The 56,340-nt window shown below is 72.0% G+C and carries 50 protein-coding genes and 1 pseudogene (1 of these 51 only partly in view); 22 read left to right on the plus strand and 29 right to left on the minus strand.

The genetic code is table 11. The features are described from left to right. A pseudogene (locus ACFVYX_RS31775) lies at positions 1–159 on the plus strand (transposase); the annotation flags it as partial. 73 nt (positions 160–232) lie between these two features. On the opposite strand, the gene ACFVYX_RS31780 reads toward ACFVYX_RS31775, so the two are convergent. Together ACFVYX_RS31780 and ACFVYX_RS31785 are read right to left on the minus strand one after the other, a co-directional pair. Further along, on the minus strand, positions 233–1,918 hold the full coding sequence (locus ACFVYX_RS31780) for an MFS transporter (protein WP_389684942.1): 1,686 nt from the start codon (positions 1,916–1,918) through the stop codon (positions 233–235). A 530-nt stretch (positions 1,919–2,448) separates the two neighbouring features. After that, positions 2,449–5,007 carry a serine hydrolase gene (locus ACFVYX_RS31785; protein WP_389684943.1) on the minus strand — a complete coding sequence of 853 codons (2,559 nt, stop codon included), beginning with the start codon at positions 5,005–5,007 and terminating at the stop codon, positions 2,449–2,451. A gap of 174 nt (positions 5,008–5,181) precedes the next feature. Between ACFVYX_RS31785 and ACFVYX_RS31790 the strand changes: the two genes are divergently transcribed. The 3 genes from ACFVYX_RS31790 to ACFVYX_RS31800 all read left to right on the plus strand — a co-directional run bounded on the left by ACFVYX_RS31790 (position 5,182) and on the right by ACFVYX_RS31800 (position 7,406). Continuing rightward, positions 5,182–5,880 (plus strand): GPP34 family phosphoprotein, encoded by a 699-nt coding sequence (locus tag ACFVYX_RS31790; RefSeq protein WP_389684944.1) that lies wholly within the window; start codon positions 5,182–5,184, stop codon positions 5,878–5,880. 263 nt (positions 5,881–6,143) lie between these two features. Further along, positions 6,144–7,004, plus strand: coding sequence for a helix-turn-helix domain-containing protein (locus ACFVYX_RS31795; RefSeq protein WP_389684945.1), 861 nt, complete (start codon positions 6,144–6,146; stop codon positions 7,002–7,004). Between the two features lie 201 nt (positions 7,005–7,205). Next, on the plus strand, positions 7,206–7,406 hold the full coding sequence (locus tag ACFVYX_RS31800) for a DUF397 domain-containing protein (RefSeq protein WP_389684946.1): 201 nt from the start codon (positions 7,206–7,208) through the stop codon (positions 7,404–7,406). A 102-nt stretch (positions 7,407–7,508) separates the two neighbouring features. Here the strand turns inward: ACFVYX_RS31800 and ACFVYX_RS31805 are convergent, their stop codons facing one another. Next, positions 7,509–8,360 carry a hypothetical protein gene (locus tag ACFVYX_RS31805; RefSeq protein ID WP_389684947.1) on the minus strand — a complete coding sequence of 284 codons (852 nt, stop codon included), beginning with the start codon at positions 8,358–8,360 and terminating at the stop codon, positions 7,509–7,511. An 82-nt stretch (positions 8,361–8,442) separates the two neighbouring features. Here ACFVYX_RS31805 and ACFVYX_RS31810 point away from each other — a divergent pair, with 82 nt between their 5' ends. Both ACFVYX_RS31810 and ACFVYX_RS31815 read left to right on the plus strand, forming a co-directional pair. Then, positions 8,443–9,225, plus strand: coding sequence for an SDR family oxidoreductase (locus ACFVYX_RS31810; protein WP_389684948.1), 783 nt, complete (start codon positions 8,443–8,445; stop codon positions 9,223–9,225). A gap of 164 nt (positions 9,226–9,389) precedes the next feature. Then, the gene (locus tag ACFVYX_RS31815) at positions 9,390–10,940 is read left to right on the plus strand and encodes a sodium:solute symporter family protein (protein WP_389684949.1); all 1,551 of its coding nucleotides are present in this window, start codon (positions 9,390–9,392) and stop codon (positions 10,938–10,940) included. Here ACFVYX_RS31815 and ACFVYX_RS31820 read toward each other — a convergent pair. The 3 genes from ACFVYX_RS31820 to ACFVYX_RS31830 form a co-directional block, all read right to left on the minus strand. Continuing rightward, positions 10,925–12,043: an ADP-ribosylglycohydrolase family protein gene (locus ACFVYX_RS31820; RefSeq protein ID WP_389684950.1), complete on the minus strand. Its 1,119-nt coding sequence runs from the start codon at positions 12,041–12,043 to the stop codon at positions 10,925–10,927. The genes ACFVYX_RS31815 and ACFVYX_RS31820 overlap by 16 nt on opposite strands. A 132-nt stretch (positions 12,044–12,175) precedes the next feature. Continuing rightward, positions 12,176–14,761, minus strand: a complete 2,586-nt coding sequence (locus tag ACFVYX_RS31825; protein WP_389684951.1) for a bifunctional FO biosynthesis protein CofGH — start codon at positions 14,759–14,761, stop codon at positions 12,176–12,178. A 156-nt stretch (positions 14,762–14,917) separates the two neighbouring features. Next, the gene (locus tag ACFVYX_RS31830; protein WP_389684952.1) at positions 14,918–15,748 is read right to left on the minus strand and encodes an LLM class F420-dependent oxidoreductase; all 831 of its coding nucleotides are present in this window, start codon (positions 15,746–15,748) and stop codon (positions 14,918–14,920) included. 123 nt (positions 15,749–15,871) lie between these two features. Between ACFVYX_RS31830 and ACFVYX_RS31835 the strand changes: the two genes are divergently transcribed. Both ACFVYX_RS31835 and ACFVYX_RS31840 read left to right on the plus strand, forming a co-directional pair. Further along, positions 15,872–16,612 carry a GNAT family N-acetyltransferase gene (locus ACFVYX_RS31835; protein WP_389684953.1) on the plus strand — a complete coding sequence of 247 codons (741 nt, stop codon included), beginning with the start codon at positions 15,872–15,874 and terminating at the stop codon, positions 16,610–16,612. Between the two features lie 175 nt (positions 16,613–16,787). After that, entirely contained in the window at positions 16,788–17,000 is a 213-nt protein-coding gene (locus ACFVYX_RS31840) for a hypothetical protein (RefSeq protein ID WP_389684954.1), read from the plus strand. 100 nt (positions 17,001–17,100) lie between these two features. On the opposite strand, the gene ACFVYX_RS31845 is transcribed toward ACFVYX_RS31840, so the two are convergent. The 8 genes from ACFVYX_RS31845 to ACFVYX_RS31880 all read right to left on the minus strand — a co-directional run bounded on the left by ACFVYX_RS31845 (position 17,101) and on the right by ACFVYX_RS31880 (position 28,392). Next, positions 17,101–18,666, minus strand: a complete 1,566-nt coding sequence (locus ACFVYX_RS31845; protein ID WP_389684955.1) for an APC family permease — start codon at positions 18,664–18,666, stop codon at positions 17,101–17,103. Between the two features lie 238 nt (positions 18,667–18,904). Then, positions 18,905–20,359, minus strand: coding sequence for an aldehyde dehydrogenase family protein (locus ACFVYX_RS31850; protein WP_389684956.1), 1,455 nt, complete (start codon positions 20,357–20,359; stop codon positions 18,905–18,907). Continuing rightward, complete coding sequence (locus tag ACFVYX_RS31855; RefSeq protein ID WP_389684957.1) at positions 20,356–22,083, minus strand: amidohydrolase family protein; 1,728 nt, start codon at positions 22,081–22,083, stop codon at positions 20,356–20,358. Before ACFVYX_RS31855 ends, ACFVYX_RS31850 begins: the two co-directional genes overlap by 4 nt. A gap of 204 nt (positions 22,084–22,287) precedes the next feature. Continuing rightward, positions 22,288–23,412, minus strand: a complete 1,125-nt coding sequence (locus ACFVYX_RS31860) for an LLM class flavin-dependent oxidoreductase (protein WP_389684958.1) — start codon at positions 23,410–23,412, stop codon at positions 22,288–22,290. Between the two features lie 107 nt (positions 23,413–23,519). Continuing rightward, positions 23,520–24,281, minus strand: coding sequence for an SDR family NAD(P)-dependent oxidoreductase (locus tag ACFVYX_RS31865; protein ID WP_389684959.1), 762 nt, complete (start codon positions 24,279–24,281; stop codon positions 23,520–23,522). A gap of 14 nt (positions 24,282–24,295) precedes the next feature. Then, on the minus strand, positions 24,296–25,216 hold the full coding sequence (locus tag ACFVYX_RS31870; RefSeq protein ID WP_389684960.1) for a TIGR03619 family F420-dependent LLM class oxidoreductase: 921 nt from the start codon (positions 25,214–25,216) through the stop codon (positions 24,296–24,298). A 246-nt stretch (positions 25,217–25,462) separates the two neighbouring features. Continuing rightward, positions 25,463–26,695: a hypothetical protein gene (locus ACFVYX_RS31875; RefSeq protein ID WP_389684961.1), complete on the minus strand. Its 1,233-nt coding sequence runs from the start codon at positions 26,693–26,695 to the stop codon at positions 25,463–25,465. A gap of 479 nt (positions 26,696–27,174) precedes the next feature. Next, positions 27,175–28,392, minus strand: coding sequence for an amidohydrolase family protein (locus ACFVYX_RS31880; RefSeq protein WP_389684962.1), 1,218 nt, complete (start codon positions 28,390–28,392; stop codon positions 27,175–27,177). A gap of 166 nt (positions 28,393–28,558) precedes the next feature. Between ACFVYX_RS31880 and ACFVYX_RS31885 the strand changes: the two genes are divergently transcribed. Both ACFVYX_RS31885 and ACFVYX_RS31890 read left to right on the plus strand, forming a co-directional pair. Next, positions 28,559–31,660, plus strand: a complete 3,102-nt coding sequence (locus ACFVYX_RS31885; protein ID WP_389684963.1) for a BTAD domain-containing putative transcriptional regulator — start codon at positions 28,559–28,561, stop codon at positions 31,658–31,660. 216 nt (positions 31,661–31,876) lie between these two features. After that, positions 31,877–32,119 carry a hypothetical protein gene (locus tag ACFVYX_RS31890; protein ID WP_389684964.1) on the plus strand — a complete coding sequence of 81 codons (243 nt, stop codon included), beginning with the start codon at positions 31,877–31,879 and terminating at the stop codon, positions 32,117–32,119. Positions 32,120–32,324: 205 nt separating this feature from the next. On the opposite strand, the gene ACFVYX_RS31895 is transcribed toward ACFVYX_RS31890, so the two are convergent. Together ACFVYX_RS31895 and ACFVYX_RS31900 are read right to left on the minus strand one after the other, a co-directional pair. Then, positions 32,325–32,990 (minus strand): hypothetical protein, encoded by a 666-nt coding sequence (locus ACFVYX_RS31895; RefSeq protein ID WP_389684965.1) that lies wholly within the window; start codon positions 32,988–32,990, stop codon positions 32,325–32,327. Positions 32,991–33,189: 199 nt separating this feature from the next. After that, complete coding sequence (locus tag ACFVYX_RS31900) at positions 33,190–34,734, minus strand: FadD3 family acyl-CoA ligase (protein WP_389684966.1); 1,545 nt, start codon at positions 34,732–34,734, stop codon at positions 33,190–33,192. A gap of 83 nt (positions 34,735–34,817) precedes the next feature. On the opposite strand from ACFVYX_RS31900, the gene ACFVYX_RS31905 reads away from it, so the two are divergent. From ACFVYX_RS31905 to ACFVYX_RS31915, 3 genes are read left to right on the plus strand one after another with little or no spacing between them, the layout of a single operon-like run. Continuing rightward, entirely contained in the window at positions 34,818–35,960 is a 1,143-nt protein-coding gene (locus ACFVYX_RS31905; RefSeq protein ID WP_389684967.1) for a lipid-transfer protein, read from the plus strand. Between the two features lie 5 nt (positions 35,961–35,965). Beyond that, positions 35,966–36,391 carry a Zn-ribbon domain-containing OB-fold protein gene (locus tag ACFVYX_RS31910; protein ID WP_389684968.1) on the plus strand — a complete coding sequence of 142 codons (426 nt, stop codon included), beginning with the start codon at positions 35,966–35,968 and terminating at the stop codon, positions 36,389–36,391. Next, a complete protein-coding gene (locus tag ACFVYX_RS31915; protein ID WP_389684969.1) occupies positions 36,388–37,164 on the plus strand; it encodes an enoyl-CoA hydratase/isomerase family protein in 777 nt (258 codons plus the stop codon). The genes ACFVYX_RS31910 and ACFVYX_RS31915 overlap by 4 nt, the downstream gene beginning before the upstream one ends. Here the strand turns inward: ACFVYX_RS31915 and ACFVYX_RS31920 are convergent. Then, positions 37,130–37,720: a hypothetical protein gene (locus ACFVYX_RS31920; RefSeq protein ID WP_389684970.1), complete on the minus strand. Its 591-nt coding sequence runs from the start codon at positions 37,718–37,720 to the stop codon at positions 37,130–37,132. The genes ACFVYX_RS31915 and ACFVYX_RS31920 overlap by 35 nt on opposite strands. A 126-nt stretch (positions 37,721–37,846) precedes the next feature. Between ACFVYX_RS31920 and ACFVYX_RS31925 the strand changes: the two genes are divergently transcribed. Continuing rightward, positions 37,847–38,446: a hypothetical protein gene (locus ACFVYX_RS31925; protein WP_389684971.1), complete on the plus strand. Its 600-nt coding sequence runs from the start codon at positions 37,847–37,849 to the stop codon at positions 38,444–38,446. 24 nt (positions 38,447–38,470) lie between these two features. On the opposite strand, the gene ACFVYX_RS31930 is transcribed toward ACFVYX_RS31925, so the two are convergent. Next, the gene (locus tag ACFVYX_RS31930; RefSeq protein ID WP_389684972.1) at positions 38,471–40,921 is read right to left on the minus strand and encodes a PQQ-binding-like beta-propeller repeat protein; all 2,451 of its coding nucleotides are present in this window, start codon (positions 40,919–40,921) and stop codon (positions 38,471–38,473) included. Positions 40,922–41,094: 173 nt separating this feature from the next. Then, complete coding sequence (locus tag ACFVYX_RS31935; RefSeq protein ID WP_389684973.1) at positions 41,095–41,958, minus strand: VOC family protein; 864 nt, start codon at positions 41,956–41,958, stop codon at positions 41,095–41,097. 308 nt (positions 41,959–42,266) lie between these two features. Between ACFVYX_RS31935 and ACFVYX_RS31940 the strand changes: the two genes are divergently transcribed. Beyond that, on the plus strand, positions 42,267–42,914 hold the full coding sequence (locus ACFVYX_RS31940; protein ID WP_389684974.1) for a TetR family transcriptional regulator: 648 nt from the start codon (positions 42,267–42,269) through the stop codon (positions 42,912–42,914). A 184-nt stretch (positions 42,915–43,098) separates the two neighbouring features. On the opposite strand, the gene ACFVYX_RS31945 is transcribed toward ACFVYX_RS31940, so the two are convergent. Both ACFVYX_RS31945 and ACFVYX_RS31950 read right to left on the minus strand, forming a co-directional pair. Then, a complete protein-coding gene (locus ACFVYX_RS31945) occupies positions 43,099–43,569 on the minus strand; it encodes a nitroreductase family deazaflavin-dependent oxidoreductase (protein WP_389684975.1) in 471 nt (156 codons plus the stop codon). Continuing rightward, positions 43,570–44,787: an acyl-CoA dehydrogenase family protein gene (locus tag ACFVYX_RS31950; RefSeq protein WP_389684976.1), complete on the minus strand. Its 1,218-nt coding sequence runs from the start codon at positions 44,785–44,787 to the stop codon at positions 43,570–43,572. It abuts the gene before it with no gap. 106 nt (positions 44,788–44,893) lie between these two features. Here ACFVYX_RS31950 and ACFVYX_RS31955 point away from each other — a divergent pair, with 106 nt between their 5' ends. The 3 genes from ACFVYX_RS31955 (at position 44,894) to ACFVYX_RS31965 (ending at position 47,128) form a co-directional block, all read left to right on the plus strand. Next, the gene (locus tag ACFVYX_RS31955; protein WP_389684977.1) at positions 44,894–46,084 is read left to right on the plus strand and encodes an acetyl-CoA acetyltransferase; all 1,191 of its coding nucleotides are present in this window, start codon (positions 44,894–44,896) and stop codon (positions 46,082–46,084) included. Between the two features lie 100 nt (positions 46,085–46,184). Then, positions 46,185–46,847: a pyridoxal 5'-phosphate synthase gene (locus ACFVYX_RS31960; protein WP_389684978.1), complete on the plus strand. Its 663-nt coding sequence runs from the start codon at positions 46,185–46,187 to the stop codon at positions 46,845–46,847. 32 nt (positions 46,848–46,879) lie between these two features. Beyond that, positions 46,880–47,128: an SCO4226 family nickel-binding protein gene (locus ACFVYX_RS31965; protein WP_389684979.1), complete on the plus strand. Its 249-nt coding sequence runs from the start codon at positions 46,880–46,882 to the stop codon at positions 47,126–47,128. Between the two features lie 195 nt (positions 47,129–47,323). Here ACFVYX_RS31965 and ACFVYX_RS31970 read toward each other — a convergent pair whose 3' ends face one another. From ACFVYX_RS31970 to ACFVYX_RS31980, 3 genes are all read right to left on the minus strand, one after another. Next, a complete protein-coding gene (locus tag ACFVYX_RS31970) occupies positions 47,324–47,968 on the minus strand; it encodes a TetR/AcrR family transcriptional regulator (protein WP_389684980.1) in 645 nt (214 codons plus the stop codon). 113 nt (positions 47,969–48,081) lie between these two features. Beyond that, positions 48,082–49,422 (minus strand): dicarboxylate/amino acid:cation symporter, encoded by a 1,341-nt coding sequence (locus tag ACFVYX_RS31975; RefSeq protein WP_389684981.1) that lies wholly within the window; start codon positions 49,420–49,422, stop codon positions 48,082–48,084. Between the two features lie 357 nt (positions 49,423–49,779). After that, a complete protein-coding gene (locus ACFVYX_RS31980) occupies positions 49,780–50,046 on the minus strand; it encodes a DUF4229 domain-containing protein (protein ID WP_389684982.1) in 267 nt (88 codons plus the stop codon). 142 nt (positions 50,047–50,188) lie between these two features. Here ACFVYX_RS31980 and ACFVYX_RS31985 point away from each other — a divergent pair, with 142 nt between their 5' ends. Both ACFVYX_RS31985 and ACFVYX_RS31990 read left to right on the plus strand, forming a co-directional pair. Further along, positions 50,189–50,722, plus strand: coding sequence for a GNAT family N-acetyltransferase (locus ACFVYX_RS31985; protein ID WP_389684983.1), 534 nt, complete (start codon positions 50,189–50,191; stop codon positions 50,720–50,722). A 113-nt stretch (positions 50,723–50,835) separates the two neighbouring features. Next, entirely contained in the window at positions 50,836–51,702 is an 867-nt protein-coding gene (locus tag ACFVYX_RS31990; protein ID WP_389684984.1) for a GyrI-like domain-containing protein, read from the plus strand. Between the two features lie 103 nt (positions 51,703–51,805). Here the strand turns inward: ACFVYX_RS31990 and mqnE are convergent, their stop codons facing one another. After that, positions 51,806–52,969: an aminofutalosine synthase MqnE gene (gene mqnE / locus ACFVYX_RS31995; RefSeq protein ID WP_389684985.1), complete on the minus strand. Its 1,164-nt coding sequence runs from the start codon at positions 52,967–52,969 to the stop codon at positions 51,806–51,808. 61 nt (positions 52,970–53,030) lie between these two features. Then, entirely contained in the window at positions 53,031–53,486 is a 456-nt protein-coding gene (locus ACFVYX_RS32000; RefSeq protein ID WP_017241016.1) for an Lrp/AsnC family transcriptional regulator, read from the minus strand. Between the two features lie 114 nt (positions 53,487–53,600). Between ACFVYX_RS32000 and ACFVYX_RS32005 the strand changes: the two genes are divergently transcribed. Next, entirely contained in the window at positions 53,601–53,738 is a 138-nt protein-coding gene (locus ACFVYX_RS32005) for a hypothetical protein (RefSeq protein ID WP_329853089.1), read from the plus strand. On the opposite strand, the gene ACFVYX_RS32010 is transcribed toward ACFVYX_RS32005, so the two are convergent. Continuing rightward, positions 53,735–54,427, minus strand: coding sequence for a UbiX family flavin prenyltransferase (locus tag ACFVYX_RS32010; RefSeq protein ID WP_389684986.1), 693 nt, complete (start codon positions 54,425–54,427; stop codon positions 53,735–53,737). The genes ACFVYX_RS32005 and ACFVYX_RS32010 overlap by 4 nt on opposite strands. 88 nt (positions 54,428–54,515) lie before the next feature. Here ACFVYX_RS32010 and ACFVYX_RS32015 point away from each other — a divergent pair, with 88 nt between their 5' ends. After that, positions 54,516–55,121, plus strand: coding sequence for a rhomboid family intramembrane serine protease (locus ACFVYX_RS32015; protein WP_389684987.1), 606 nt, complete (start codon positions 54,516–54,518; stop codon positions 55,119–55,121). On the opposite strand, the gene mqnP is transcribed toward ACFVYX_RS32015, so the two are convergent. Next, positions 55,122–56,024 (minus strand): menaquinone biosynthesis prenyltransferase MqnP, encoded by a 903-nt coding sequence (gene mqnP / locus ACFVYX_RS32020; RefSeq protein WP_389684988.1) that lies wholly within the window; start codon positions 56,022–56,024, stop codon positions 55,122–55,124. Continuing rightward, a protein-coding gene (locus tag ACFVYX_RS32025; RefSeq protein WP_389684989.1) for a menaquinone biosynthesis decarboxylase crosses the window boundary here: on the minus strand, positions 56,021–56,340 show its 3' end. 1,138 nt of this gene lie beyond the right edge of the window; only the last 320 of its 1,458 coding nucleotides appear in the window; the start codon falls outside the window, past its right edge; its stop codon occupies positions 56,021–56,023. Before ACFVYX_RS32025 ends, mqnP begins: the two co-directional genes overlap by 4 nt.

Below are 56,340 nucleotides of genomic sequence, written 5' to 3' on the forward strand. Positions count from 1 at the left end.
CTGCCGCCTCGACAAAGCCGCCTATCAACGACGCAACGTCATCGAACGCTGCTTCAGCCGGCTCAAGCAGAACCGGGCCCTGGCCACCCGCTACGCAAACGAGCCACCCATTACCAAGCCATGGTCACCCTCGCCTGCCTCCGACTCTGGCTCCCATGACTTTCCGGACACCCCCTAGGGGGTGTCCGGAAACCGTCGGACTTTGCATGTGCGGACAGGCCCTGGCCCCGTGTCAGCGGAGTTCTTCCGGGCAGGCCGTGCCGCGTGAGAGCTTGTACGGGGCCGCCAGGCGGTAGACGCCGGCCTTCGGGGCGACCAGCTCCGTCCACTCGTCGCCCTCGGTGTCCGCCTCCGCCTTGAACAGGCAGCCCTCCTCGTTGGCGAAGACCTTGGGGAGCTCCGTCTCCGACTCCTCGCGGGCCAGCTTCGAGGCCTCGGTCTCCTGCGGCGGTTCGATCTTGCCGCCGTTCTCGTCCACGAGCGCCAGCCAAGGGGAGTACGGGACGCGGATGAGGACCCTGCCGGGGCGGTCGACGCTGATCACGACCTCGTTCGCCTCCGCGCTGTGCACTTCGGCCGGCGGGTCCGCGAGGGGGGTCGGGTTCTCGACCTCGTACAGGCGCCAGTTCGCGTCCGACCAGACCTGCTTCAGGTACGGCAGGCCCTCGCCGACCAGTTCCGCCTCCTGCTCGGCGCCCGAGTCCGGGGTGCCGGTGGGCAGCACCACGAAGTGGACGGCCCAGCGGTCGAGCCACTCCTCGTAGTTCACGGCGTTCAGTGTGTCGTCGTAGAAGAGCGGGTTGCGTTCCATGTCGGCCTGGCGGTTCCAGCCCCGCGCCAGGTTGATGTACGGGCTGAGCGCCGACGACTCGCGGTGACTGGACGCCGGTACGACCTCGACCCGCGCCTTGCCCGCGCCCCGCACCTGGAGCTGGTTGACGAGCGGCGCGAGCTCCCGCGCCCAGGAGGCGTCCGGCGCCGTGCGGATCACGTCGTCGACGCCCTTGAAGCCGATCCAGAAGTTCAGGCCCGCGAAGGCGAGCAGCAGCGCGTACCAGCGGCGGGAGCGCGGCGCCGTGTACGGCAGGGCCGCGAGCAGCACGACACCGGCGAAGAGCATCGGGAGCCGCGAGATGTTCGACCCGATCTGCGAGTCGATCAGCCACGTCAGGAGCGTGCCGAGCGTGTAGACCGCGGCGGCCGTGCGGACCGTCCGCCAGTCCGCCGGCACGAGGAGGAACACCAGCGCCCCGAACGCCAGCGGCAGCGCCGTCGAGCCGAACGCCATCGGCTGCGTCCCGGAGAAGGGGAAGAGCCAGGAGGAGAGGGCGACCACGGCCACCGGCGCGAGCCCGAGGGCGTACGCGCCGGGGCGCCGTTTGTTGAGGAACAGCGCCGCCGCCGCCACCCCGAGGAACAGACCCGCGACCGGGCTGCACGCCGTCGCCAGACCGGCGAGCGGGGCGGCCACCGCGGCCTTGGCCCAGCGCTTGCGGCGCCAGCGGTGAGGCCAGCAGAACACGGCCGCGACCGCGCCGAGCGCGAACATCATGCCGAGGCCGAACGTGACCCGCCCCGACAGCGCGTTGCACAGGAGAGCGAAGACGCCCGCGACCGAACAGGCCAGCGGATTACGGACCGTCGGCACCCGCACCAGGATCAGCGCGATCAGCGCGGCCGACAGCGTCCCGGCCACCATCATCGTGCTGCGTACACCGAGCAGGGACATCAGATACGGCGACACGACGCTGTACGAGACCGGGTGCATCCCGCCGTACCAGGCCAGGTTGTACGCCGAGTCCGGGTGCCGCCCGACGAACTCCGCCCAGGCGTCCTGCGCGGCCAGGTCCCCACCGCTGTTCGCGAAGAAGAAGAACCAGAGGACGTGGGTGACGGCCGCGAGTCCGGTGGCCGCCATGACCGTGTAGCGACGCTTCCGCCGGGGCGGCCGGGACGCGGGTGCCGGAGCCGCCGACCCCGGAGAGGGGGGCGTCGCGTCCATGGAGGGCGGGGCGTGCCGCTGCGCTGGGAGCACTATTCGCGAGTGTGAAGAAGGGGTGGGGTTCGAGTCGGAGGCGGAGTCGTGGGGGGCTTCACGTTCGGCTTCACGGGCGGATCCGGCTTCGGCGCGGTCGGGACGGGGCTCGGGGGCGGGGACGGCAGGGACGGGGACGGAAGGGAGGGGGACGGTGGCGGCGGGAACGGGGGCGGCGGGGACTGGGGCGGACTCATGGTCGGATCCGCTGTCGGCGCGGTCGGCGCGTGTCGGCTCGGCGGTGGTCACTGCGGCCCTTTCCCGTGCTGCCCGTCTCACTTCTCACGTGTGTCACGCGTGCGTCTCGTCCCCCGAAGACGCTAACAGCTGGGCGCCCCGGAGAACCGGGGCGCCCAGCCGAGCGGGTGGCTTCTCAGCCCACGCGGGTGTTTCCCGGCCCGCGCTCGCGCTGCTCAGCCCACGCGCGTCAGCTTCTTGTCGAAGCCGGGCTCCACCAGGTCCGTCTTGAGGGCGACCGGGGAGCTGACCTTGCCGGCGCCGGTGCCGATGGACACCTGCCCGACGATGTCGCCGGCCCTGCCCACGTGCGGGAGGACCTTGCCGCCGTCGGTGAGCTCCAGCTTCACCTCGAGGCCCGGCCAGCCGATCGCCTTGAGCTCCTCGGTGGCCACGACCGGCGTGCGGCCGCCGAGGCCGTCGTCGACGTAACCGAGGACCTGGCCCTTGCGGACCACGGCGGCCGAGGTGACGTCGTCCTGGGCCTTCTTGATCAGCTCGTAGCTGTAGTCGATGGAGAGCTGGAGCTTCTTGCCGAGCTGGTCGGCGTCCTTGGCCCCCATCACGATGCCGAGGATGCGCCTGATCTTGCCGTCGACGACCGTGTTGGCCGACCAGAGCAGATTGCCGCCCGCCGGGGTGGAGGAGCCGGTCTTGATGCCGCTCACCCCCGGCTTCAGCAGGATGCTGCTGTTGTTGTTCTCGATCCGGCCGACGCCTTCGATCGTCGTGTTCGGCGTGTTCACGATCTCCCGGAACACGTCGTACTGCATGACCGCCTTCGCCAGCTTCAGCTGGTCCTGCGGGGTCGACACGGTGCTGTCCAGCAGACCGGACGGGTCCGTGTACGTGGACTGGGTCATGCCCAGGTCCTTGGCGGCGGCGTTCATCTTCTCGACGAACGCGGCCTCCGAACCGGCGTCCCACCTGGCCAGGAGCCGGGCCACGTTGTTCGCGGAGGGGATCATGAGGAGCTGGAGGAGCTCCTTCTCCGAGTAGGTCTGGCCCTCCTGGACCGCCGCCGTCGACTCGTGCTCCGCCTTGGCCTGCTCGGCGGCCTTCCTGTCGATGGTGATCTCGGGGCCCTGCTGCTTCCCCTTGAGCGGGTGGTCCCGGAGGATCACGTACGCCGTCATCGTCTTCGTGACGCTCGCGATCGGGGCCGGCTTCTGTGCCCCGTACGTGCCCATGGAACCCACGCCCTCGACCTCGACGGCGCCCTGCCCCTCGGTCGGCCACGGCATCTTCAGCTCGCCGCCCCCGAAGGTGAAGGTCGGCGCGGCGGAGAGCGTCAGGACGGGCGCGGGCAGCGGGCGGACCATCTGCACGATCGCAAAGACGATCAGGACGAGCAGGACCAGCGGCGTCCAGATCCGGACCCGGCGCATGGTCGTCCGCAGCGGGGTCGGCGGCGGCGGCGGTGTGTTCGTCAGCTCGGCGAGCAGGTCGAGCGGGGGCAGCGGCGGCAACGGCTGCTGCCGCGTCCGCTCCGCCTCCGCGAGAGCGGCCGCCGGCGGTACGGGGGTGGGGGCCGGGTCGGTCCTGGCGGGCCTGGCCGCCTCCGGTGCGGGCGCGGACGCCGGTGCGGATGCCTGTGCCGGTGCGGATGCCTGGGAGGCCTTCCGCGCCGTGCCGGCGCGCTCGGCGGCCTTCTCGGCCTTCTGCTCGGCCGGGATGTCCGCACGCAGCGGCAGGAAGGTGCTGGTGCGCTCGCTGTCGGAGTCCGCGCCCAGGCGGGGCGGAAGCTTCAGCGCGGTCGTCGGCTGGTCCACGGGGGGCGCCGCGGGCAGACGGACGGCCTTGAACATCGTGGTCGGCTGGTCGACCGGCTCCGGGTCCTCGTCCTCACCCGCGGCCGGGGAGCCGGACTCGGGCGCGGACGCGGAGCCGGACCCCGGCCCGGACGCGGCCGGCGTCGGGGTTCCGGACCCGGGCTCGGACGCGGCCGGCGACGGGGTTCCGGACTCGACCGCGGACGCGGACGGCGACGGCGACGCAGACCCGGACCCGGACGGCGTCGGGGACGCAGACCCGGCCCCGGGCTCCCGCGCGATCGGCGGGGTGGGCTCCGAGGGCTTCTCGTCCGCCGTCCCCGGCTTCCGCGCCGCGAACCAGGACTCGGCGGACTCCTTCGCCTCTCCGGGCACCTCCAGGGGCTCCTGGACGGGCTCCTGGACGGGCTCCTCGGCGGGTGCCGCAGCCACGTCGTCGGCCGGAGCCTCTGCCGGGGCGTCGGCCGTCGTCGTGCCGGCCGGCTCAGCGGCCTCGTCGTCGGCAACGGCCTCGACACTCGTCGAAGCGTCCTCGGGCCCGGGCTCGGACAGCGACTCGAGCTCAGGCTCGGACTGCGACTCGGACTCGGGCTCGGATTCAGCGTCGCCCTGCGGCCCCGCGTCCTCCGACTCCCCCGCCGTCGCGACCCACGCCGCCACCGCCGCCTTCAGGCGCTCGCCCTCCGGCTCGCGAGTCTCCGGCTCCGGCGCGCGAGTCTCCGGCTTCGTCTCCGGCCCGGCCGTCGGCGCGTCGTCCTCCGGGGTCCGCGGGGCCAGGTTCTTGAAGACGGCCGTCGGCTGGTCGACCTGAACCGACGAGGCCGACGAGGCGTCTGACTCACGCAGCACGGAAAGCCGAGGATCCCGGCCGCCGCCGCCCGAGGCCGCCGTCTCCTGAGACGACCCCTGCTGCTCCGCCCTGTCGGGGGACTCGCCCGCCACCGTGCCTCCTCCATGCGTCATGCGTACGTACGGACCATGTACCGGTCCGTGTACCAGTGTCCTGTGTGAACCCCTTGGCCCCCGTGCTAGACGAGAACGACATACCTACTGGTTCCCGGATGAACCACCCAGGCACTCTCGACAGATGAATGTGAGAGGGGTCACCCTGTCATTCATCCACGCGGGGAGGCATGGATGGGCAGGAGCCGCAGAAGTATTCCGGAAGAGCTTCTGTTGCTCGCTCTGGACCCGACCACGGGTACCACAGCGCAGCCGCAGTCGCTCGACCTCGGTCTGGCCGGAGCTCAGCTAGTGGAGCTGGCACTGGCAGGCCGGATAGCCCCTGACGGGGATCGTATCGCCGTGGTGATGCCACGGCCGACCGGAGATCCGACCTTGGACTCCGCACTGGAACTGCTGCGCAGGCGTGGCAGTCCGGTCCGGGCCGTCCACTGGATCGGCGGGCCCCGACTGGGGCTCCGCCAGACGTATCTCTCGCATCTGGAGCGATGCGGCATGGTGCATGCCGTGGAGGGCCAGATGTGCGGGGTGTTGCCGACGACTCGCTACCAGGCGACGGAGACGGCGATCAGTCGGGAGATCCGTTCCCGGCTGGACAGTGCGATCCGCACCGGCGTACCGCCGGACCCGCGGACCGCGGCGCTTGCCGCGCTGGCCCACGCGGTCGGGCTCGGCAAGCACCTGTACCCCGGCAACGAAGGACGGTCGTCGCGGTCCCGGCTGCGCGATCTGATCCGGCACGACCCCATGGGCGGACTCGTGGCGCACGCCGTGATGGACGTCCAGAACGGCGCGGCGGCACAGCCGCGCCGGAGCGCCGCGGGTGTCCCGGCGCAGCCTCGCGGCAGCATGGCCCGCGCGGCGGCGCACTAGGACGACTCCGAGGAACCCACCCGGGAGCCGCACGGTGTGCGGGGCGGTCTTACGGCCGCCCCGCACACGTACGCGCGCCGCCGGGGCGCGGACGTACGCACCTCGTCCGACGCCCCGTTCACACCCCGGAGCGCGCAGGAACGTTCCTGTTCCCCCGCGCATACGTTGTGGTCATTTTCCAGCGCACACCCGGCCATTGGTGGCAGTCTGCCAAGCGGTAGATACTCACAGCTACGCAGCAGACAGCCGGAGGTGCAGTTTCCGTGGCGTCCAACGTCAATCCCACCGTCAGGCGACGCCGATTGGGCCAGGAGCTGCGCAAGCTCCGCGAGGCGAAGAACATGACGGCCGAGCAGGTCGCCGAGCGTCTTCTCGTCTCCCAGTCCAAGATCAGCCGGCTGGAGAACGGCCGTCGCTCCATCAGCCAGCGCGATGTCCGTGACCTGTGCGGCGTGTACGAGGTCGAGGACGAGCGCATGGTCGACTCCCTCATGCAGATGGCCAAGGACTCGCGCCAGCAGGGCTGGTGGCACGCCTTCGGCGACATCCCGTACAGCGTCTACATCGGTCTGGAGACGGACGCGGAGAGCCTGCGGATGTACGAGTCGCAGATCATCCCCGGACTGCTGCAGACCCCTGCCTACGCGGAGGCCGTGATCTCCGGCGCGATGCCGGAGTCGACGCCGACCGACATCGAGAAGCGGGTCACGGTCCGCACCCGCCGTCAGGAGCGGATCCGGGACGAGGAGCGTCCGCTGCGCCTGTGGGCGGTCATCGACGAGGGTGCGCTGCACCGGATCGTCGGCAGCCGGCAGTTGATGGCGGAGCAGCTGGAGCACCTCATCGAGCAGTCGCACCTGCCGCACGTCACCGTGCAGGTCATCCCGTTCGAGATGGGCGCGCATCCGGGGATCAGTGGCCAGTACTCGATCCTGGAGTTCCCGGACACCTCGGACTCCAGCGTCGTCTACATCGAGGGCGTGACGAGCGACCTGTATCTGGAGAAGGCGCAGGACGTCGGCAAGTACAGCGTCATGTACGAGCACCTCAGGGCGCAGGCGCTGAACGTCGAGCAGACCCGTGACTTCATCTCGGAGATGGTGAAGAAGCACGCGAGGGGCTGACTCCGAGGGGTCGGCGGGAACTCCGAGCCGACCGGGGCAGGCACGGTACACCGGGTGATCGCTCCCACGGAAGCCGATCTGGAATATGCCACTCGGACGTGTGAACGCCGGTCCCACCGGCCGGGACCGGCGAGTAGCGTCGATCACGCCGCCAAGAAGGTCGGTGCCACATCCCCACGGGCAGAACCGGAGTTGAGTCTCATGGCGATCATTCAGGGTGCAACGGACACGTGGACCAAGTCTTCGTACTCCGGCGGGAACGGGGCCTGCGTCGAAGTGAAGTCCCCCGTCCTCGCCGCGATCGCGGTACGGGACTCCAAGGCCCCCGAAGGCCCGTCCCTCTCCTTCGGACCGGGCTCGTGGAACGCGTTCGTCGGCGAGGTGAGCAACGGGGCGCTCTGAGCCCCGATGCGTCCCCGTCGTCACCAGCAGTACCCGAAGAGCCCTCTCGTCCGGTCCGCCGTCCTGGCCGAGGGGGCTCGGTCGTACCCGGAAGGCCCCGGCTCAGCGCAGTTCGTCCACGTACCGGTCCGTTCCCGGCACCGTCGGGACGAACGGCGCCACCAGCTCCACCCGGCCTCCCGCCTCCCCGAGCGACTCCAGGTCCGCGAAGTGTTCCGCCCAGCACTCCCGGGGGTCCCGCTCCAGGAACCAGAGCAGCGTCAGGCGGGTGTCGACGCCCTCGACCTGCTTCACGTACGTCATGCGGTCGCCGGGCAGCGGGGTGGGCCGGAAGACCGTGACCATCGCCGCCGGTGAGCCGGCGAGCCGGCGCGGGAGCTCCCGGGTCCGCAGCCGGTCGAGCAGCGCCGCCCGTTCCCCGGGCCCCTCGGTGTCGACGACCTGGAGGACGAGCCCGGCATAGGGGTGGTCGAGGGCGTGGAAGTCGCGGGGGCCGGCGGGCCCGTCGCGGTAGACGGTCGCCTCATGGTCCTGGAACGAGGTGAAGACGTGCGTCCGTTCCTGGTGGACGCGGGCGTCGCGGTTGAGCCGCTTGTTGATGCCGACGGTCCACCTCATGTGCTCGTCGTAGCGGCCCTCGGTGATCCAGTACGTGGAGAGGTAGCAGCCGGCGGTGACGGGCCGGGCGACGGCGGACTTCTCCGGGCGGCGCAGCTCCTGGAGGTCGCGGGTGGCGACCCAGCGGCGACCGGCGTACATCCAGGGCATGGCCATGGCGCCCGCGTAGTAGTGATCGTCCTCGTACCAGCGGTTGTACGTGTACTCGTGGCCCGGGTGCGGTTCGACCATGGTGATCAGCGCGTGGCCGGGCCGGACGCCGTACGGACCGACGGACGCCAGCTCCGCGTACGCCTCACCTGTCGCGACGGCGGCCCTGCGGGTCTCCTCGCTCACTCTCGTACCCCTTCCCAAGTAGGTGCCGGAGACCTACTCTGACGGCCCGTCAGTTACTTGGCCAGGGTCGAGAGGGGTCCGGATGCCGCTCCAGGGGAAGACGGTCGTCGTGTCGGGCGTCGGCGCCGGGCTCGGGCACCGGGTCGCCGCGACGGTGGTGCGGGACGGGGGCAACGCGGTGCTCGGGGCGCGCACCGAGGACAATCTCGCCAGGTCCGCCGCCGGGATCGACCCGGAGGGGCGCCGTACCGCGTACCGGGTCACCGACATCACCGACGAGGACCAGTGCGAGGCCCTCGCCGCGCTCGCGGTGGAGCGATTCGGCGGGCTCGACGCGGTGGTCCACGTGGCCGCCCTGGACTCCCACTTCGGCGGCCTCGAGGACGCCGACTTCGCGACCTGGCAGTCCGTCCTCGACGTCAATCTGCTCGGCACGCTGCGGATGACCCGGGCCTGCCTGCCGGTGCTGAAGGAGCGCGGCGGTTCCGTGGTCCTCATCGGCACACAGTCCTCCGTGGCCGCGCCCTCGCAGGTGCGGCAGGCGGCGTACGCGGCGTCGAAGGGGGCGCTCACCTCCGCGATGTACTCGCTCGCGCACGAGCTCGGACCGCACCGGATCCGGGTCAACACCGTGCTGCCCGGGTGGATGTGGGGGCCGCCGGTACAGGCGTACGTCCGGATCGCGGCGGGCGCCGAAGGAGTGCCGGAGGAGACGGTGCTCGGCCGGCTGACCGAGCGGATGGCGCTTCCCGAGCTCGCGACCGACGGGGACGTGGCGGAGGCGGTGGCCTTCCTCGCCTCGGACCGGGCGCGGGCGATCACGGGCCAGTCGTTGCTGGTCAACGCGGGTGAGCTGATGCGCTGACCCGTACGCGCGGCCACACCCGCAGATTCACACTCATGAACAAGGGTCAGTAAGCAGAACGATTTTACTGTCCCTTGACCCTCCTTTGCATTGTCCCTGCCTTGTGACTCCCCACACGATGAACCGCGTTCACAAGACGGACCGGATCTCATGGAGGGGGCGCAATGAACAGTCTCGACTGGGCCGTGCTCATCGGCTACTTCGGCGTGATGGTCGCGATCGGCGTCTGGTCCCACAAGCGCGTGGACGACGTCTCCGACTTCTTCACCGCCGGAGGCAAGATGCCCTGGTGGCTCTCCGGCATCTCGCACCACATGTCGGGCTACAGCGCCGTGATGTTCACCGGGTACGCCGGCATCGCCTACACCTACGGCGTCACGTCCTACGTCACCTGGTCCTTCCCCATCGCGATCGGCATCGCCATCGGCGCGCACCTCTTCGCGCCCCGCCTCAACCGGCTCAGGTCGCGGCTCCACGTGGCGTCCCCGCTCGAGTACCTGAAGAACCGCTACAACCTGCCCACGCAGCAGGCGCTCGCCTGGTCCGGCGTCCTCCTCAAGATCGTCGACGTCGGCGCCAAGTGGGCCGCCATCGCCACCCTGCTCTCCGTCTTCACCGGCATCTCCCTCAACCAGGGCATCCTCATCACCGGCGTGATCACCGGCATCTACTGCACGGTCGGCGGCCTGTGGGCCGACGCCCTCACCGAACTGGGGCAGTTCATCATCCAGTTCTTCGCCGGCATCGCGATGCTCGTCGCCGTGCTCGCGAAACTGGGCGGCTTCAGCGCCCTGTGGACGGTCTGGGACCGGCCCGAGCTCCAGGGGCACACCGCGCCGACCGCCGGCCCGTACACGATGACGTTCCTGCTCGCGTACCTCTTCATCAAGACCTTCGAGTACAGCGGCGGCATGTGGAACCAGGCCCAGCGCTACATGGCCACCCCCAACGCCCGCGAGGCCACCCGGTCCGGCCGGCTCTCCGCCGTCCTCTGGTTCGTCTGGCCGCTGGTCCTCTTCTTCCCCATGTGGGTCGCGCCGCTGCTCGTCGACCCGAAGAAGCCCGACGCCTCCGACTCCTACGCCCTGATGACCGAGCAGCTGCTGCCGCACGGCCTGCTCGGCCTGGTCATCGTCGGCTTCTTCTCGCACACCATGGCCATGTGCTCCTCCGACGCCAACGCCATCGCGGCCGTCTTCACCCGCGACATCGCGCCCGTCATGAGCAAGGCCGCGCGGACCTGGACGCAGCAGGCCGGGCTGATCGCGGCGCGCTGGTCGACGATCGCGTTCCTCGCGCTGTCGATGGCGGTCGCCACCCAGGTCAACTCCCCCGCGTTCAAGGACATCATCACCGTCGTCATCAAGTGGGTGGCCGGTCTGATGGGACCGATCGCGATCCCGTTCATGCTCGGCCTGCTGCGGACCTTCCGGAAGTCCGGACCGACGGCGGCGCTGGTCTCGTGGGCGGCCGGTCTCTTCGCCTTCTGGCTGACCAACTACGGTCTCGACGGCATCGAGCTGCAGATCCAGATCGTCTCGCCGCTCGCCACCTCCCTGATCCTGTACATCCTCATCGGCTTCATCAGGCCGGAGGACACCCCGGACCGGGACGCGGTCCTCGACAAGCTCCACTCGGACGACGGGAGCCCCGCCGGAGCGGCGGCGATTCCCGCGCAGACCGGCGGCGACCGCTCGGATCAGCCCCTCGGGTAGCGGGCCAGCCAGCCGGGCGAGGACTCGGCCGGGGTGTGCAGGGCGGCGCCCTGCGTCATCTCCATCGAGAAGTCGTCCGCGAGTTCCAGGACCGTCGAACGGCCCTCGAGCTCGGCCAGCCAGGCCGGCGGGAGGGCCGTCTCGCCGTGCAGGGCTCCGAGCAGCGCGCCGGTGAGCGCCCCCGTCGCCGCCGAGGGCCCGTCGTGGTTGACCGCGAGCCGCAGCCCGTGCCGTACGTCCTCACCGACCAGGGCGCAGTAGACGGCCGCCGCCAGCTGTCCCTCGGCCCGGTCCTCCCCCGCGCCGAGGGCCGTCACCCGCTCGGGGTCCGGCGCTCCTTCCCGTACGGCTCCGAGGGCGCGGCCGAGCGCCTCGGTGACCGGCTCGTGGCCGGGGCGCGCCGCCAGCTGTCCGAGGGCCCGGTCGACGGCCGCCTCGACGGAGCCGCCGCGCGCCAGGCCGTGGACGGTGACCGCGAAGGCGCCCGCGGCGAGGCTCGCGGCGGGGGCGCCGTGGGTCTGGACCGCGCATTCGACGGCGAGCTGGCAGACGAGCTGCGGCTCCCAGCCGACGAGCAGCCCGAAGGGGGCGGAGCGGACGACCGCGCCGGAGTCGCCGGCGGTGGGGTTCTTGGGCTTGTCGAGGGTGCCGACGTGCTCGTCGCCGAGGCCGGTGAGGCAGGCGCGGGGCGGGTTGCGGCGGGCGTAGAGCCACTCCTCGCGGGCGAGCCAGCCGTTGTCCTTGCGGCGTTCGTCGGGGCCCCAGTCGCGCTGGGTGGCGGCCCAGCGCAGATGCGCCCGGTGGACGTCGGTGGGCGGATGCCAGACGCCGGTGTCGCGGCGCACCTGGGCGCGGATCAGGCCGTCGACGGTGAAGAGGCCCATCTGGGTGGCGGCGGTGACGGCGCCCCTGCGGCCGAACGCGGGAACGGGCTCGATGAGTCCGTCAGGTCCGTGGGCGTCGCGGATCCCGTCGAGGGTGAGGTCCTGGACGCCCGCGCCCAGGGCGTCGCCGAGGGCCCCGCCGAGCAGACAGCCCCGTACGCGGGCCCGGAAGTCCTGCTGTTCGGCGCGGCCCCACACGGCCGCGGCTGTCGTGGCCACGACGTGCCCTCCCCCCGTAGACCGGTCTGCGCAGCACTGTAATCGACCGGGTACGTCCGTTCAGGGGCCGGAACGTTATGTGATCCGACGCCCTTCAGGCCGCTTTTGACCGAAGAGCGCCGGACCTCCACCTCACTCCGCCGGCAGGACCGGCAGCAGCTCCGGGAGGTGGCCGTCCGACGCCCTCGCCGTGCACTGCCGTTCCTCCGGCACCTCGCCGTACAGGGTCGTCCGGGGCTTCGCCGGGCGGCCCGCCGCCTCCGCGATGGCCTCCAGGTCGCGGATCGAGCGGTACGAGCCGTAACTCGACCCGGCCATCCGGGAGATGGTCTCCTCCATCAGGGTGCCGCCCAGGTCGTTGGCGCCCGAGCGGAGCATCTCGGCGGCGCCGTCCGTGCCGAGCTTCACCCAGCTGGTCTGGATGTTCGGGATGTGCGGGTGGAGGAGGAGCCGGGCCATCGCGATGACCGCGCGGTTGTCGCGGGCGGTCGGGCCGGGGCGGGCGATGCCCGCGAGGTAGACCGGCGCGTTGGTGTGGATGAAGGGGAGGGTCACGAACTCGGTGAAGCCGCCTGTCTCCTGCTGGATGCGGGAGAGGGTGCGGAAGTGGCCGAGCCAGTGCCGGGGCTGGTCCACGTGCCCGTACATCATCGTGGACGACGAGCGGATGCCCAGCTCGTGCGCCGTGGTGATCACCTCGATCCACGTCGCCGTCGGCAGCTTGCCCTTGGTGAGGACCCAGCGGACCTCGTCGTCGAGGATCTCGGCGGCGGTGCCGGGGATCGAGTCGAGGCCGGCCTCCTTCGCGGCCGTCAGCCATTCACGGATCGAAAGGCCCGTCCTGGTGGCGCCGTTGACGACCTCCATCGGCGAGAAGGCGTGCACGTGCATGCCGGGGACCCGCTCCTTCACCGCGCGCGCGATGTCGAAGTACGCGGTGCCGGGCAGGTCCGGGTGGATGCCGCCCTGCATGCAGACCTCGACGGCGCCGACGTCCCACGCCTGCTGGGCGCGGTCCGCGACCTGGTCGAGGGAGAGGGTGTACGCGTCGGCGTCGGTACGGCGCTGGGCGAAGGCGCAGAAACGGCAGCCGGTGTAGCAGACGTTGGTGAAGTTGATGTTCCGGGTGACGACGTACGTGACGTCGTCGCCGGACACGGACGTGCGGACGTCGTCGGCGATGCGGGTGAGCGCGTCGAGCGCCGGACCGTCCGCGTGGAGCAGCGCGAGGGCCTGGGCGTCGGTGAGTCTCGTCGGGTCGTCGGCGGCCGTGCTCAGCGCCTCGCGGACGTCGGTGTCGATGCGCTCCGGGACCATTCCGGGCGCGGCGGCCTCGCGCAGCGCCTCCCAGTCGCCGTACACCTCGTCGAAGTCGTCGCGCCGGTCGTGCGTACGGCCCGTGGTGTCGATGGTGCGGTGCAGATCGGTGCGGCCGGCGGCGGTGAACGCCTCGTCGGGCTCCTGCCAGGGCAGACCGCGTACCTCCGCGTCGGGGTTGGCGAGACCCGTCTCGGGGTCGGCGAGGGCGCGGACGTGCGGGAGGAGCCGGGGGTCCAGCCAGGGTTCTCCCCGGGTGACGAACTCGGGGTAGACGCACAGGCGCTCGCGCAGTGCGAAACCGGCGGCGCGGGAGCGCTCGGCCAGCTCCTCGATCTGCGGCCAGGGCCGCTCGGGGTTGACGTGGTCGATGGTGAGCGGCGAGACCCCGCCCCAGTCGTCGATGCCGGCGGCGATGAGCCGCTCGTACGCGGAGTCGACGAGGTTCGGCGGGGCCTGGAGGCAGGCGGAGGGCCCCATGATGAGCCGGGCGACGGCGACCGTGGCGACGAGGTCGTCGATCTCGGCGTCCGGCGTGCCGCGCATGGCCGTGTCGGGCTTGGCGCGGAAGTTCTGGATGATCAGCTCCTGGACCGAGTGGTACGCCCTCGCCACCCGCCGCAGTGCGAACAGGGAGTCCGCCCGCTCCTCCAGGGTCTCCCCGATGCCGAGGAGCAGCCCGGAGGTGAAGGGGACGGAGGAGCGGCCCGCGTCCTCCAGGACCCTGAGCCGGACGGCCGGTTCCTTGTCGGGGGACCCGTAGTGGGGGCCGCCGGGCTCCGACCAGAGCCGGGTCGCGGTCGTCTCCAGCATCATGCCCATGGACGGGGCGACCGGCTTGAGGCGCTGGAAGTCGGTCCACGACAGCACGCCCGGGTTGAGGTGCGGGAGGAGGCCGGTCTCCTCCAGGACGCGGATCGCCATGGCACGTACGTACGCGATCGTGTCGTCGTACCCGTGCGCGTCGAGCCACTCGCGGGCCTCGGGCCACCGGTCCTCGGGCTTGTCTCCCAGGGTGATGAGGGCCTCCTTGCAGCCCATGGCGGCCCCGCGCCGTGCGACGTCGAGCACCTCGTCCGGCGACATGAACATCCCGTGGCCGTCCTTGCGGAGCTTGCCGGGGACGGTGACGAAGGTGCAGTAGTGGCACTTGTCGCGGCAGAGGCGGGTGAGCGGGATGAACACACTCTTCGAGTACGTGATGACCCCGGGCCGCCCGGCCGCTTCGAGCCCGGCGTCCCGCACCCGCCCGGCGGAGGCGACCAGATCCGTCAGATCGTCCCCCCGCGCCGCCAACAGCACGGCGGCCTCGGCGACATCGAGCGCCACCCCGTCCCTGGCCCGCTTGAGGGCGCGACGCATGGCGTTCGCGGTGGGCCGGGCTTCCTGGTGATCCGTCATGAACCGAGCATACGAGCGGCTCCGAAGGGGAGGGTTCGGGTCCCCGCAGGAAGGCGGCGAGTTCGCCCCATGCCTCGCCGCCTCGTTCGTCGCGAAGCGCAGCCGCCCCTCCTGGCCGACCGGTGGCGGGGCGACGTGTATTCCGAAGTCGATCGCTCAGAGGTACTGGGCGTACGCGTCCAGAATCCCCAGCACCTCCCGCTCACCCCCCGGCGGCAGCTGGAGGACGACCTCCTCGCAGCCCAGTTCCGCGTAGCGCGCGAGCTTGCCCGGGTTCGGGAGGACCGCGTACGGGACGACCTGGAGGGCCTTCGGGTCGCGGCCGGCCTCCTCCCACACCTCGCGCAGGACCGGGAGGGACTCCGTCAGGCCCCGGCCGCCGATCGGCATCCAGCCGTCCGTCCGCGCCGCGATCTCCGCGAAGAGCTTCGGTCCCGCCGCGCCGCCCAGGAGGGTGCGGGGCGCCCCGCCGGCGGGCTTGGGCCAGGCTTCCGAGGCGCGCACCGAGGCGCCGGACTTCCCCGCGTACGCCGTGGGCTCCGGCGCCCACAGGGCTCGCATCAGGTCGAGCCGGTCGGAGGTGAGCTCACGGCGGGTCGGCCAGTCGACGCCGTGGTCGGCGGCCTCCTCGCGGTTCCAGCCGTAGCCGACGCCGAGGGTGAAGCGGCCGCCGGAGAGGTGGTCGAGGGTGGCGATCTGCTTGGCGAGGGCGATCGGGTCGTGCTGGGCGACCAGCGTGATGCCGGTGCCGAGCCCGAGCCGTTCGGTGACGGCGGCGGCCTGCCCGAGCGCCACGAAGGGGTCCAGGGTGCGCCCGTACTCCCGGGGCAGCTCGCCGCCCGCCGGGTAGGGCGTGGCCCGTTCCACCGGGATATGGGTGTGCTCGGGGAGGTAGAGCCCGGCGAACCCGCGCTGTTCGAGGTCGCGCGCGAGCCGTACCGGGGTGATGGTCTCGTCGGTCAGGAAGATCGTGGTCGAGATCCGCATAGCGGCACGGTAGGGGGTGCGGTGCGGATTTCCGAGAGGTACGGCAGAGGCGCCGCGCTGTTCCCGGGCGGGCGGCCCGGAAATCCGCCTGCGCCGCCCCGCCCCTGCGCCTACCGTGGCCCGGTGCTGAAGCGAATCGAGACGTACTACGACGCCGTCCCCCGGTCCTCCGCACGCGCGGAGGAGTTCGGGCCGCTGACCCTCTTCGTGCGGGAGGGGGAGGGCTGGCCCTATTACGCGCGGCCGGCCCTGGGGGCCACCGGCGAGATCCCGGTCGAGGCCGTGGAGAAGGTCCGGGCCCGGCAGCGGGAGCTCGGTGTGCCCGAGGCCTTCGAGTGGGTCGCGGAGACCACCCCGGGGCTGCGGGCGGCCGTGGAGGCGAGCGGGCTCACCGTGCACGAGCACCCGCTGATGGTCCTGGAGGGCGACGGGGCCGCCGTACCGGAGCCGGAGGGCGTCACCGTGCGGATGGTCGGCGCGGACGACTCCGCCCTGGAGAGCGCCGCCGCCGCCCCGTACGCCGCGTTCGGCGCCACCCCCGATCCTGGCGCCGCCGCGCACGTCGGCGCCAGGATCGGGGCGGGGTGGACCCGGCTCGCGGCGGCGCTCGACGGTACGGGACACGCTCTCGCGGCCGGTCAGCACCAGCCCGTCGGGCCGGTCTCCGAGGTCGTCGGCGTCGGCACCGTCCCGGCGGCGAGGCGCCGGGGCCTGGGTCTCGCGGTGACGGCGGCCCTGGTCGCGGACGCCCGCGCCCACGGGGCTGAGCTCGTCTTCCTGTCGGCGACCGACGCGGACGTGGCCCGCCTCTATGGCCGGCTCGGCTTCCGTACGGTCGCGACGGCCCTCATCGCGGAGGCGTAGGGCCGTGAGGGCAACGTGAGGGCAGGAGGACGGGCGACGAAGGGCCCTGAGGACGCGCGGACGGGCGACGCAGGACCGTGAGGGTACGGGGACGGGCGACGGAGGACCGTGCGGACGCGCGGACGGGCGGACGGGCGGTCGTAACCGGACCTGCGTCGTCCGTGTTGAAGCGGGCATGAAGAAGATCCTCACCGCAGCCGCCCTGTCCTGTCTCGCCGCGACCGGAGGCCTCTCCGCCGCCGGCACCGCGGCCGCCGACACCGGTGGGATGAACCTGCCGTCGGTCGTGCCGCTCAGCGGCGTCCTGGACCCCAAGCCCGCGCCGGCCGGTACGCCCGGCCTGCCGCCCGCCAACGCGGCGGTGGAGCGCATGCTTCCCGGGCGCTGAGCCGATCCGCCGGAGGAAGCGGAAAGACGAAGGTGGCGGGACCCCCCACGGGCCCGCCACCTTCGCGTTCTTCGGATGACTCAGGATTCGGCGCGGCAGGTCAGTCGGCGACCACCAGCGACGGCGTCTCCTTGGTGAGGACCTCGCCCCGGAAGAACGCCGGGCTCTTCCGCTGCATGACCAGCATGATCACCAGGCCGAGGAGCAGCAGGCCGACGCCGATCACGAAGACCGAGCCGACGCCGAGGACGGCCGATCCCGAGCCGTACGCCGGGTCCCACATGTCGTACAGCGTCTTGCCGAAGACGGCGGTGAGCATGAGGCCGCCGACGCCCGGAAGGATGCCCTTGACCATCAGGTTGGCGAAGGACGAGGTCAGCTCCTTGCGGAAGAACCAGACGCAGGCGAAGGCCGTGATCGAGTAGTAGAAGCAGATCATCAGGCCGAGGGCGTAGATGGTGTCGACCAGGACGTTCTCGCTGACGAGGCTCATCACCGCGTAGAACGCTCCGGTGGCGACGCCCGCCCACACGGTGGCGCGGCCCGGCGTCTTGAAGCGCGGGTTCATCCGGGCGAAGGCCGGGGGCAGGGCCTCGTACGTGCTCATCGCGAGGGCCGTACGGGCGACCGGGATGAACGTGGTCTGGAGGCTGGCCGCCGCCGAGGCGAGGACGGCGACGAAGAGCAGGATGCCGAGGCCGGAGCCCATGACCGGGCCGGCGAGGACGGCGAAGACGTTGTCGGAGGTCTCGGGGTTGCCGAGGCCGGTGCCCTCCTCGCCGACGCCCGCGTACATCTGCACGGCGATGGCGACCAGCAGGTAGGAGGCGACGATGACGACCATGGCGAGGAAGGCGGAGCGGCCGGGGGTACGGGCGCTGCCGGTGCTCTCCTCGTTGATGGAGAGGCAGGCGTCCCAGCCCCAGTAGATGAAGATCGAGAGGGAGAGGCCGGCGGTGAAGGCGGAGAAGGACTCGACGCCGAACGGGTTCAGCCAGCTGAGGGAGAAGTCGATCGAACCCGCGACCTCATCGGACTTGCTGATCGCCATGAAGGCGAAGATCGCGATGACCGTGAGCTGGAGGCCGACGAGGATGTACTGGACCCACTTGGTGGCGGTGATGCCGCGGTAGCTGATGGCCGTGGCGATGCCGATGAAGACCAGCGTGGTGAGGATGTGGACGGCCTTGTTGTCGTCCAGGGCGGCGACGCCGGCGCTACCGGTGACCTCGCCTGCGGTGAGCCAGAAGAAGGAGGTCGCGACGCCCGCGAGGTTGGACAGGACGACGATCGTGGCGACCAGCAGACCCCAGCCGCACATCCAGCCGATCTTGGGTCCGAAGGCCTTCACCGACCAGGTGAAGGAGGTGCCGCAGTCGGGCAGGGCCTTGTTCAGTTCCCGGTACGCGAACGCGACAAGGAGCATGGGCAGGAAGCCGGCGAGGAAGACGGCCGGCATCTGGAGTCCGACCTCGCCGACCGTGGGGCCGAGCGTGGAGGTCAGACAGTAGACCGGGGCCACTGTCGAGATGCCGATGACGGCACCGCCCATCAGCCCGACGGAGTTCCCGCCGAGGCCCTTCTTGCGGACGCCGTTCGCGTCGCCGGGGGCGTTGACGCCCCTTACCGTGTCTCCGGCCTGGGGCCGTGCTTCCACCTGAGTCATGAACAGGACGTTAAAGGCTGCGGTTTCCACATCCGGAGGATCGAACTCCGCCGACCTGATCAATCATCGCCTTACTTTGCGGGGGTCGAAGCGGACGCCCGCCAATGATTGAAAGATCGACGACTGGAACCGCCCGACCAACCGGTAGGTCGATCCAGCCACGTCCGATATGCGGGAACCGCAGCGGTGCCCCAAATGTCCGTTTTAAAAATTTCCCGAGGAATTTTCGAAGGCACCCTCAACCCGGCCAGACAACGGCCTGCAGCTCGCTGTACGCGTGCAGCGCGTACGAGCCCACGTCCCGTCCGACCCCGCTCCTCTTGAATCCGCCGAACGGCGCCTCCATGTTCCGTCCGATCGTGTTCACCCCCACCCCGCCGGCCCGCAGCCGGGCGGCGATCCGGAAGGCGCGGGCCACGTCGCCGGACCACACGTAGTCGATGAGCCCGTAGTCACTGTCGTTGGCGAGCGCGATCCCCTCCTCCTCGTCGTCGAAGGGAACGACCACGACGACCGGACCGAAGATCTCCTCCCGCACCACCCGCATCTCGTTGGTGCAGTCGGCGAGCAGCGCCGGGGCCACGTAGAAGCCCTTGGCGAAGTCGGGGCGCTCGCCGCCCGCCACCACCCGCGCCCCCTCCTTCCGCCCCAGCTCGACGTACGACTCCACCCGGTCGCGGTGCGCCGCCGAGATCACCGGGCCGACGACGGTGCCCCGCTCCGCCGGGTCCCCCACCTTCATGAAGGCCAGATGTCCGGTGAGCTTTCCGACCAGCCGCTCGTAGATCCCGCGCTGGGCGAGCACCCGGGTCGGTGCCGTGCAGATCTGGCCGCTGTAGAAGGCGAACGTCGTCCCGATCCCCAGGACCGCCGAGTCCAGGTCCGCGTCGTCGAGGACGAGCGCGGCGCCCTTGCCGCCCAGCTCCATCAGCTGCCGCTTGAGCTCCCGGCCGCAGACCTCGCCGATCGCCTGTCCGACCGCCGTGGAGCCGGTGAACGACACCATGTCGACGTCCGGGGAGTCCACGGCCGCCTCGCCCGCCTCCACGCCGGAGCCGGTGACCACGTTCACGACACCCGCCGGGACCCCGGCCTCCTCAAGGGCCCGGGTCATCGCGTACACGGAGAGCGGGTCCTGCGGGGCGGGCTTCACGAGGACCGTGTTGCCCATCGCGAGCGCCGGGGCGATCTTGCCGGCCGGGTTGGCCCAGGGGTTGTTGTACGAGGTGATGCAGGTGACGACGCCGACCGGGCGGCGCACCGCCACCGCGCCGAACACCCCGGCCTTCCCCATCGGGCCAGCCTCGTTGATCTGCGGGGGCAGCGCCTGCTCGACCGGTTCCATCGCCCCGCGCGCGTACCGCCGGAAGCGGGCGGCGCCCACCGCGACCTGCATCCCGCGCGCGGTGGCGGTCGTCGCGCCCGTCTCGGCGCGGGCGAGGAGCGTGTGCGCCCCGGCGTCCCTGGCCATGAGGTCGGCAGCCCGGTCGAGGATCGCCGCCCGCTCCTCCGGCTTCGTACGGGACCAGGAGCCGAAGGCCTCACGGGCCGCGGCGGCGGCCTCGTACACCTGCCGTGTGCTCGCCTCCGGCGCGAGGCCGACGACCTCCTCCGTGGCGGGGTTCACCACCTCGTAGTGGCCGCCGTCGGGCTCGACCCACTCGCCGCCGATGAAAAGCCGCTCGGTCCTCACCTGGTGCTCACCGTCCTCGTGTCACGGCCGGAGCGCAGCACCTTCCCCGGGACCGCGCCGGTCACCTCGTCGTCCCGTACCGTCTCCACGCCGTTGACCCGCACCGACACGATCCCGACCGCGCGCGAGTCGAGCCGGGGACTGGCACCCGGCAGGTCGTGCACGAGGGTCGCCGGGCCCGCGTCGATCCGCTCCGGGTCGAAGAGGACCAGGTCGGCGTGGAATCCCTCGGAGATCCGGCCGCGCTCGCGGAGCCCGAAGAGCCGCGCCGGGTCGTCGGTCAGCATCCGCACGGCCCTCTCCAGAGGCACCAGCTTCCGGCCGCGCAGGCAGTCGCCGAGGAACCGGGTCGTGTACGGGGCCCCGCACATCCGGTCCAGGTGAGCGCCCGCGTCGGAACCGCCGAGCAGGACGTCCTCGTGGTCCCAGGTCTCGCGGCGCAGCGCCCAGGAGGCCGGGTCGTTGTCACTGGGCATCGGCCACAGGACGGTCCTCAGGTCGTCGTTGGCGCAGATCTCGACGAGGCACTGGAAAGGGTCCTGGCCGCGTTCGGCGGCGATGTCCTGCACGACGCGTCCGGTGAGGTCCTCGTTCTCCTTGGAGTACGTGTCCCCGATGACGTACCGCCCGAAGTGGGCGAGCCGCCGGAAGACCCCGGCCTCCCTGGAGTCGGCGCGCCGCAGCATTCCGGCCCGCACCCCGGGGTCGCGGAGCTTCGCGATCCGTTCGGGGACGGGCAGGGCGAGGATCTCGCCCCACCCCGGGATGAGGTTGAGGGCGCAGAACGTGCCGAGCGACATGTTCATGGGGGTGAGGATCGGCATGGTGAGGGCGACGATCCGGCCGCCTGCCTCGCGGGCCCGCGCGGACGCGGTGAGCTGGCGCGGGACGCGTTCGGGGACGGCGGCGTCGATGGTGAGGACGTTCCAGTTGAGGGGCCGCCCGGCGGCGGCCGTCATCCCGACGAAGAGCTCGATCTCGTCGTCGGAGAACTGGTCGAGGCAGCCGGCCAGGATCGCCTCGATCTGGGTGCCCTCGTGCTCGCCGACGGCCGTGGAGAGGGCGAGCAGCTCGGCGGGGGCCGCGTGCCGGGAGGCGACGGGGGCGCCGTCGCCGTCGGAGTGGGTGGACGACTGGGTGGTGGAGAGCCCCCAGGCCCCGGCCGCCATGGCCTCCTTGAGGAGGGTGACCATCTGCCGCAGCTGCCCGGGCGTGGGCTGCCCGCCGACGGCGTCGGGGCCCATCACGTACCGGCGCAGGGCGCAGTGGCCGACCATGAAGCCGGCGTTGACGGCGATCCGCCCCTCCAGGGCGTCGAGGTACTCGCCGAAGGACGACCAGCTCCAGTCGACGCCCTCCTCCAGGGCCTTCAGCGCCATGCCCTCCACCTTGGACATCATGCGGCGGGTGTAGTCGGCGTCCTCGGGCCGGTCCGGGTGGAGCGGGGCGAGGGTGAAGCCGCAGTTGCCGCCGGCGACGGTGGTGACGCCGTGGTTCATGGAGGGAGTGGCGTACGGGTCCCAGAACAGCTGGGCGTCGTAGTGGGTGTGCGGATCGACGAAGCCGGGGGCCAGGACGAGACCGGTGGCGTCCTGGGTGGTACGGGCGGCCGCGCCGGGCTCGGCGAAGACGATCCGCCCGTCGCGGATGCCGATGTCCGCGACGTGGCCGGCGGCGCCGGTGCCGTCCACGACGGTGGCGCCCTTGATCAGGTGATCGAGCATGACGTTCCCTTTCTGGACGTGGACACGGGTGTGCCCCGGACCGGGGGCCGCCGCGGAACGGCCTCCGGCCGGGGCCGGTACGGGGCGGCGGTCCGGGAAGACACCACCCCGCGCTCGCACGAACGGCTCCGCCCCGCGTCCCGGTTGCGGGCGGCCGGGCGGCGGCCCCGGCGGGCGGCCGGCGCCCCGGCCGGCGGGCGCTCGTCAGGCTCCCGCGCCCTGCCGGAAGCGGGTCGTCCGGTGGACCGGGTCCGTGTCGATCTTCGGGATCACGTGCTCACCGATCAGCCGGATCGAGTTCATCGTGTCCTCGTACGAGATCCCGATCGGCAGCCCGAAGGAGAGCTGGTCGGCCCCGGCCTGCTCCCACCGCTTGCACTGCGCGAGGACCTCCGAGGGGTCGCCGCAGATCATCAGCTCCTCCTGGATGAGGAGTTCGATGATCTCGGCCGAGTACTCGGGCAGCAGCTCGGGCCACGCGGGGATCCCCTCGGGCCGGGGGAAGGTGTCGTGGTAGCGGAAGAGCAGCGACTGCAGGTAGTTGAGGCCGCCGCCGACGGCGATCTCGACCGCCTTGTCGTGGGTCTCGGCACAGATCGCGGTCGACGTCACCATGACGTTGTCGTTGACGAAGTCGCCGATCGCCCTGGCCTCCTTGATCGCGGTCTTGTAGGACTCGACGACCCACTCCATGTCGGAGACCTTCTGCACGCTGAAGCCGAGGACGCCGAGGCCCTTCCGGCCGGCCATGGCGTACGAGGAGGGGGACCCGGCCGCGTACCACATGGCGGGGTGGGACTTCCCGTACGGCTTGGGGAGGACCTTGCGGGGCGGCAGCGACCAGTGCTTGCCCTGGAAGCCGACGTACTCGTCCTGGAGCCACATCTTGGGGAACTCGGCGATCGTCTCCTCCCACAGCTCCTTGGTGTGGTTCATGTCGGTGATGCCCGGCATGAACCCGAGGATCTCGTGGGAGCCCGCGCCCCGGCCGGAGCCGAACTCGAAGCGCCCGCCGGAGAGGTGGTCGAGCATGGCGACCTTCTCGGCGACCTTCACGGGGTGGTTGACGGGCGCGAGGGGGTTGAAGATGCCGGAGCCGAGGTGGATCCGGTCGGTGGCGTGGGCGAGATAGCCCAGGTAGACGTCGTTGGCGGAGAGGTGCGAGTACTCCTCCAGGAAGTGGTGCTCCGAGGCCCAGGCGTACTTGAAGCCGGACCTGTCCGCCTGGATGACGTACTCGGTCTCCTCCATGAGCGCCTTGTGCTCGGCTTCGGGATCGGTCTCGGCGCGCTTGCCGACGTATCCCTGTACGAAGATCCCGAATTCCAAGGGGGTTCACCGTCCTCGTCGTCACCAGCATTTCTGACTAACCGTCAGATTCTTGATGTGCCCGACTGTCGCACCACGGGATGGGCGCGTCAATACCTGACGGAGCGTCAGAACAGAGTGACTCCCGCCAGCCAGCCACCGTCGATCACGAACGGCTGGCCCGTGATGTACGCCGAGTCGTCCCCGGTCAGGAAGAGCGCGAGGGCCGCCACCTCGTCCGGGCGCCCGATCCGGCCGAGCGGCACGAGCTTCCGGTACAGCTCGGCCGTCGCCGCCGGGTCCACGCCCTCCGGGTTGCTCATGGGCGTGTCGATCGCCCCCGGGCAGACCGCGTTCACCCGGATCCCCTGCGCGGCCAGCTCCAGGGCGGCGACCCGGGTGAGCCCGAGGACGGCGTGTTTGGAGGCCGCGTAGGCGCCGACCCCCGCCATCCCGGTGAGCCCCGTGTACGAGGCGGTGTTGACGATCGTCCCGCCGCCGGCCGCCGCGATCTCGGGCGCGACCGCCCGTATGCCCAGGAAGCAGCCGGTCTGGTTCACGGAGACGATCGCCTCGAACTCCTCCAGCGGAGTGGAGAGCAGCTCGTTGAAACGGAGGACGCCGGCGTTGTTGACGAGCCCGTCGACCTTCCCGAACCTCTCCTTGGCGACGCCCACGGCAGCCGCCCAGTCGGCCTCGCCCGTCACGTCCAGGTGGACGTACGCGGCCCGCTCCTCCCCCAGCTCCTCGGCCAGTGCCTGCCCGGCGTCGTCGAGCACGTCCCCGAGGACCACCTTCGCCCCCTCGGCGGCGAAGAGCCGCGCCTCCTGCTCGCCCTGCCCGCGCGCCGCGCCGGTGACGAGGACGACCCGCCCCTCCAGCTTGCCCATGGCTGCCACGCTCCTCAGTTCAGACGGGGGGCGACCTCCGTGCCGAAGGCCGCCATCTGATCGGTGAGTTCGGTACGGCTCCGGGAACGGAACCGCACCTGGATCTGGTGCACGCCCATCTCCCCGTACGCGCGCAGGGAGGCGGCGATCTCCTCCGGCCGGCCGCTCAGGGTGCGCCGGCCGGTCTGCCAGCCGGGCGTGCCGACGTACAGCGGCTCGACGATCGCGCCCACGGTGATCGGCTCCGCGATCCCGGCCTCCGCGCGAAGCCGCAGCAACCGCTGGATCTGCTCGGCGAGCCGGTCGCGCGGATCTCCCTGCGGGAGCCAGCCGTCCCCCTTGAGCGCGGCCCGGCGCACGGCGGCCGGGGAGGAGCCGCCCACCCAGAGCGGAACCCTCTCCTGCGCGGGCCGGGGCAGCTGGCCGAGGTCCTTGAACGCGAACCGCTCCCCCAGGTGCTCGGGGAACTCCTCGGGCCCGAGCGCCGCCCGCAGCGCGTCGACGGTCTCGTCGAGCACGGCGCCCCGGCGCGCGAAGTCCACCCCGAGCGCCTCGAACTCCTCCTGGACGTGCCCGGCCCCGACCCCGAGGACGAGCCGGCCGCCGGAGAGGTGGTCGAGCGTCGCGTACGCCTTGGCGGTGATCAGCGGGTGGCGCAGTCCGACGACGGCGACGTGCGAGAGGAGCCTGACCCGCTCGGTGGCGGCGGCGAGGAAGGCGAGCGTGGCGACCGGGTCGTACCAGACGGTGCTCATGGCCGCGGCGAGCCGGCGCGGGATGGCGACGTGGTCGCAGCTCGCGAGGTAGTCAAAACCGTGCGTGTCGGCGGCCCGGGCGACGGCAAGCAGATCAGCCGGCCCCGCCGTCGCCTCCCAGGCCTCCGCGTAGAGGGCGGACTGCGACTGGACGGGAAGCTGCATCCCGTAGACCACCATGGGAAACCCCCTTGCGCCCGGGTCCGGCCGGACCCGGATCTGACGGACCGTCATTTACGCGAGCGGGCCCATGCTCGTACCTGACGACTCATCAGACAAGGGGTCGGAGCCTCTCGGGCCCCTTTGGCAGCCGGCGTACGGGCGGGCACTGGAGTGTCGGGGCCTGGCCGGCCGGACACGCGTCCGCTCGGGCAGCGGGGGCTGCCCGAGCGGGGAATCGCGTGCGTACGCCGGTACGCCGGTACGTCAGGTGCTGTCCGGCGCGTCGGTCGCCGCCCTCGCGTGGCGCACCACGGCCGAGCCTGCCAGGCAGACGATGACCACGGCGCTCAGCAGCGCCACCGCCTTCGCCCAGGCGAAGGTGGTGCCGAGACTGCCGCCCAGCAGGTCGACGGTACGGGCGCTCGCGACTCCGTGGAGCGCGATGACGACGACGGCCACACCCGCGGCGGCGGCCCAGACGATCAGCGTGTCCCGGGCTGCGAGCCATACCGCGCACACCAGGCAGAGCACGGTGACGACCACGGACATCGTCTCCGCGTCACTGCCCGAGCGCAGACCCGCGAGGTCCGTCGGCAGATGGAGGAGACCGCAGGCGAACAGGGCGAGCGCCGCGGGCCAGCGCAGCGGCGACCGCAGCGCGGGAGAGGCGCTGTGGCTGCCGGGCCCGGTGGCGAGGGCACCGTCCAGGGCCGACTTCCGCTGCTTGGCGGCGCCCCGGGAACGCTTCGGGACGGTGACGACGGGGGTGGCTCCTCCGTCGGCCCCCGCGGCGTCGTCCCGGCCGGGTTCACCCTTGCCCGCGGTGGGCTGCCAGTCGCTGCTGTCGGCACCGAGGATGCCGACAAGCTGGACCACGTCCTCGATCGGCCGTCCCACCGCGGCGGCGCGCAGCGTGGTCTCGGCCTGGTGGAGGTCGTACCCCGACGCGTTGAGGAGCGCGAGCAGTTGGCGCACCTCTCCGAGGGGGCGGGTGACGGCGGCGGCGCGGAGCGCCACGTCGGCGGGGCTGGAGAGCTCGCCGGTCGCCTGGAGTCGGGCCACCAGGCGGGCGACCTCCTCCACGGGGCGCTCGGTCGCCGCGGTCCGCAGGAGCGTGTGGACCGCCTCGTCACTGGAAGCGTCCTGGGCGGGGGCGGACTCCGGGTCCGCGTCCGAGGCCTCCGGGAGCGGGTCCGCGTCCGCGTCCGAGGCCTCCGGGGCGGTCTGCGGGTCCGGATCGCCCGGCGTCTCCGGGGCGGACTGCGGCTCGGGATCGCCCAGCGCCTCCGGGGCGGTCCGCGCCTCCTGCTCGCTCGGCGCCTCAGGGGCGGTCCGCGCCTCCGGAGCGCTCGGCGGCTCCGGAGCGCTCGGCGGCTCGGGTGCGCTCGGTGCCTCCGGGACGGCCGGGACCTCCTTCGACCGTGCGGCGTCGACGTCGTGCGCCGGGCTCGCCGGGAGCACCGTCACGATCGGGGTGGCCGGTACGGCGGGGGCCACGGTCGGACGCTCGGGGTAGGGGGGCGCGTCGAGTCCCGGCGAGAAGGACGGCGGCGAGGACGGGGGCGCGGGTGCGGACGAGGCTGACGGGTACGGGTACGGGGACGGGGACGGAGAGACAGCCGACTGGTGGCCCGCACCCAGAACGGGCTCTGTGGTCGGTGCTATGTCGTCGTCCGCGGGATGGATGTGCGGGAGGTCGGGGGTCATGTCACAGGCTCCGTTCGTGAACATTCCCTGGGGCGTCCACCATGGCTGTCTGGTGATGTGCAAGAAACGCACACTTAACTACTATTAGTGCGCATTTCAGGACACCCGGCCATCAGGCGGCGGCCTTGTTCGACCAACGGGGTGACCAGCGGTCTGGACCACGGCTCGCGGGCGGGGGCAGGACCGACCCCCGGGGCCGGACGGACCCGGGGATCGCCGTACCGGTCGGACGGCCCTGGGGCGGGTCCACGCCCCTTGCCGGATACGTCCTAGGACCGCCACAGCCCTTCCGGCGTCAGGCCGAGCAGCTCGATGGCGTTCCCTCGGACGATCCGTTCGACGACGTCCGGGGCGAGGTGCCCCATCTGAGCCTCGCCCACCTCCCGCGACGCGGGCCAGGTGGAGTCCGAGTGGGGGTAGTCGGTCTCGTACAGGACGTTCCCCGCCCCGATGGCGTCGAGGTTGCGCAGCCCGAAGGCGTCGTCGAAGAAGCAGCCGAAGACATGCCCGGCGAAGAGCTCCGAGGGCGGGCGCAGCACCTTGTCGGCGACCCCGCCCCAGCCCCGGTTCTCCTCCCAGACGACGTCGGCGCGCTCCAGGATGTACGGGATCCAGCCGATCTGCCCCTCCGCGTACATGATCCTCAGGTTCGGGAAGCGCTCGAACTTGCCGCTCATCAGCCAGTCGACCATCGAGAAGCAGCAGTTCGCGAAGGTGATGGTCGAGCCCACGGCCGGCGGGGCGTCGGCGGAGGTGGACGGCATCCGGCTGGAGGAGCCGATGTGCATGGCGATGACCGTGCCGGTCTCGTCGCAGGCACGGAAGAAGGGGTCCCAGTGGTCCGTGTGGACGGAGGGGAGCCCGAGGTGCGGCGGGATCTCGGAGAAGGCGACGGCCCGGACCCCGCGCGCGGCGTTGCGGCGCACCTCGGCGGCGGCGAGCTCCGGGTCCCAGAGCGGGATGAGGGTGAGCGGGATCAGCCGCCCGTGGGCCTCGGGACCGCACCACTCCTCGACCATCCAGTCGTTGTACGCGCGGACGCAGAGCAGCCCGAGCTCGCGGTCGCTCGCCTCGGTGAAGGTCTGTCCGCAGAAGCGGGGGAAGGTGGGGAAGCAGAGCGCGGACTGGACGTGGTTGACGTCCATGTCGGCGAGGCGGTCGGGGACGGAGTGGGATCCGGGCCGCATCTGCTCGAACGTGATGACTTCGAGGCGTATCTCGTCGCGGTCGTAGCCGACGGCGGTGTCGAGCCGGGTGAGGGGCCGGTGCAGGTCCTCGTAGACCCACCAGTCTCCGATGGGCCCGTCGTCGCCCTTCGCGCCCATGACCGGGGCGAACTTGCCGCCGAGGAAGGTCATTTCCTTGAGGGGCGCGCGGACGATGCGAGGTCCGGTGTCGCGGAAGCGGGACGGGAGCCGGTCCCGCCAGACGTGCGGGGGCTCCACGGTGTGGTCGTCCACCGAGATGATCTTCGGGAAGGTCTCCATGGTTTTCACGGTAGCGCCGATCTGACGACCCGTCAGCTATCGTGCCGTACTACGGTCGCGCAACAGCCGTACTACGGGCCCACAACGGCCGACCCGATGCTGACGGACTCCCTCCGGACAAGGCAGACTGTCCTGGGCGAAACCAGCGGTACGGGCAGGGGGAGCTATGGACCGTGAGGACGGAGCGCGAGTTCCGGTACAGCGGGCTCCGAGGACACGCGCGGGCGCGCGTGCCGAGTCCGGCACGGGCGCGGGCAGAGGTCCCGCCGCGAACGCGGACACCACCGCGGGCGGAGCCGCGGGCACGGCCGTGGACACCGCGAAGACCGCCGGCGGGACCACGAGGGACGCGGACACCACCGCCGAAACGACCACCACCACCGGGCTGCGCTTCGCCGTGCTCGGGCCCGTGCGCGCCTGGCGTGACGGCGAGCCCGTGCCCACCGGCTCGCCCCAGCAGCGCGCCCTGCTCGCCGCCCTGCTCCTGCGCGGCGGGCGTACCGCCACCGCCTCCGAGCTGATCGACGCCCTCTGGGGCGAGGAGTCGCCCTCGCAGGCCCTCGCGGCCGTACGGACCTACGCCTCCCGGCTCCGCAAGGCCCTCGACCCGAAGGTCCTCGTCAGCGAGTCCGGCGGGTACGCCCTGCGCACCGAGGCGCTCGACCTCCGCACCGCGCAGGACCTCGCCGCCGAGGCCGAGAAGCTGCGGGCCGCCGGGGACCGCGCGGCCGCCCGCGACCGGCTCGCCGAGGCCCTCGACCTGTGGGACGGCGAGGTGCTGGCCTCCGTACCCGGCCCGTACGCGGAGACACAGCGGACCCGCCTGGAGGAATGGCGGCTCAGCCTCCTCGAGAGCCGCCTGGACATCGATCTGGAGGTCGGTGCGCACGCCGACGCCGTCTCGGAGCTGACCGCGCTGACCGCCGCGCACCCGCTGCGCGAGCGGCTCCGCGAGCTGCTGATGCTGGCGCTGTACCGCAGCGGCCGGCAGGCGGAGGCGCTCGCCGTGTACGCCGACACCCGCAGGCTCCTCGCCGACGAGCTCGGCGTCGACCCCACGCCCGAACTCTCCCGGCTCCAGCAGCGCATCCTGCAGGCCGACGCCGAGCTCGCCCGCCCGGTCGAGGAGGCCGCCCCGGCCGCCGCGCCCGTCGCGCGCCCCGCCCAGCTCCCGGCGACCGTGCCCGACTTCACGGGCCGTGCCGCGTTCGTACGGGAGCTCGGCGCCCGGCTCGCCACCGCCGAGGGCCATGTCATGGCCGTGTCGGCGCTCGCGGGCATCGGCGGCGTCGGCAAGACGACACTGGCCGTGCACGTGGCCCACGAGGCGAGGCCCCACTTCCCTGACGGCCAGCTGTACGTGGACCTCCAGGGCGCGGGGAACCGCGCCGCCGCCCCGGAGACCGTCCTCGGCTCCTTCCTCCGCGCGCTCGGCACCCCGGACTCGGCGATCCCGGACTCGCTCGACGACCGGGCGGCGCTCTACCGCTCGACGCTCGACGGGCGCCGGGTCCTGGTCCTCCTCGACAACGCCCGGGACGCGGCCCAGATCCGGCCCCTGCTGCCCGGCACCGCGGGGTGCGCGGCCCTGGTCACGAGCCGCATCCGGATGGTGGACCTGGCGGGGGCGCACCTGGTGGACCTCGACGTGATGTCCCCGGAGGAGGCACTGCAGCTCTTCACGAGGATCGTCGGGGCGGAGCGGGTCCAGACGGAACGCGAATCCGCCCTGGACGTCGTCGCCGCGTGCGGCTTCCTGCCCCTGGCGATCCGCATCGCGGCGTCCCGCCTGGCGGCCCGCCGTACGTGGACGGTGTCGGTCCTGGCGGCGAAGCTGGCGGACGAGCGGCGGCGTCTGGACGAGCTGCAGGCGGGCGACCTCGCGGTCAAGGCGACCTTCGAGCTCGGCTACGGCCAGCTGGAACCGGCCCAGGCCCGCGCCTTCCGCCTCCTCGGCCTCGCCGACGGCCCGGACATCTCGCTCGCGGCGGCGGCCGCCGTCCTCGACCTCCCGCTCCGGGACACGGAGGACCTCCTGGAGGCCCTGGTCGACACGTCCCTCGTCGAATCGGCGGCCCCGGGCCGCTACCGGTACCACGACCTGGTCCGCCTCTACGCGCGTGCGTGCGCGGACCGCGACGAGCAGCCCCCGTCGGAGAAGGAGGCGGCCCTGTCCCGTCTCCTCGACTTCTACCTGTCGACGGCGGCACGGGTGTACGCGATCGAACGCCCCGGCGACCGACTGGTCGACCACCTGGAACCGACGGCCTACGAGGGCCTGACCTTCACGGACCGCCACGAGGCCCAGGACTGGCTGTACGCGGAGGCGAACTGCCTCCTGGCCACGGTCCGCCAGTCGGCATCGTCCCCGACGACCCTCCGCAGGGCGGTGGACCTGCTGTGGGCGTCGCTGGACCTCGGGGAATCGGGTGCGAACTCCAAGGAGTTCGAGGCGACGGGCGTCGTCGTGCGCGAAGCCGCCCGCACCCACGCGGATGCCAGGGCCGAGGGCCGTGCGCTCATGGTGCTCGCGGGTGTCCACCACACGGCGGGCCGCTTCGAGGAGGCGGACCGCGACGCCGAACTCGCCCTGCCCCACGCGGACCGGGCCGACGATCCGGTGCCGGCCTGCTGGTCCGCCAACGCCCGGGGCATCATCGCGCTGTACCAGAACCGCTTCGCGGAGGGCGAGCAGTACCTCACCGAGGCGATCGAACGCTTCCGTGGCATCGGGGACGAGCCGGGGGAAGCGAGCGCCCTGTGCAATCTGTCGCGCATCCACCTGGCCACCGGCCGTACGTCGAGCGCCATCGCCCTCGCCCGGCAGGGCACGGAGATCTACGACTCGATGGGACACGCGCTGCGGGGCGCCAACGGGCGGTACGCCCTCGGTCTCGCCCTCACCCAGGACAACCAGCTCGCCGCGGCCGGCGAGCAGCTCCGCGAGGCGCTGGCGGTCTTCGCCGACAGCAGGCAGCGGCTCTGGGAGGGCATGACCCTCTTCCGGCTGTCCGAGGTGGACCTCGCCGCACGTCGGCACGCCCAGGCCGCGTCGAACGCCGAGATGGCCCTCACGGTACTGCGCGGCATCGGGGGAGAGTGGCGGCGGGGCAACGTCCTCACCGTCCTGGGCCGGGCCCTCTTCGGCATCGGCCAGAGTGGCCGGGCCCTGGTCTGCTGGCAGGAGGCGCTCGGCATCTTCGACGATCTCGGGGCTCCAGAGGCCACCGAGGTCCGGGCGCTGCTGACCCCCGCAACGGCCGCCTAGACCACTCTGGCCAGTACGTTCATCGTTCGTTTATCGCCGACCGGCATGCTTTTCCCATGACGATCCGCCGCGTCGGGGGGCAGACGGGTCGCCGATGAGGGTCACAGCCCCTGAGTACTAGGGTGATCGGCCCCGGAGATTCGTCCAGCGGTCCACGGGGGAACGGCTGGACGAATCTCCTCACATCCCGGACATCACACGCAGGAGTTGACGAGCATGACCGACCCGATCAAGCAGGACCCGATCATCAAGCCCATGGACATGCACGCCACCTCGGAGCCGGCGATCGACGCGATCACCGACAAGATCACGGGCAGCCGCGACGAGACGGTCACCACCAAGGACATGCACGCCACGACGGAGCCGGCGATCGACGCGATCACCGACAAGGTCACCGGCGGCGGCGCGGAGACCATCACCACGATGGACATGCACGCCACGACGGAGCCCGCCAAGTAGACCATTCCCGACGGGGAACGGCCGCGGCGGCGACTTCGGGGGAGCCGCCGGGGCCCACCAGGGAGGTCCGGTCGACGGGGGAGCACACGGGTTCGGGGGACACCCGGCGGAACCAGGGGGGATCCGTCCGGGCAGGGCCCGTGCGCAACGCGATCGGACCACCGCACCAGGAGGGGCCGGGCATCTGCCCGGCCCCTTCGGTCTGTCAGCGGGCGTAGGAGCCGAGGCCGATCAGGCAGTACACGTACTCGCTGACGACGGCGCCGTTCATGGTGTAGCGGTGCGAAAAGGCGTACTGGGTCTTGGGGTTGGAGTTGCAGTTGTCCATGTCCGAGGTGAAGGGGAAGGTCTGGATCACCTTGTAGTGCGCGTCGGACGCCGAGCAGGAGACCTCCTCGACGTCGTCGACGGTCTGCGCGGTCGTCGAGTCGGGGAGCGAGCCGTTGAGGCACGTGCCCTTGTCGTAGGGGTCGGGCTCCTCCTCGGTCGGGGTGGGGGCGGCGGTGGCCGTGGGATCGAGGTCGAAGGTGGGGAACGGCGAGTGCGAGAACGTCGGCACCGGGCCGGGGCCCCTTGAGCCGGCCGTGTCGTCCCCGTCGTCCGACAGGAGGGACACGCCGCCGATGATCGCGCCGATGACGAAGAGCGGGACCAGACACCCGAGCACGCCGGACTTCTTGGCGGGCTGCGCCCCGGCGACCGTGATGCGCAGGTACACGGTTCCGTCGCCGAGCCGGGCCGCGACGAGTTCGCCGTGGCGGCAGGGGCGGACGGTGAGGTGGGCGGGGCCGGTCGGCAGCTGGACGGTGATGATCACGCCCTGGGCCGCCTGCTGGGGGGTGAGGGTGAGGGGGATCTCTTGCGTCGACACCGGCTGCTCCTGGAGAGGGGTAGGTGAAGGACTGCCCATATGACGTGTGTGAAAAGGGAGTTGGTTGCGGCCGCGGCGCCGCAGGGGAACCCGGCACGCCTCACAGCGGCGCCGCCGGGGCGCCCGGCACGCCTCACCGCAGCACCGCCGGGGCGCCCGGCACGCCTCACCGCAGCGCCGCCGGGACACCCGGCACCCCTCACCCCCTCGCCCGCAGCTCCCCCTTCACCACCTTCCCGCTCGCGTTCCGCGGCAGCTCCGGCACGAACTCGACCTCTCTCGGCACTTTGTAGTTCGCCATCTCCCGCCGGGACCAGGCGATCAGGTCGTCCGCCGTGACCCGCGCCCCCGCCCTCCGTACCGCGTACGCCTTGCCGACCTCCCCGAGCCGCGCGTCGGGGACGCCGATCACGGCGACGTCCGCGATGTCGGGGTGGAGGCCGAGGAGCTGCTCGATCTCCGCCGGGTAGGCGTTGAAGCCGCCCACGATGAACATGTCCTTGAGCCGGTCGGTGATCCGCAGGTTGCCCGCCTCGTCGAGGACGCCGATGTCGCCGGTGCGGAGCCAGCCGTCCTCGTCGATCGCCGCCGCAGTCGCCTCCTCGTCCTCGAAGTAGCCGCTCATCACGTGATGACCCCTGACCAGGACCTCACCGGTCGGCGAGAGGCGGACCTCGGTGCCGGGGATCGGGCGGCCCGAGGTGGCGGCGACGGTCTCGTCCGGGTCGTCGCGGCGGCACATGGTGACGATGCCGCTGGCCTCGGAGAGCCCGTACGCGGTGAGGACCGTGCCGACGCCCAGGTCGGTGCGGAGCCGCTCGACGAGCCGGAGGGGGACGACGGCCGCGCCCGTCACGACGAGGCGCAGGGTGGACAGGTCGTGGGCCGGGCGCGCGGGGTGGTCGAGGAGGGACTGGTGGAGGGTGGGCGGGCCGGGCAGGACCGTGATGCGTTCGGCGGCGATGTTGGCGAGGACGGTGTCGACGGTGAAGACGGACTGGGGGACGATCACCGCGCCCCGCATCAGGCAGGCGAGGATCCCGGCCTTGTAGCCGAAGGTGTGGAAGAAGGGGTTGACCACGAGGTAGCGGTCGTCCTCCCGGAGGCCGGCGAGCGCGGACCAGATCGCGTAGCAGCGCAGGCTCTGGGCGTGGCTGATGACGGCGCCCTTGGGGCTGCCGGTGGTGCCGGAGGTGTAGATGATGTCGGAGGGGGCGGTGGGGTCGATCTCCTCGGCCCGGGCGCGGACCCGGTCGGCGGGGACGGTGTCGCCCTCCGCGAGGAAGGCCTTCCAGGTGGTCCACTCCTCGGGCGCGGTGTCGCCGAGGACCACGACCTTCTCCAGGTGCGGCAGCGGGACTCCGGAGCGGCGCAGGGAGGCCACGTACGAGGTCCCGAGGAAGGTACCGGTGACGAAGAGCAGCCGGGCCCGGGAGCGCTGGAGGACGTGGGCGGCCTCGGTGCCCTTGAAGCGGGTGTTCAGGGGGACGAGGACCGCGCCGGCGGTGACGGCGCCGAGGGCGGAGACGATCCAGTCGAGGGTGTTGGGGGCCCAGACCGCCACCCGGTCACCGGTCCGGATGCCGGTGGCGAGGCAGGCGGCGGCGGCCCGTTCGACGCGGCCGCCGAGTTCGGCGTAGCTGACGCGGGTGCGGCCGTCGACGACGGCCTCCCGTGCGCCGTACCGCTCGGCCGCCGCCCGTACGAGACCGGGGATCGTGCCCCACTCCAGGTCGCCGCGCATACCCAACCTCCTGTAGCTGACTATCCGTCAGATTAGTTGTAACCTGACGCGCTGTCAGCACCGCTGTCGCACCGGGAGGTTCCGTGCTCAAGGACGCCACCGCCATCGTCGGGATCGGACAGACCGCCTTCGCGAAACAGCTCCCCGAGACGGAGAAGACCCTCGCCTGCCGAGCGATCCTCGCGGCCCTCGACGACGCGGGGATCGCCCCCTCCGAGGTCGACGGCTTCGCCTCCTACACGATGGAGGAGACCGACGAGGTCGAGGTCGCCAAGGCCATCGGCGCCGGAGACGTCACCTTCTTCTCCAAGGTCGGCTACGGCGGCGGCGGGTCCTGCGCCACCGTCGGCCACCTCGCCGCCGCCGTCGCCACCGGGCAGGCGAGCGTCGGCGTCGCCTGGCGGTCCCGCAAGCGCGGCAGCGGCCCACGGCCCTGGAAGAACACCGCCGTCCAGCTGCCCACCCCCGGCCAGTGGACCCGCCCCTTCGGGCTGCTCCGCCCCGCCGACGAGATCGGCATGCTCGCCCGCCGCTACATGCACGAGTACGGCGCCACCCGCGATCACCTCTTCAACGTCGCCCTCGCCTGCCGCAACCGCGCCAACCAGAACCCCGACGCGATCATGTACGAACGCCCGCTGACCCGCGAGATGTACATGACCGCCCGCTGGATCAGCGAACCCCTCTGCCTCTTCGACAACTGTCTGGAGACCGACGGGGCGCTGGCGTGCGTGATCGTCTCCGCCGAACGGGCCCGCGACTGCCGCCGCAAGCCCGTGTACGTCCACTCCGCCGCCCAGGGCCTGCCCGCCCAGCACCACGGCATGGTCAACTACTGGAACGACGACCCGCTCTCGGGCCCCGCCTGGACCGCCGCCCGCCACCTCTGGAAGAACGCCGACTTCGGCCCCCAGGACGTCGACGTCGCCCAGATCTACGACGCCTTCACCCCGCTCGTCCCGCTCTCCCTTGAGGGCTACGGCTTCTGCGGGCGCGGCGAGGGCGCCGCCTTCACCGAGGGCGGCGCGCTGGAGATCGGCGGCCGGCTGCCCCTCAACACCGGCGGAGGAGGGCTGAGCGAGGCGTACGTCCACGGCTTCAACCTCATCACCGAGGGCGTGAAGCAGCTCCGCGGCACCTCCACCGCCCAGGTCCCCGACGCCGCCACCTGCCTTGTCACGGCAGGCGAGGGCGTCCCCACATCCGCCGTCCTCCTCAGGAGCTGATCCCGATGCTGACCCCCGTCACCGACGAGGACGGCGCCCCCTTCTGGGAGTACGCCGCCCGGGGCGAACTGCGCGTCCAGAGCTGCGCCGACTGCGGCGAGCTCCGCTTCCCGCCCCGCCCCTGCTGCCCGCACTGCCAGTCCTTCGCGAGCGCATGGCGCCTGATGTCCGGACGCGGCCGGATCTGGTCGTACGTCCTGCCCCACCCGCCGCTCCTGCCCGAGTACGCCGCCCAGGCCCCGTACAACGCGGTGCTCGTCGAACTCGCCGACGCCCCCCGCATCCGCCTCGCCGGCAACGTCGTCGCCGCCCCGGACGCCCCCCTGAACTCGGTCGACCCGGCCCGGCTGCGCATCGGCGCCCCCGTGAAGGTCGCCTTCACCGAGACCGGCGGTCTCGCCGTCCCCCGCTGGCTCCTGGAGCGCGGATGAGCATCCGGGTGGAGCGCGACAAGGAGACCGGGGTCGCCGTCGTCACCCTCGACCGGCCGGAGAAGCACAACGCGCTCACCCTGGACATGGCCCGCGAACTCGGCGCCGTCTGGGGCGGCTTGCGGTACGAGGACGAGATCCGTGCGATCGTCGTCACCGGGGCCGGGGTACGGGCCTTCTGCACCGGCATCGACCGGGAGGCCGCCGGGAACGTGCCGCAGCCCTCCTCCCCGTACACGATCGACGACCCCCTCCTCACGATCGGTCCCAAGGCCAACGACCTGTGGAAGCCGGTGGTCGCCGCCGTCGAGGGCATGGCCTGCGGCGGGGCGTTCTACCTGCTCGGCGAGGCCGAGTTCCTGATCGCGGGCGAGGACGCCACCTTCTTCGACCCGCACACCACCTACGGGATGGTCAGCGCCTTCGAGACCGTCCACATGGCGCAGCGGATGCCCCACGGGGAGATCGCCCGGATGGCGCTGATGGGCGGCGCGGAACGGATCTCGGCCCGGCGGGCGTACGAGACAGGTCTTGTCAGCGAGGTGACGGCGCCCGGCGGGGCGCTGGCCGCCGCCCGCGGGGCCGCCGTCGTCATCGCCTCGTACCCGACGGAGGCCGTCCAGGGCACGGTCCGGGCGCTCTGGTCGGTGAAGGAGACGGCGAGGGCCCGGGCCCTCGCGCTCGCGCCGCACCTGGTGACGCTGGGGAACCTGCCGGCCGACCGGCAGGCCGGACTGTTCACGACGAGGGCGAAGGGCTTCCGGACGCGGTAGGGGTCGTGGCGCCGTCCCGCCGGCGCACGTCGTACACCCAGCAGTTCTTCACCCGGCCGACGGCCTTCGGGGACTTCATCGCGACCTCGAAGGTCTTCTCCTCGTAGCTGCCGACGGTGACGACGGCCACGGCCGAATCGACCGCGGTCCCCGAGGCGCCCTTGAACTCCAGCGTCACCTCGTACGTCCCGGGGAGCGCGTCGCGCGACGTGATCCTCAGGTTCGCCGTGGTGTCCGCCTTGCGGGCCGGCCTGCCCTTGCGCTTCTTCTGCGCGGGCTTCACACAGTCGACGACCACGACCTCGACCAGCGCCCCCGAGGGAGACGGGCTCGCCGTGGCCGTGGAGCCGCTGCCCGAACCGCTGTAGTCGTCGTTGTTCTTCTCGTCGCTGGAGCAGCCGCCGCCCGAGTCGTCGTCCGAGCGGCTCTTGCCGCTCTTGCTCTTGCCGCCGCCACCGCCACCACTGCTGCTGCCGCCCTTACCGGTCTGGAAACCGGTCAGCGCCAGCACCACCACCGTGAGCGTCGCCGCGAGCTTCAGGCGTGTCCGTACCATCACCGCTCCCCGCCGTCCCTGCCGTGTCCGCGCCACTTTCTCACGGCGCTTCCGTGCTGCCTGGCGGGCCCCCCGCACCCGGCGTAGCGTCGGAGACGAGAGCCGACCGTCAAGGAGGCCGCACCGATGATCCGAAACGTCGCCGGCTCGGTCCTCGCTCTCGTCGGAGCGGCGGCCGCCGTCTGGAGCCCCTTCCGTGCCTGGTACGACGGCCGTCACGGCCGCGATTACGCCATCGGGGACCTGTTCACCGGCATCACCGGGGACAAGGCCGACGTGTTCGGGTCGATCCTGCTGCCCTTCCTCTTCGCCGCGCTCCTCGCCCTCGTCGGCGTGGTGCTGCGCTCCCGGCTGCTCGTGGCCCTCGCCGGGGTCGTCGTCCTCGGCTTCACGATCCTGTGGATGGTCCAGGTCGGGCAGGCCGAGGGCAGCCTCACGGTCGGCGGCGACGGCTCCGGGCTCGGCGACGGCGTCGCGATCGCCCTCTGCGGCGGGGTCCTGCTGCTGATCGGGGCGCTCGTCATGGCGGGCAGGCACCGCAGGCGCCGGGTGGACCGGCACCCCCGGCACCCCCGTCCGCCGCTCGACGGCCCGCCGCAGGACGCGGCGCCCGACGGGCCGCGCGACCACGCGCGGGACTCGGAACCGTACGCGCCGACGCGGACCTCCGATGTGCCGGACCGGGACCCGGACCGGGAGAACCCGCCGCCGAAGAACACGCCGTAGGGCCTGTTGTCCGGCCCCCGCGGGCTACCGGGCGGCGGACCCCCGCCCCGTCGCCGTGCCCTTGACCGCGTCGAGCGCGTACACGCAGCGGTCCTTGCTGCACGCGTACACCACCCCGCCCCTGGCCACCGGCGACCCGGTGATCTCGCCGCCGGTCGCGAGCTTCCAGCGCAGCTGACCGCCGGTCGCGTCCAGGGTGTAGAGGACGTGGTCGGCGGAGCCGAAGTGCACCCGGCCGTCGGCGACGACCGGGGAGCCGACCAGCTCGCCGCCCGCCGCGAACCGCCAGCGGGGCGTGCCGGTGACCGCGTCCAGCGTGTACAGCGCGCTGCCGCTGCCGACGTGCACGTTGCCGTCGGCGACGAGCACCGGCTCGGCCGACTGGCGCGGCTCGGTCGCGATCCGCCAGCGGTCCTGCCCGGTGGTGGCGTCGATCGCGTACACCGTGCCGAGGTGGTCGGAGAGGTACACCCCGCCGCCCGTCACCGCGGGTCCCGGCGCGAACGTCGGCGGCGAGAGGAAGACCGCCGGCGCCTCGAAGTGCCAGCGGACGTGTCCGGCGGCGATGTCGATCGACAGGACCCGGGTCCCGGCGGAGACGTACACGCAGCCGTCCTCGGCCGGGGCCACCCGCACGGGCACGCCGGCGCAGGAGGCGGCGTCTCCGATCGGATACGACCAGCGCTCGACGCCGGTGCGGGCGTCGAGGGCCTGGAGCCGGGCCTCCCGCCACACGTACACGGTGTCGCCGTGGACGGCGGGCCCCGCCTCCGGGGTCTCGAAGTCGGTCTGCGCGCCGGTGATCTCCCACAGCTTGGTGCCGTTGGAGGCCTCCCAGCCCTGCACCCCGCCACCGCGCGTACCGGTGACGACCGTGCCCCGGTCGACCTGGAGCGAGTACACCCAGGCGTCCGTCCGCAGCCGCCAGCGCTCACTGCCGTCGGTCGCGTCGAGGGCGTACAGGGTGGGCCCGTCGGAGGCGTGGATACGGCCTGCGGCGACGGCCATGGACCAGGCCACGTCCCGGGTCTTGAACTGGCGCCGGCCGCTGCCGGTGTCCAGGGCGTGTACCTCGAACGAGGTGACGTACAGCAGGTCGCCGTCGACGACCGGGGTGCCCCAGACGTCGTTCGACATCCGGAAGCGCCAGGGCCGCCAGGGGCCCGGCTCCGGCGGGGCCTGCTCGGAGCCCTGGGAGGGGACGCTCACGGGGCGCGAGCCGGGCGGCGGGCCGGGCTCTCCGGCGTACGAACCGGCGTCGGCGCCGTGCGGGCCGCCGCCGGGCGGACGGATCCAGCCGGTCGCGGGACCGGCGTCGGCACTCCGGCCGACGGCGAGCGCGGCCCGGGTGTCGGCGACGCGGGGGCCCGGGCCGATGGGCACGGTCGCGCCCCCGAGGCGTACGGGCCCGCCCGCGCTCTCGGCGGGCCCGGCGTGCCGGCCGCCGCCAACGGGCGCGGGATCGGGACGGCGGCCGCCTCCGACGGGCGCGGGTTCCGGGAAGCGGGGGTCGCCGCCGTGGTCGCCGGGCTGCCGCGGCGGGCGCGGCGGCATCGGGGGCGCGGTCGGCGCCGGAGCGGGACGGCCGCCGCGGCGGGTCTCGATCATGGCGGTGGCGCTCTCCGGCAGCCAGGCCGATGCCGTGCCGCTGTCGTCGCTGCCGGGGCCGAAGAGATGCGGGGCCAGCTGGGCCTGGAGGTCGGCCGGGGTGGGCCGGCGGGCGATGTCCATCTGCATGCAGGACTCGATGAGGGGCCGCAGCTCCTCGGGCAGGCCCTCCAGGTCGGGGCCCTCGCGGAGCAGCATGAAGACGGTCTCGACCGGGTTGGCGCCGTGGAAGGGCGCGTGGCCGGTGGCGGCGAAGACCAGCATCGAGCCCAGCGAGAAGACATCGCTCGCGCCGGTGACGCTGCGCGAGTCGCGGGCCTGCTCGGGAGACATGTAGGCCGGGGTGCCGACGGCGACATTGGTCATGGTCAGGCGCGTGTTGGAGACGCCCGACGCGATGCCGAAGTCGATCACCCGGGGGCCGTCCTCGACGACGAGGACGTTGGAGGGCTTGAGGTCACGGTGGACCAGGCCCGCGCCGTGGATGGACTGCAGGGCCTCGGCGACACCGGCGGCCAGCCAGCGCACGGCCTGGGCCGGGAGCGGCCCGCACTCGTTCACTATCTCTTCGAGCGAGGGCGCGGGGACGTAGGCGGTCGCCAGCCAGGGCACGGCGGCCCGGGGGTCGGCGTCCACGACGGCGGCCGTGTAGAAGCCGGAGACCGCGCGCGCAGCCTCCACCTCCCGGGTGAAGCGGACCCGGAACAGCTGGTCCTCCGCGAGCTCCGTGCGCACGGTCTTGATCGCCACGCGCCGGCCCGAGGCCGAGCGCGCGAGATAGACCAGGCCCATCCCGCCCGCGCCGAGCCGGCCCAGCACCTCGAAGGGCCCGATACGTCTCGGGTCGTGCTGCGTCAGCTGTTCCACTTGCCTGCCACCTCCCCGTACGGGCCATGAGGGTACGGCCCCGTGGCGCTGATTCTTCCTGTCCGAGGGCCCGGTTGCGAACCCGGGGGCGGATCGGGGTGTCACAGCTCATATGGGGGTGGTCCCGCTCGGTACCGTACCGGCCCGTACGGGACCGTACAGGTCAGGAGGGATCAGGCCGTACCGGCAGGTTTCGTCTCCGGTGGGCGTGTCGGCTCCGCGGGGCGTTTCGTTTCCGCGAGGCGTTTCGGCTCCCCGGGGCCTTTCGGTTCCGCGAGGACCGCGAAGCGGGCGCCCTGGTTGTCGTGGAGGACGGCGATGCGGCCGTGCGGGGTGTCGAAGGCGGGGGTGGCGACGCGGCCGCCGAGGCGGACGGTGATCGCACAGGCCTGGTCGCAGTCGTGGACGGCGAAGTAGACGAGGACGTGGCCGGGCATCTCGGCGGGGAAGTCATCGGTGATGACGGCGCGCCCGCCGAAGGCGCTGTCGTCGCCCGGGCGGGAGCCGGGGGGTGACCAGACGCGGTAGTCGAAGCCTGCGTCCCTGCCCTCCTCTTCGGCGTCGGCCTGGCGGCCGAGGTAGCCGAAGACGCTGGCGTAGAAGGTGTCGACGGCCTCGGGCCGGCGCGTGTACACCTCCATCCAGCAGAAGGAGCCCGGCCGGTTCACGACCTCGAAGCCGTCGTCGTCGCCCGACTGCCGGAGGCCGAAGACGGCGCCGCCGGGGTCGGCGGCGAGGGCCAGGACGCCGAACGGGCCGACGGGGTAGGGCTCCATGACCATCTGGCCGCCGGCGGCCTTGATCCGGGTGGAGAGGGAGCCCGCGTCCCGGGTGGCGAGGTAGAGGGTCCAGGTGGTGGGCATGCGGCCGTCGCGCTTGGGGAGGAGTCCGGCGACGCGTCGCCCGGCGAGGAGTGCCTCGTCGCGGTCGGGGTCGAAGGTCCAGCCGAAGAGCTCGCCGTAGAAGCGCTTGCCCGCTTCCAGGTCGGGGAGCTGTGCGTCCACCCAGCAGGGGGTGCCCTCAGTGCGTGCCGCCATGGGTCCACGCTAGGGCCGAGCGGAGGGCCCCGCATGCCCCGATATGCGAACAAAGGGGCGATTCATGGAGTGGGAGCCCTTGGGGCGCCCGGGTTGTCCACCGAAGTTGTCCACAGCCTGTTCATAAGGCTATTCGAGTACGGGGCTCCCCCGGCCGGCCCACCCGCACCCCGCGCTGGCTTGAACCCGCCCCTCGAACATCGCGCCCCGGACCCGCGCCGACCTCGCGGAACACCCGCGGAACAGGGTCGCACCCCATTTGCAGTCGGCCGAATCGCGCGCCGACACCCCCTCGGTAAGCTGACGGCATGACAGGACAAGTACGCACCGTCGACGGCCGCGTGGCCGGACGACGCGGCCAGGCGACGCGGCAGAAGCTGCTCGACTGCCTCGGTGAGATGCTCAGCTCCTCGCCCTACCGGGACGTCAAGGTCATCGATGTGGCCCGGAAGGCGGGTACTTCACCCGCGACGTTCTATCAGTACTTCCCGGACGTCGAGGGAGCGGTTCTCGAGATCGCGGAGGAAATGGCCAAGGAGGGAGCCGGGTTGACCGAGCTGGTCTCCGGCCGCTCCTGGGTCGGCAAGGCCGGCTGGCAGACCTCCGAGGAACTAGTGGAAGGCTTCCTGGACTTCTGGCGGAAGCACGACGCGATCCTCCGGGTCGTGGACCTCGGCGCCGCGGAGGGCGACAAACGGTTCTACAAGATCCGCATGAAGATCCTGAACTCGGTCACCAACTCCCTGACGGACGCGGTGAAGGAGCTCCAGGGCAAGGGCAAGGTCGACAAGGAGGTCAGCCCCGCCGCCATGGCCGGTTCACTGGTGGCGATGCTGGCCGCGGTCGCCGGGCACCAGAAGGGCTTCACGACCTGGGGTGTGAAGCAGGCCGAACTCAAGCCGAACCTCGCCCTGTTGGTGCACCTGGGCATCACCGGCAAGAAGCCGACCAGATAGCCCTTCCGGAGATCCGAACCGAGCCTCGCTCACCTTCCCCCCGTCCTGTCGTCGACGCCGACGGCGGCCCGCCCCCACGGACCGCCGTCGGCGTCGCCGTTTCCCCGGCCCCTGGGATCCACGTCGCCCCCTGATCCACGCCCCCGGCCGGAGAGCCCGCCTCCCGGATCGCCGGACGCCTCCCTCACCGCCGGGTCAGCCGGAAGAGCCTGATCTCGCGCTCCACCCGCGCCTGATAGGTGGCGTACGGCGGCCAGAACTCCAGCGCCGCCCGCCAGGCCGCCGCCCGCTCCTCCCCGGTGAGCAGCTCCGCCCGTACGGGGATGTCGGCGCCCCGCCAGTTCACCTCGGCATCCGGATGGGCGAGGAGGTTCGCGGTCCACGCCGGGTGGCCGGGGCGGCCGAAGTTGGAGCCGACGAGCAGCCAGCCGCCGTCCGGCTCCGGCATGCAGGCCAGCGGGGTGACCCGGGGCAGCCCGCTCCTCGCGCCCCGCGCGGTGAGCAGGAGCCCGGGCAGCATCCGGGCACTGAGCAGCACTTTTCCCCGGGTGAGCCGGTGCACGGCCTTGTCCATGGCGGGGACGACGCGGGGGCCGATCCGGGCGAAGGTCCGGGTCGAGGAGATCTTCTGCGTGAGTCTGCGTCCGACGGTCATCTACGCCGCCGCCTCTCCGAGGAGTCCGGCCCGTTCCGCCACCCGAGCGCGCAGCCGCCGCACGGGGCCGAAGAGCAGTTCGTCGGAGGCGGCCCGCTCGAAGAAGAGGCGCGCTTCGTGTTCCCAGGCGGTTCCGGTGCCGCCGTGCAGCTGGACGGACTCCCCCGTCGTGGCACGCAGGGCGTCCAGGGCGTGGGCGAGCGCGAGCGGCCCGCTCTCCGGCCCCGGGCCGGGTTCCCGTGCCGCGCGGTGGGTGAGGGAGCGGGCGGTCTCGATCTGGGCGTGCAGGTCGGCGAGCCGGTGTCCGGCGGGCCGGCCGGGCCGTTCGCGGGCGGTGACGTGGGCGACGGCGCGGTCGAGGGCCTCCCGGGCCGCGCCGACGGCCTCGGCGGCCAGCATGACGGCGGCGGCGCGGCCGGTGGCGGCGAGGGCGCCGAGGACGTCGGCCGGTTCCTCGCCGAGGAGTTCGGCTCCGGTGTCGCGGAACTGGACGGTGGCCCGGGCGCGGGTCGGGTCGAGGGTGTGCTGCCGGGTGCGGACGAGTCCGGGCACGCCGGGCCCGTCGGTCCGTACGAGGAAGAGGAGCGTACGGCTGCGGGCGAAGCCTCCCGCGTGGGCGGCGACGAGCAGGAGGCCGGCGCTGTGTCCGTCGACGACCTGGGCGGCCTCGCCGTACAGCCGCCAGCCTCCGTCGGCGGCGTGGGCCTGGACGCCGCCGGCGCGGCCGCCGCCGGACCAGTCGTCGGCGGTGTTGTCGCCGGTGAGGCCGAGGGCGAGGGCGAGGGGTCCGGCCACCGCGAGGGCGCAGGTGAGGGAGGAGTCGGCGAGGCGCGGGAGGAGCGCGGCGCGCTGGGCGGGGGTGCCGAGAGCGGTGAGGAGCGGGGCGGCGAGGACGCTGGTGGCGAGGAGGGGGGAGGGGGCGAGGGCACGGCCGGTCTCCTCGCAGACGAGGGCGAGTTCGACGGGCCCGCGGCCGGCGCCTCCGTACTCCCGGGGGAGGGTGAGGCCGGCGAGGCCGAGGGTGCCGGACATCGCGGCCCAGAGCTCGGGGTCGTACCCCTGGGGGGTGGCGGTGGCCCCACGGCTCCGGCCCGGCCCGGCCCGCTCGGTGAGGAGGCCCCGCAGGGCGCGGCGGATCTCCTGCTGCTCGTCGGTGAGCGGGATGGCGAACGGGGCGGTTCCGGCGGCGGTGAGCGCTGCGCTGTCGGCGGCGTCCATAGAGCTCCCTCCGAATCTGACGGTGCGTCATGTTAGAGGCGGGCACGGCCGCTTGCCCAGAGACGCGCCGGTCCCGATCCACCAGATCTGATGTACCGTCAGATTCATGCCGACCGCCACGACCACCCAGCCCACCACCGCACGGAGTTCCCGTCGCGTCGCCGTCGCGGGCGTCGCCCTCGCCGACTGCGGCCGGGTCGACGACGCCACCCCGTACGCGCTGCACGCCCAGGCCGCCCGCCGCGCGCTCGCGGACAGCGGCCTGGACCGCTCGGTGATCGACGGCCTCGCCTCGGCGGGCCTCGGCACCCTCGCCCCGGTCGAGGTCGCCGAGTACCTGGGGCTGCGCCCCCGCTGGGTGGACTCGACCGCCGTCGGCGGCGCCACCTGGGAGGTCATGGCCGCGCACGCCGCCGACGCGATAGCCGCCGGCCACGCGAACGCGGTCCTCCTCGTGTACGGCTCCACCGCGCGCGCCGACATCCGCGCCCGGCGCCGCACCGCGAACCTCTCGTTCGGGGCACGCGGCCCGCTCCAGTTCGAGGTCCCGTACGGGCACACCCTGATCGCCAAGTACGCGATGGCCGCGCGCCGCCATATGCACCAGTACGGGACGACCCTGGAGCAGCTCGCCGAGGTGGCCGTACGGGCGCGGGCGAACGCGGCGCTCAACCCGGAGGCGATGTTCCGCGACCCGATCACCGTCGACGACGTCCTGGCCGGGCCGATGATCGCGGACCCGTTCACCAAGCTGCACTGCTGCCTGCGCAGCGACGGCGGCTGCGCGGTGCTGCTGGTCGCGGAGGAGTACGTCCAGGACTGCCGTACGGCCCCGGTCTGGGTGCTCGGCACCGGCGAACACGTCTCGCACACCACGATGTCGGAGTGGGAGGACTTCACGGTCTCCCCGGCGGCGGTCAGCGGCCGGCTCGCCTTCGAGCGGGCGGGCGTCGGACCCGGGGACGTCGATGTCGCCGAGATCTACGACGCCTTCACCTATATGACCCTGGTGACCCTGGAGGACCTGGGCTTCTGCGCGAAGGGCGAGGGCGGGCCGTTCGTCCAGGAGAAGGACGGGCTGCCGGTGAACACGGACGGCGGTGGCCTCTCGGCCTGCCACCCCGGGATGCGGGGGCTCTTCCTCCTGGTGGAGGCGGTGAGGCAGCTGCGCGGGGAGGCGCCGGGCCTCCAGGTGCGCCGGCCGGACGGGAGCCTGCCGGAGGTGGCGGTGGCCTCGGGGACGGGGGGCTGGTTCTGCTCCTCGGGCACGGTGGTGCTGGGCAGGGGCCGACCGTGAAGAAGATCCGCGCCGACCTCCGGGCGGCGGCGAACACGGTCCCGGGCGAGGACCCCCCGCTCCCGCCGGCGGACCGGCCGGTCCGGCCTAACGTGGCCGCATGACCGACTTCCACCACGCCCTGCGCTCCCTGAAGGTCTGGGACACCGAGCTGCCCTCCTTCGACCCGGCGGGCGCCCCGCCCGAGCCGCTGCCGCTCTTCCACGAGTGGTTCACGGCGGCGGTCGCGGCCGGCCAGACCGAACCGCACACCCTCTCCCTGGCCACCGCCGACGAGGACGGCAGGCCGGACGTCCGTACGGTGATGCTGCACGACGCCGACGCGCGCGGCTGGCACTTCGCCTCGCACGCCACCAGCGCCAAGGGCCGCCAGCTCGCCGCCCGCCCCGAGGCCGCCCTCGGCTTCTACTGGCCGGTCCAGGGCCGCCAGGTCCGCATCAGGGGCCACGTCACCACCGGCACGCCCGAGGAGGCGTACGAGGACCTCCACGCCCGCACCACCGGCGCCCTCGCGTCGGCCCTCGTGGGCCGGCAGAGCGAGGTCCTCGACTCCCCCGAGACCCTCGCGGAGGCCAGCGCGGAGGCCTGGCGCCGGGCCGAGGCGGAACCGGACGCCCCGGCGCCCACCTGGACCCTCTACGTCGTCGAACCGGCCGAGGTGGAGTTCTTCCAGGGCGACGGACACCGCCGCCACCTGCGCCTCCGCTACCGCCGCGACCCGGCGGCCGGCACCGGCTGGCTGCGCGAGCTGCTCTGGCCCTGAGGGCGCACCATGGAAGAGGAGGTGGGTGAACCATGGCAACGTACATGGACGTGCACCGGGGCATGGTGGGCATCACGGCCGAGCAGCTGAACGAGGCGCACCAGGCCGACCTCGCCGTCGAGAAGGACGAGGGAGTGCACTTCGAGAAGGCCTGGGCCGACCCGGAGTCGGGGACGGTCTACTGCCTGTCGCACGGCCCGTCGGCCGAGGCGGTCCAGCGGGTCCACGCCCGCACGGGCCACGCGGCCGACGAGATCCACGAGGTGTCCCTCATGGTGTGAGGAGAGCGCGGAGTACGGGGCGGAGCCGCCGGAGGACTTCTCCCCCGCCCCGTACATCTCCTCGGTCTCCCGCGCGAAGTCCCGCGGCACCGCACGCCGTCCGAGCTCGAGGGACGGAGTCAGGTGCCCGGAGTTCCGTGCGCGGCAAGGCTCGAAGGGGAGACCGGCGCGCGCGTTCCGGAGCCCGGCGGCCGGTCAGCGCGGGGACCAGCGCTCGCTCTTCATGAGGTTCCCGAGCCCGGTCCAGGCGAGGTTCATCAGGGTCGCCGCCGCCTCCCGCGCCGTCACCCCCGGCGTCTCGTTGGCCCAGGCGGCCAGCGACTCGGCGGAACCGACGAGCGCCTGCGCGAGCGCGGCCACGTCCCGCTCCATGATGGCGGTCCCGCCCCGCGCCTCCCGCGCGGCCTCACCGATGAGACCCGCGACGAACGCGGTGATCTCGTCCCGCATCCGGGCGGCCTCCCCGGCGAACGGCTCTCCCTGCGTGCGCGCCTGCCGGCTCAGTACCGTCCAGGAGTCGGGATGCTCGGCGGCGTACGTGAAGAAGGCGAGCAGCCCCGCCCACAGCCGCTCGTCGGGCGGCGCGCTCCGGTCGACGACCGCCTCGGCCACCACCGCGAGCAGCGCCTGGGCCTCCCGCCGGATGACGGCGGTGAAGAGCTCCTCCTTGGAGTTCAGATAGAGGTACACGAGCGGCTTGGAGACTCCCGCGAGCTCGGCGATCTCGTCCATGGAAGCCGTCTGGTACCCGTGCCGCGCGAAGCTCCGCACGGCCGCGTCCAGCATCTGCCGTTCCCGCACGGCCCGCGGCAGCCGCCGCGCCCTCGCCCCGCCGGCCATGGCGCCCCACCCCTGCTTCCAAGATCCACTGGATGCCCCGCAGAAGCGTACGTGCCCCCTGCCCGGACGGGGGCAGGGGGCACGAAAGGCTGTCAGAAGGCGCCGTGGAGGCGTCAGACCGCGACCGCGACCTTCGGCTCGGCCTCGCGGCCGTCGGCCAGGTCGTCGATCGGGGACGACGAGGCGTTCCCGTACGCGGTGAGGTCGAGGATCTTCTCGCGGGCGGAGACGATCACCGGGACCAGAGCCTGGCCCGCCACGTTCGTGGCCGTCCTGATCATGTCCAGGATCGGGTCGATCGCCATCAGGAGACCGACGCCCTCCAGCGGGAGGCCCAGGGTGGAGAGGGTCAGAGTCAGCATGACCGTCGCGCCGGTGAGGCCGGCGGTGGCCGCCGAGCCGATGACGGAGACGAAGGCGATGAGCAGGTAGTCACCGATGCCGAGCTGCACGTCGAAGATCTGCGCGATGAAGATCGCGGCGAGCGCCGGGTAGATCGCGGCGCAGCCGTCCATCTTGGTGGTGGCGCCGAACGGGACGGCGAAGGAGGCGTACTCCTTCGGGACGCCGAGGCGCTCGGTGACCCTCTGGGTGACCGGCATGGTGCCGACCGAGGAGCGGGAGACGAAGGCCAGCTGGATGGCCGGCCAGGCGCCCTTGTAGAACTGGATCGGGTTGACCTTGGCGACCGTGGCGAGCAGCAGCGGGTAGACGCCGAACATGACCAGGGCGCAGCCGATGTAGACGTCGGCGGTGAAGGTCGCGTACTTGCCGATCAGGTCCCAGCCGTAGTCGGCGATGGCGAAGCCGATGAGGCCGACGGTGCCGACGGGCGCGAGCCGGATGACCCACCACAGGGCCTTCTGGAGGAGCTCGAGGACCGACTCGGAGAAGGTGAGGATCGGCTTGGCCCTGTCGCCCAGCTTGAGGGCGGCGACGCCGGCGACGGCGGCCATGAAGACGATCTGGAGGACGTTCAGCTCGGTGAAGGGCGTGATGACGTCCGTCGGGATGATGCCGGTCAGGAAGTCGATCCAGGAGCCCTCGCGCTTCGGCAGCTTGCCGTCCTGCGGGGTGAGGCCGGTTCCGGCGCCCGGGTTGGTGAGCAGGCCGATCGCGAGGCCGATGGCGACCGCGATCAGGGAGGTGATCATGAACCAGAGCAGGGTGCGGGTGGCGAGCCTGGCGGCGTTGTTCACCTTCCGCAGGTTGGTGATCGACACCAGGATCGCGAAGAAGACGAGCGGGGCGACGGCCAGCTTGAGCAGCTGGACGAAGATGTCGCCGACCTGGCCGAGGGTCTCCTTCAGCCAGGAGACGTCCTGGCTGCGGGCGATCCAGCCGAGGAGTACGCCGAGGGCGAGACCGGCGACGATCTGGGCCCAGAAGGGGATCTTCGGTATGCGCGAGGAAGCCGGGGACTTCTGCTCGGGTGTGGTCGCGGACGCGGACACAGACACACTCCACAGGTGCGTATCGGGCAATACGGGGACGGGGGTGCGGCACCCGCGCGTTTTCACGCGGGCCGCTGCATGATGCCGGGTCAGAGCTCGCGGCAACAGACCGCGGACATACAGCGGCAGAGATCGACGTGCAGGCGCGCCACGAGCGGGGTGCTCGCGGCATCGGAAAGGCGCACTGCTGTCGTCATGCCGAACACGTTAACACTTGAACTTTGAGAACCTCAAAGCCCTTCTTTGGGGTGCGGGGCCGCCCTTCCACCTCCGAAACGCAGAACGCCCCAGGCGGGAGCCTTGGAAGCTCCGCCCGGGGCGGACGATCTGTGATGAAGCTTACGCAGCCTTTACGGGCTACAGAGTGTCCTCCTGGGACCGGTTCGCGGCCAGCCTGCCCTTGGCGCGGTCGACCTTCGCCACGACCGCGGCGCTCGCGTCGTCCCGTACCTTGCGCAGGAGGACGAAGCTCAGCGGGGCCGAGATGACGAGGGAGAGCATGAGGACCCAGAGCAGGTTCGAGTCGCCGAGGCCGCGCGGCAGCACACCGACGTAGACGAGACCCCACAGGGCGAGGAAGCATCCGGCGAAGACACCGAGACGCATCAGCGTGTAGCGGAGCATGTCAGCCCACTCTTCCGTTCCGACGTTCCGAAAAGTTCCCCGGCTCCCCTACGGGACGAGTCCCTCCAGTGAAGCACGGGGGGTGGGGCGGCCCGGGGCCGGGCCTCTTGAGCGACCCATGAGTAATGACTAAACTCGCCGCATGACCCTTACGTTCGAGATGGACCCGGCGGTCGGCCGTACCCTGCGCGACGGCGTGCTCTCCCTCTGGGCCGACGTCTCCAACGCCGGCGGCTCGGTCGGCTTCGTCCCTCCCGTCACTCCCGACGACATCCGCCCCGTCCTGCTCAAGCACCTCATCGGGATGACCGACGGCGGCACCCGCCTGCTCGTCGGCCGGGACGAGCACGGCGAGGTCGCCGCCACCGCCTTCTTCACCTTCAACACCCACCCGCTGATGACCCACTGGGTGTGGCTCTACACGGTGATGGTCCACCCCCGGCACCAGGGCAGGGGATACGGCCGCGACCTCATGGCGGCGGTCGAGCACACCGCCCGCACCGGCGAGGGCTTCGAGGGGATCGAGGCGATCCGGCTGACCTGCCGGGGCGGTACCGGCGTCGACGGCTTCTACGCCCGGGCCGGCTACAAGGAGGTCGGCCGCGTCCCCGGGGCGATCCGGGTCGCCCCCGGCGACGACCGCGACGACATCATGATGCTGCTCCCCCTGACCTGACCCCGAAGACCTGACGCCGAAGACCCGACCCGACCGGAACGGGCACAGGAAGTCGGGTCCGCGCCCCCCGCCCCTTCCTACGGTGAAGGCACGGAAAAGGAAGGACGGACCACGTGCTGGAGCGGCTCAACCAGGCACTCGACCACATCGAGGAGCGCCTCCACGGCGACCTCGACCCGGCCGGGCTCGCCAGGATCGCGACGACCTCCGAGTACCACTTCCGGCGGCTGTTCTCGGCGCTCGCGGGGATGCCCCTGTCGGAGTACGTACGCCGCAGGCGGCTCACCGTCGCGGGCGCCGAGGTGCTCGCCGGGGAGCGGACGCTCCTGGAGATCGCGGTCCGGTACGGCTACGGCTCCGGGGAGGCCTTCGCCCGCGCGTTCCGCGCGGTGCACGGCGTCGGCCCCGGCGAGGCCCGCCGTACCGGGGCGGCGCTGCGCTCCCAGCCGCGGATGTCCTTCCGCCTCGTCGTCGAAGGGAACAGCACCATGCGGTACAGGGTCGTGGAGAAGGAAGCCTTCCGGGTCGTCGGGCGCGGAGCCCGGGTCCCCCTCGTCCACGAGGGGGAGAACCCGGCGATCGCCGCGCACATCAGGTCCATCGGCCAGGAGGCCCTCGACCGGCTCGCCCGCCTCTCGGACGGGGAGCCGGGGGGCGTCGTCTCGGCGGTCACGCACCTCTCGGAGAGCCGGGAGGAGGGCGCCGAGCTCGACTACTGGCACGGGGTCGTCAGCGGCGCCGAGGTGCCTCAGGAGTTCGACGCGCTCGACGTGCCGGCCGGCACCTGGGCCGTCTTCGAGAACGAGGGGCCGCTGCCGACGGCGATCCAGTACCTGTGGCGGGACGTCTTCACGCAGTGGTTCCCCTCCAACCCGTACGCGAGCCGGCCCGGCCCCGAGCTGCTGAGCGTCCGTCCCTCGGCGGACTGGACGACGGCACGGGCGGAGCTGTGGATCCCGGTGGAGCGCACGGGGGCCTGAGGCCTGACAGGGCGTACGGGCGTACCGGGCACGCGGGGGAGGAACGGAGACGGGCCGGCGGGAACTCCCCGCCGGCCCTTGCCGTGCGTGTGCTGTCGGTCCGTCAGACCCGCATCGCCTGCGGCGTCTCCCGCAGTCCCGCGTCCGGTCCCGGGTACTCGCGGATGATCTCGTACCGGGTGTTCCGCTCGACGGGCCGGAAGCCCGCGTCCCGGATGAGTTCGAGCAGGTCCTCGCGGCCCAGCTTGTTCGGCGTGCCGTAGTTGTCGGCGTCGTGCGTGATCTTGTACTCGACGACCGAGCCGTCCATGTCGTCGGCACCGTGCTGGAGCGCCAGCTGCGCCGTCTGGACGCCGTGCATGACCCAGAAGACCTTGACGTGCGGCACGTTGTCGAAGAGCAGCCGGGAGACCGCGAAGGTCTTCAGGGCCTCGGCGCCGGTCGCCATCGTGGTGCGCGCCTGGAGCTTGTTGCGGATCTTGCCGTCCCGCATGTCGACGAAGTCGTGCTGGTAGCGCAGCGGGATGAAGACCTGGAAGCCGCCGGTCTCGTCCTGGAGCTCACGCAGCCGCAGCACGTGGTCGACGCGGTGCCGGGGCTCCTCGATGTGCCCGTACAGCATGGTCGAGGGGGTCTTGAGCCCCTTCTCGTGGGCGAGGCGGTGGATCCGGGACCAGTCCTCCCAGTGGGTGCGGTGGTCCACGATGTGCTGCCGGACCTCCCAGTCGAAGATCTCGGCGCCGCCGCCGGTCAGCGACTCCAGACCGGCTTCGATGAGCTCGTCGAGGATGTCGGAGGCCGACATCCCGGAGATCGTCTCGAAGTGGTGGATCTCGGTGGCGGTGAAGGCCTTCAGCGAGACGTTCGGCAGGGCCTTCTTGAGCTCGGAGAGGGAGCGCGGGTAGTACCGCCAGGGCAGGTTGGGGTGGAGCCCGTTGACGATGTGGAGCTCGGTGAGGTTCTCGTTCTCCATGGCCTTCGCGAGGCGCACGGCCTCCTCGATGCGCATGGTGTACGCGTCCTTCTCGCCCGGCTTGCGCTGGAAGGAGCAGTAGGCGCAGGAGGCGGTGCAGACGTTGGTCATGTTCAGATGCCGGTTGACATTGAAGTGGACCACGTCGCCGTTCTTGCGGGTCCTGACCTCGTGGGCCAGACCGCCGAGCCAGGCGAGGTCGTCGGACTCGTACAGGGCGATGCCGTCCTCACGGCTCAGCCGCTCACCGTCCCGGACCTTCTGCTCAAGGTCGCGCTTGAGCCCAGCGTCCATGTGCGGCCGCCTCCCTTTTCTCCGAAATCAGACTTCGTCCACCGTACTCTCAGCCGTTCTGTCAGCCCTCTTCGGGCAGCTCCCCGACCCGGTTCTCCCACTTCGTGGAGAGCACGATGGTCGTCCGGGTGCGGGAGACGCCCTTGGTGCCGCTGAGGCGGCGGATGGTCTTCTCCAGGCCGTCGACGTCGTTGGCTCGCACCTTGAGCATGAAGGAGTCGTCGCCGGCGATGAACCAGCAGTCCTCGATCTCGGCGAGGTCCTTGAGGCGGCGGGCCACGTCCTCGTGGTCGGCGGCGTCGGAGAGGGAGATGCCGATGAGGGCGGTGACGCCGAGGCCGAGCGAGGCGGCGTCGACGGTGGCGCGGTAGCCGGTGATGACTCCGGCTGCCTCAAGTCGGTTGATGCGGTCGGTGACGGAGGGGCCGGAGAGCCCGACGAGCCGGCCGAGCTCGGCGTACGAGGCACGACCGTTCTCGCGCAGAGCCTGGATGAGCTGCCTGTCCACGGCGTCCATAGGTATGAAGCCTTCCATTGTCCAGCGATACCGCGAGTTTAGGTATAGAATCTAAGGTACACAGGGGTCGACACCCTGTGAATCTTTCAGCAGATCAAAGACGATCTTTCAGGAGTGGTGTTCACCGTGTACACGATCGAGATGGCCTACGCCCGTATGCGCGAGCTGCAGGACCTGGCCAACCGCTCGCGTGCCCACCAGCCCACCGCCGCCTCGAAGCGTGCCGCCAAGAAGCACGCCAAGAAGCGCTAATCAGAACGCTCACCCGACCGGGGGGTCGCGCCACCGAGCTCTCCCTCCCAACGGCGGTACAGCCGGTGCGGCACACCTGCCGCGTCGAGCACCCGCCCGGCGACGAAGTCCACCAGATCCTGGATGTGCGTCGCCCCCGCGTAGAACGCCGGAGAGGCGGGCAGCACCACGGCGCCCGCCTCGTCCAGCGTCACCATGTGCTTGAGCGTCTGACCGTTCAGCGGGGTCTCCCGCACGGCGACCACCAGCGGCCGCCGCTCCTTCAGCGTCACGCTCGCGACCCGCTGCAGCAGGTCCTTCGAAAGCCCCAGCGCCACCCCCGCCACCGCGGCGGTCGAGGCCGGCACCACCAGCATCCCCTTCGCCGGGTACGAGCCGGAGGACGGCCCCGCGGCCAGATCACCAGCCGCCCAGTACCGCACGTCGCCCACGTCGACCGTGAACGTGCCGGGCTTCCCGTCCGCGCCCCGCGCCAGCCAGGTCTCCAGGTCCTCGCGCCAGTGCGCGTCCCGGAAGGAGATCCCCGTCTCGTCGAGCAGCGTGAGCCGCGAGGCCCGCGACACCACGAGGTCGACGCTCTCCCCCGCGGCGAGCAGCCCCCTCAGCACGGCGGCGGCGTACGGGGTCCCCGACGCCCCGGAAACCCCCACGATCCAGGGACGACGCTGCTGCTTCTCTGCCTGCTCCACGCCGACGAGCCTATCCGGCCGCCGACGACGGGACTGAGTAAGGTGTCCCGGACGTCTCCGGGGGGAGGCACGACAGCAGGGGGCCACGATGACCGATCCGCGCACCGGCGAGTGGAGCTCGGCCGACCGGGCCAAGGCCGCCGCCAAGATCATGCTCGTCTGGGTGACGGCCCTCTGGGCCCTCGAAGCCGTCGACCACGCCACCGGTCACGCGCTCGACGCGTACGGCATCGTCGCCCGTGACCCGGACGGCCTGGGCGGGATCCTCGCGGCGCCGTTCCTGCACTTCGGCTTCGGGCACGTCGCCTCCAACAGCGTCCCGCTGCTCGTCTTCGGCTTCTTCGCGGCACTCGGCGGCATCCGCCGCTTCCTCGCCGTCTGCGCGCTGATCATCGTCGCCGACGGCGTCGGCGTCTGGCTGATCTCCCCGTCGGACTCGATCACCGCGGGCGCGTCCGGACTGGTCTTCGGCCTCTTCGGCCATCTCGTCGTCCGCGGCTTCGTGGAGCGCAGGCTCCTCGGCATCGCCGTCGGAGTGACGGTCGCCGCCATCTGGGGCGGCGGCATCCTGCTCGGCATCTCCCCCGCCAACACCACCGTCAGCTGGCAGGCCCACCTCGTCGGCCTGGTGGCCGGTGCGGGCACGGCCTTCCTCTTCCGCCCCGCCCGCCGACGGCCCGCCCTCACCCCCTGATCACACCGCCAGGCCACGCACCAGCAGGTCGATCGACGCGCACACGAACAGGGTGATCCCGATGAAGCCGTTCGTCGTGAAGAACGCCCGGTTCAGCCGGGACAGGTCGTGTGGCCTCACGATCGAGTGCTCGTAGCAGAAGGCGGCCGCCACGATCACCAGACCGGTCCAGAAGAAGAGACCGGCGCCGGTCGCGAGGGCGTACCAGACGAGCAGCCCCGTGGTGACGACCGCGGAGGCACGGGCGCCCCACAGCGCGGCCGGGATGCCGAAGCGGGCCGGGACGGAGAGCACGCCGTGGGCCCGGTCCGCCCGCACGTCCTGGCAGGCGAAGATCAGGTCGAAGCCGCCGATCCAGACGCCCACCGCGAGGCCCAGGATCACCGCGTCCCAGGACCACTCACCGGTCACCGCGATCCAGGCGCCGATCGGCCCGATCGCCTGGGCGAGCCCCAGGATGGCGTGCGGGAAGTTGGTGAACCGCTTGCCGTACGGATAGACGACCATCGGGATGACGGCGAGCGGCGCGAGCGCCAGGCAGAGCGGGTTGAGCAGGGCGGCGGCACCGAGGAAGACGACGACGGCGATCCCGGCCCCGGTCCACGCGGAGCGCACGGACACCGCGCCGGTCACCAGCTCACGGTTGGCGGTCCGGGGATTACGGGCGTCGATCTCGCGGTCGATGATCCGGTTGCAGGCCATGGCGAAGGTCCGCAGGCCCACCATGCAGACGGTGACGAGGAAGAGCGTCCACCAGTGGATGTTCTTGTCCGTCTGGTACATCGCGGTGAGCGAGGCGGTGTACGCGAAGGGCAGCGCGAAGACCGAGTGCTCGATCATCACGAGCCTCAGGAACGCCTTCGTACGCCCCGGCCGGGCGCCCGGTACGGCGGCCGTGGTCACAGGCCGTACTCCTTCCAGCGACGGTCCACGAGGGCGGCCGTCGCCGGGTCCGACTCGACCATGTCCGGCCAGCCGCCGTCCCGGGTGTAGCCCTCCTCGGGGAGCTTCTTGGTGGCGTCGATGCCCGCCTTGCCACCCCAGAACTGCTGGTAGGAGGCGTGGTCGAGGTGGTCCACCGGGCCCTCGACGACCGTGAGGTCCCGGGCGTAGTCGGTGTTGCCGAGGGCCCGCCAGGACACCTCGTGCAGGTCGTGGACGTCGCAGTCCTTGTCGACCACGATGATCAGCTTGGTCAGCGACATCATGTGCGCGCCCC

It is taken from the genome of Streptomyces sp. NPDC058326 (assembly GCF_042879855.1).
GTDB lineage: Bacteria > Actinomycetota > Actinomycetes > Streptomycetales > Streptomycetaceae > Streptomyces.

Coding starts and splice junctions, on each gene's coding strand:
- ACFVYX_RS31940 (WP_389684974.1), top strand. CDS start 42,267: ATGACAGGACAAGTACGCACCGTCGACGGCCGCGTGGCCGGACGACGC.
- ACFVYX_RS31980 (WP_389684982.1), bottom strand. CDS start 50,046: ATGCTCCGCTACACGCTGATGCGTCTCGGTGTCTTCGCCGGATGCTTC.
- ACFVYX_RS32015 (WP_389684987.1), top strand. CDS start 54,516: ATGACCGATCCGCGCACCGGCGAGTGGAGCTCGGCCGACCGGGCCAAG.
- ACFVYX_RS31830 (WP_389684952.1), bottom strand. CDS start 15,748: ATGCGGATCTCGACCACGATCTTCCTGACCGACGAGACCATCACCCCG.
- ACFVYX_RS31945 (WP_389684975.1), bottom strand. CDS start 43,569: ATGACCGTCGGACGCAGACTCACGCAGAAGATCTCCTCGACCCGGACC.
- ACFVYX_RS31790 (WP_389684944.1), top strand. CDS start 5,182: ATGGGCAGGAGCCGCAGAAGTATTCCGGAAGAGCTTCTGTTGCTCGCT.
- ACFVYX_RS31910 (WP_389684968.1), top strand. CDS start 35,966: ATGCTGACCCCCGTCACCGACGAGGACGGCGCCCCCTTCTGGGAGTAC.
- ACFVYX_RS31825 (WP_389684951.1), bottom strand. CDS start 14,761: ATGACGGATCACCAGGAAGCCCGGCCCACCGCGAACGCCATGCGTCGC.
- ACFVYX_RS31925 (WP_389684971.1), top strand. CDS start 37,847: ATGATCCGAAACGTCGCCGGCTCGGTCCTCGCTCTCGTCGGAGCGGCG.
- ACFVYX_RS31785 (WP_389684943.1), bottom strand. CDS start 5,007: ATGACGCATGGAGGAGGCACGGTGGCGGGCGAGTCCCCCGACAGGGCG.
- ACFVYX_RS31800 (WP_389684946.1), top strand. CDS start 7,206: ATGGCGATCATTCAGGGTGCAACGGACACGTGGACCAAGTCTTCGTAC.
- ACFVYX_RS31900 (WP_389684966.1), bottom strand. CDS start 34,734: ATGCGCGGCGACCTGGAGTGGGGCACGATCCCCGGTCTCGTACGGGCG.
- ACFVYX_RS31780 (WP_389684942.1), bottom strand. CDS start 1,918: ATGGCGGCCACCGGACTCGCGGCCGTCACCCACGTCCTCTGGTTCTTC.
- mqnE (WP_389684985.1), bottom strand. CDS start 52,969: ATGGACGCTGGGCTCAAGCGCGACCTTGAGCAGAAGGTCCGGGACGGT.
- ACFVYX_RS31965 (WP_389684979.1), top strand. CDS start 46,880: ATGGCAACGTACATGGACGTGCACCGGGGCATGGTGGGCATCACGGCC.
- ACFVYX_RS31810 (WP_389684948.1), top strand. CDS start 8,443: ATGCCGCTCCAGGGGAAGACGGTCGTCGTGTCGGGCGTCGGCGCCGGG.
- ACFVYX_RS31880 (WP_389684962.1), bottom strand. CDS start 28,392: ATGGAGACCTTCCCGAAGATCATCTCGGTGGACGACCACACCGTGGAG.
- ACFVYX_RS31885 (WP_389684963.1), top strand. CDS start 28,559: ATGGACCGTGAGGACGGAGCGCGAGTTCCGGTACAGCGGGCTCCGAGG.
- ACFVYX_RS31960 (WP_389684978.1), top strand. CDS start 46,185: ATGACCGACTTCCACCACGCCCTGCGCTCCCTGAAGGTCTGGGACACC.
- ACFVYX_RS31855 (WP_389684957.1), bottom strand. CDS start 22,083: ATGCTCGATCACCTGATCAAGGGCGCCACCGTCGTGGACGGCACCGGC.
- ACFVYX_RS31985 (WP_389684983.1), top strand. CDS start 50,189: ATGACCCTTACGTTCGAGATGGACCCGGCGGTCGGCCGTACCCTGCGC.
- ACFVYX_RS31935 (WP_389684973.1), bottom strand. CDS start 41,958: ATGGCGGCACGCACTGAGGGCACCCCCTGCTGGGTGGACGCACAGCTC.
- ACFVYX_RS31950 (WP_389684976.1), bottom strand. CDS start 44,787: ATGGACGCCGCCGACAGCGCAGCGCTCACCGCCGCCGGAACCGCCCCG.
- ACFVYX_RS32000 (WP_017241016.1), bottom strand. CDS start 53,486: ATGGACGCCGTGGACAGGCAGCTCATCCAGGCTCTGCGCGAGAACGGT.
- ACFVYX_RS31970 (WP_389684980.1), bottom strand. CDS start 47,968: ATGGCCGGCGGGGCGAGGGCGCGGCGGCTGCCGCGGGCCGTGCGGGAA.
- ACFVYX_RS31815 (WP_389684949.1), top strand. CDS start 9,390: ATGAACAGTCTCGACTGGGCCGTGCTCATCGGCTACTTCGGCGTGATG.
- ACFVYX_RS31840 (WP_389684954.1), top strand. CDS start 16,788: ATGAAGAAGATCCTCACCGCAGCCGCCCTGTCCTGTCTCGCCGCGACC.
- ACFVYX_RS31870 (WP_389684960.1), bottom strand. CDS start 25,216: ATGGTGGTCTACGGGATGCAGCTTCCCGTCCAGTCGCAGTCCGCCCTC.
- ACFVYX_RS31915 (WP_389684969.1), top strand. CDS start 36,388: ATGAGCATCCGGGTGGAGCGCGACAAGGAGACCGGGGTCGCCGTCGTC.
- ACFVYX_RS31845 (WP_389684955.1), bottom strand. CDS start 18,666: ATGACTCAGGTGGAAGCACGGCCCCAGGCCGGAGACACGGTAAGGGGC.
- ACFVYX_RS31920 (WP_389684970.1), bottom strand. CDS start 37,720: ATGGTACGGACACGCCTGAAGCTCGCGGCGACGCTCACGGTGGTGGTG.
- ACFVYX_RS31955 (WP_389684977.1), top strand. CDS start 44,894: ATGCCGACCGCCACGACCACCCAGCCCACCACCGCACGGAGTTCCCGT.
- ACFVYX_RS31865 (WP_389684959.1), bottom strand. CDS start 24,281: ATGGGCAAGCTGGAGGGGCGGGTCGTCCTCGTCACCGGCGCGGCGCGC.
- ACFVYX_RS31890 (WP_389684964.1), top strand. CDS start 31,877: ATGACCGACCCGATCAAGCAGGACCCGATCATCAAGCCCATGGACATG.